A 55,991-nucleotide genomic window follows, 5' to 3' on the forward strand; every position below is an offset into this window, starting at 1 on the left:
CCCCACGGATACCTGGCTTTTGACGTTGACGTTGACGTTGACGTTGCATTGAGCAGGTGCAGGGCGCAGCCCTGCCAGCTCCCCCCACCCTATACTTGCCGACGTGAGTGACTTCCCTGCCCTTGTCCCGCTGGATACCCCGCTGCTGGTCGGCTACAGCGGCGGGCTGGATTCAACCGTGCTGCTGCACTGGCTCTGGCGCTGCGCGCAGGCCAGCGCCACGCCGCTGCGCGCGGTGCATGTCCACCACGGCCTGCAGGCCGATGCCGATGCCTGGGTCAGGCACTGCCAGCAGCAGTGCGATGCCCTGGGCATCGACCTGGCCGTGCATCGCGTACAGGTCGCTACGGCCGACGGCCTGGGGCTGGAAGGTGCCGCGCGCCAGGCCCGGCGCGCCGCCTTCGGCGCCGAACTGCGGCCGGGCGAAACCCTCGCCCTGGCCCACCATCAGGATGACCAGGCCGAAACCTTCCTGCTGCGCGCACTGCGCGGCTCCGGCATCGATGGCCTGGCGGCGATCGCGGCCGACAGCACATTGCAGGGCCACCGCCTGTGGCGGCCCCTGCTGCACACCGCACGCAGCGCGCTGCACGACTACGCGCAGCAGCATGCCCTGCGCTGGATCGAAGACCCCAGCAACGACCACGACCACGCCGACCGTAATTTCCTGCGCCTGCAGATGCTGCCGCTGCTGCGCCAACGCTGGCCGCACGCAGCCGCGGCCTTGGCCGGCAGCGCCGACCACTGCGCGCAGACCCGCGCGATGCTGGACGAGGAAGATGCCGAACTGATCGCACACCTGGAAGTGGCACCGCGGGTGCTGTCGCTGGAGCTGCTGCGCCAGGTGGCGCCTGCGCGCGGTGCGCGCGTGCTGCGCGCCTGGGTGCGCGCGCACGGTGCCGCACCGCTGCCGGCCACGGTGCTGCAGCAGCTGCAGCAGGAACTGCTGGCAGCGCCCAGCGATCGGCGGGCGCAGGTGCGCTGGCAGGACCACGCGATCCAGCAATGGCGGGGACATGCCTACCTGCTGCCGGCCGTGCTGCCCACGCTGCCGACCGCCTGGCACGCCGCCTGGGATGGCCGCGCACCGCTGCCGCTGCCCGACGGCGGGCAACTGCGCCTGATGGGCTGCGAGGCCTTTTCCCAGCCCCTGCAGGTACGCGCACGGCAGGGCGGCGAGCGCATCCTGCTGCCCGGCCGCACCCATTCACACGCGCTGAAGGACTGCCTGCAGCGCGAGCACCTGGCGCCTTGGCGGCGCGCGCAGCTGCCGTTGCTGTTCGACGGCGAGCAGTTGCTGGCCGCCGCCGACGTGGTGGTTTCCGCCCCCCTGCAGACGTGGTTGCAGGCCCACGACGCGCAGTTGCAGTGGCGCCCAGGCGGCTGGTGAATTGACCCCCGCGCGGCTGCCGTCCACACTTGTCGCATGGCCAAGAAGTCCCCCGAAAACGTCTCCCCGGTCGCCCAGTTCGAGCAGTCGCTCGAATCGCTGGAACAGCTGGTGGAGCAGATGGAAACCGGCGAGCTCAGTCTGGAAGCGTCGCTCAGTGCTTACGAACGTGGCGTGGGTCTGTACCGCCAGTGCCAGCAGGCGCTGGAGCAGGCCGAACTGCGCGTACGCCTGCTCAGCGATCCGGCCCAGCCGGACACCGCCGAACCGTTCGACCCGCCCAGCCATGACGGTTGAGGCGCTGTTCGCGCACTGGCGCGACCGTATTGAAAGCCAGCTTGACGCCGCCCTGCCCTCGCCGGCCGATGCGCCGCAGCGTCTGCACCAGGCCATGCGCTATTCGGTGCTGGGCGGCGGCAAGCGCATGCGCCCGCTGCTGGTCTACGCCAGTGGCCGCCTGTTCGGCGCGCCGCTGGATCAACTGGATGCGGCCGCGATGGCCGTGGAGCTGATCCACGCCTATTCGCTGGTACACGATGACCTGCCGGCGATGGACGATGACGCCCTGCGCCGCGGCAAGCCGACCACGCATATCGCCTTTGATGAAGCCACCGCGATCCTGGCCGGCGATGCCCTGCAGACCCGCGCCTTCGGCCTGCTGGCCGATGCTGCGCTGCCGGCCAGCCTGCGCGTGGCCTGCCTGCAGACCCTGGCCCACGCCTCCGGCGCGGCCGGCATGTGCGGCGGCCAGGCATTGGATATCGACGCCACCGGCCAGCAGCAGTCGCTGGCCGCGCTCACCCGCATGCACGCGCTGAAGACCGGTGCGCTTATCCGCGCGGCGGTACGCATGGGCGCGCTGTGCGGCCAGGCACCGGCGCCGGTGCTGGCGCAGCTGGACGGCTTCGCCGATGCGTTGGGCCTGGCCTTCCAGGTGCGCGATGACATCCTGGATGTCGAGGCCAGTTCCGAGCAGCTGGGCAAGACTGCCGGCAAGGACCAGGCCCAGGACAAGAGCACCTTCCCGGCGCTGCTGGGCATGGACGGGGCCAAGGCGCACCTGCGCGACCTGGCCGCGCGCATGCAGGCGGCTCTGGCCGGTTACCACGAAGAAGCCGACGCGCTGCGTGCGCTGGCCACGTTGGCGGTGGAACGCGATCATTGATCGCGCTTGCCGGGCATGCCCCGGCGCTACCGGCGATGGAAACAGAAACGCCCGGCATTGCCGGGCGTTCTGCTGTGCACGTGCCGCCGGAATTACTTGATCAGGCGCAGCGCGAACGGATAGCGGTACAGCTCGCCGTTGTTGGCCTTGACCGCAGCGATGATGCTGAAGACCAGGCTGAGCAGGCCGACGATCGGGGCCAGGATGGCGCCGATGATCACGAAGGTCAGGATGATGCAGATGAACATCGCGATCGCGATGGTGATCTGGAAGTTCAGCGCTTCCTTGGCCTGGTCGGTGACGAAGGACTTGCCCGCGTCGTCCTTGTTGATCAGCCAGATGATCAGGGCACCGATGAAACCGGTGAAGATGCCCAGCAGGTGCGCGGCCAGCGCCATGGTGCGCTGGTCGGACGGCGCGTTGCCGGCCGCCGGGACGTTATCGAAATCGCTCACGACAAAACTCCTTTTTTTTGGGTGGTCATGCGCGACCAGCTGCGGGCCGGTCGCGTCAGGCGCGCATAGCTTACGCCATCAACGCCATCAATCATTACCGGCGATCGTCATCCGCCCCACCAGGATCGAGCCGGTGCGGATGTGCGAGCGCGGGTCGACATCGCTGCCCACCGCTTCAATGCTGGCGAACATGTCGCGCAGGTTGCCGGCAATGGTGATGCCATCGACCGGGAACTGGATCTCGCCGTTCTCGACCCGGAAGCCACCGGCACCGCGCGAGTAGTCACCGGTCACCCCGTTCACGCCCTGCCCCATCAGTTCGGTCACCAGCAGGCCGTTGCCCATCTGCCGGGCAATCTCGTGCAGGGAGCCGGCATTGGCGGCCAGCTGCAGGTTGTGCACGCCACCGGCATTGGCGGTGGTCTGCAGGCCCAGCTTGCGCGCCGAATAGCTGCCCAGCACGTAGCGCTGCAGCACGCCGTCGGTCACCAGGGCCGAGGCGCGGGTGGCCACGCCATCGCCGTCGAAGGCGGCCGAGCGCAGGCCGCGGCGCAGGTGCGGCAGCTCTTCGATCTGCATCCATTCGGGGAACAGGCGCTGACCCACGCTGTCCAGCAGGAAGCTGGCCTGGCGGTACAGGGCACCACCGGACACGGCCGACAGCAGGTGGCCGACCAGGCCGCGCGCCACTTCCGGGGCAAACAGCACCGGCAGGCTGCCGGTGGGCAGCGAACGCGGCTGCAGTCGGGCCACGGTGCGCTCGGCGGCGCGACGGCCCACGTGGGCCGGGTCTTCCAGGTCCTCGCGGGCCAGCGCGCCGGTGTACCAGCCGTCCCGCTGCATGCCATCGCCGGTGCCGGCAATCAGCGCGCAGCCGATCGAATGGTGGGTGCCGCGCTCGCGACCGATGAAGCCATGGGAGTTGGCGTACACCGATACGCTCTGCATGCTCGACACCGAGGCGCCGTCGGAATTGCGGATCTGCGCATCGGCCTGGCGGCCAGCGGCCTCGCAGGCCAGGGCCAGGTCCACCGCCTGGTCAGCCTGCAGCGCCCACGGGTGCCAGCTGTCCAGATCGGGGAAATCGCGGGCCATAAGCGCGGCGTCGGCCAGGCCGGCGGCCGGGTCGTCCTCGGTATGGCGGGCAATGGCGCAGGCCTGCTCGACCGTGGCCTGCAGGCTGGCCTCGTTAAGGTCGGCGGTGCTGGCACTGCCCTTGCGCTGGCCGAAGTAGACGGTCACCGCAATGCCGCGGTCGCGGGTGGACTGCACGGTCTCCACCTCGCCAAGGCGGACATTGACCTCCAGCCCGCGGTCCTCGCTGCAGCTCACCTCGGTCTGGCTGGCGCCCAGCGCGCGGGCGCGGTCGATCAGCTGCTGGGAAAGGTCGGCCAGCCGTTCCAGCCGGGCCAGGCTGTCGTCGCCGGCGGCGACTTCAGGGGCGATCACGTTCAATGCTTTATCCTGTACAGGTTGGGCCCGGCATCACGCCGGGCGACTTTTTTTGAGATCAGGTAGGAACGATGCGCGGACGCGACGAAGAAACCGGTGAATTCCACGACAAGAGCCGCAGCCAGAACCGGCGCGACGCGCTCGATGTCCTGGCCCTGGGCGAAAAGCTGGTGTCGCTGACCCCGGCCCAGCTGGCGCGCCTGCCGATCCCGGAAGACCTGCTGCCGCATATCGCCGAGTGCAAGCGCATTACCGCCCACATCGCCCACAAGCGGCAGCTGGCGTTCCTGGCCAAACACATGCGCCGCGAGGACGAGGCCACGCTGGACGCGATCCGCGATGCGCTGGATGCAAACAGCGAAACCGGCCGCCGCGAAGTGGCGATGATGCACCGCGCCGAAGACTGGCGCGAGCGCCTGCTGGCCGAGGGCGACAAGGCGCTGGCCGCCCTGCTGGACGACTACCCGCAGGCCGACCGCCAGCAGCTGCGCACGCTGGTGCGCAACGCCCAGGCCGAAAAGGCCAAGAACAAGCCGCCGCGCGCCTACCGCGAGATCTTCCAGGTGCTGCGCGCGCTGATGCTGCCGGCGGCGCTGGGCCTGAAGGCTGCGACCGACGAGGCCGACGACGTCGGCACCGACGAAGCCGACGAGGACTGAGTCCGCGCCGCCCTGGGCATGGGCGCTGGCCATCGCCGCGCTCAGGCCTGGGTACCGCCCACGGTCAGGCCCTCGATCAGCAGCGAGGGCTGGCCGACACCGACCGGCACGCTCTGGCCATCCTTGCCACAGATGCCCACGCCCTCGTCCAGGGCCAGGTCGTTGCCGACCATGCGCACCTTCTGCATGGTTTCCGGGCCATTGCCGATCAGCGTGGCGCCCTTCACCGGCGCGGTGATGCGGCCGTCTTCGATCAGGTAGGCCTCGGTGGCCGAGAACACGTACTTGCCGCTGGTGATGTCCACCTGGCCGCCGCCGAAGTTGACCGCATACAGGCCCTTCTTCACCGACCGGATCATTTCCTGCGGGTCGTGCTGGCCGGCACGCATGTAGGTATTGGTCATGCGCGGCATGGTCAGGTGCGCGAACGATTCGCGGCGGCCGTTGCCGGTCAGGGCCATGCCCATCAGGCGCGCGTTCAGCGCATCCTGCATGTAGCCCACCAGGATGCCGTCCTCGATCAGCGTGGTGCACTGGCTGGGGTGCCCTTCGTCATCGATGTTCAGCGAACCGCGGCGCCCGTCCAGGGTGCCATCGTCAACGATGGTCACGCCCGGGGCGGCCACGCGTTCGCCGATGCGGCCGGCGTACACGCTGGTGCCCTTGCGGTTGAAGTCACCTTCCAGGCCATGGCCCACCGCCTCGTGCAGCAGCACGCCGGGCCAGCCCGGGCCCAGCACCACCGGCATCACCCCGGCCGGGGCCGGTACCGCGTCCAGGTTCACCAGCGCCTGGCGCAGCGCTTCGCGGGCGAAGGCTTCGGGGCGGCCATCGGCGAACAGTTCGGCGTAGCCGTAGCGGCCGCCGCCACCGGCATAACCCGATTCGCGGCGACCGTTCTGTTCCACGATCACCTGCACGTTCAGGCGCACCAGCGGGCGCACATCGGCGCCCAGCACGCCGTCGGTGCGGGCCACCAGCACGGTGTCCACGCCGCCGGACAGGCTGACCATCACCTGCTTCACCCGCGGGTCGGCCGCGCGCAGGTAGCCATCCAGGCGCTTGAGCACGTCCACCTTGGCTTCATTGCCCAGGCTGTCGATCGGGTCCAGCGTGGGGTACAGCGCGCGGGCGTTGCCGCGCAGCAGCGAACGACCCTGCTGCGCGCCGCCCTCGCGGGAAATCGCACGCGCCGACTGCGCCGCGGTCAGCAGTGCATCGGCATGGATATCGTCGGAATAGGCGAAGCCGGTTTTTTCACCGGCAATGGCGCGCACGCCTACGCCCTGTTCGATGGAATGGGCGCCGTCCTTGACGATGCCGTCTTCCACGCTCCAGCTCTCGCGCCGGGCATGCTGGAAGTACAGGTCGCCGAAGTCCACGCCGGGGCCGAGCAGCTGGCCGAAGGCGCGCTCCAAGCCAGCGGTATCCAGGCCGCCGGGGCGCAGCAGGCGGTCGTTGGCAAGGGTCAGGGCAGTATCAGTCATGGTCTCGATCTGGGGGTGCTGGCGGGGCCAGGCAAGGCCACGCGATGAACAGGGGCGCCGCGCTCAGCGCGGGCGCGGCAGGTCGGTCACGGTCGGCGGCGGAACCGGCACGGGCACCGGGGCCGGCGCGGGGCTGCGGTCACGGTTGCGCTCGATCACTTCCACCTTGGGCTCCTTCCACGGCCCGGTCACCCGGTAGGTGCGCGCGCCGATCTCACCCAGTGGCTTGGACAATACCGCATTGGTGGCCGCGCCCAGGGCGGCGCCCACCGGGCCACCGGCCACCGCGCCGACCACGGTCAGCAGGTTGCCGGCGCGCGGGTTCACATCAATGGTCTGGTCGAACTGCTGCTGGCGCAGGTCGGTCTGGCCGCGGATGGTGATGTTCGCTGCGGGGCCTTCGATCAGCACCTTGTCGGTGCGCGCCATGCCGTTGCCGAACTGCATGCCGCCCTCGATCTGGTTGAAGGCAAAGCCCTTGGAGAAGAAATCACGGAAGTCGAACATCAGCCGGCGCGGCAGCTGGGCCACGCTCAGCAGGCCCAGCACGCGGCCGGCCCCCGGGTCCAGTTCCAGCAGCTGGCCGTTGCGTGCATGGATGTCCAGCTGCCCCTGCAGGTTGCCCAGCTGGAAGTCGGACGGGCCGCCGGCCCACGAGGCCTGCAGCTGGGCCTGGCCGGAGCCGCCCCGCAACTGGCCGGCGTAATCGAAGTTCTGCAGCAGACCACCCAGATCCTCACTGCGCACCTGGGCGTTCAGTTCAGTACGCGCACCGGCGCTCTTGCCCAGCCAGCGGCCGGTGATGTCGATTTCCTGGTCCGGCGCGCGGAAGCGCAGCTCGTCCACGCTCAGACCCTGCGCCAGTGGGCGGGTGCGCAGCACCGCCTGGCCCAGCACCACCTTGCCGAACTTCAGGTCGGCGATGTCCAGCGCGAACGGCGGCAGCTTGGCCGGGTCCATGTCGTCGGCACCGGCCTGCACTTTCGCGGCGGGCGGCGTTGCCGCGCCGGCGGCTGCAGGCGGGGATTGCCAGTACACACGGTCCAGCGTGCCGCTGATGGTGCCACCGTCGGCATTGGGCACGCTCAGGCGGCCGGCCAGCGATGGGCCGTCCATGCGCACATCCAGCGCCTGCGGCCCGGGGTGCAGCTGCAGCCGGGTCTGCGCGAACACACCGCCGATCAGCATCAGCTGGCCCACCTGCACATCCACCGTGCGCAGCGGCATGGGGTCGCCATCGCCGCCCGCACCACGGGCCAGGCCGATCCATTCCAGCGCGTCCAGGGTGGGGCTGCGGCCGTTGATGGTCAGCCCGCTGGGCGGCGGCTCGCGGTCCACCTGGCTGCTGCCCAGGGTGACCTGCACACCGGTCTGGTTGTTGTGGCTGCGCGCAGCCAGCGCCAGCCGGTCGCCAAAGGCCACATCGATGCGTCCGGCCCCCATCGGCAGCTGTGCGGCCACGGTGGTGGCCAGCGGCTCGGCGGCTGGCTTGTCCAACGGTGCCGGCAGATCCAGGCGGGTGCCCACCAGGTCCGAACGCAGGCGCAGCTCGCTGGGCGGGGCGGGACTGCCGGGGGCGACCTTGGGCAGGTTGACCGCGATCGTCCACGGCGAGGTGCCGTTGATGTAAGGCTTCAGCCAGGCCATTTCCGGCGCGCGATCGATCAGCACGCCCGCATCCAGGCTGGCCGACAACTCCGATTCGAAGGCCAGCCGCGCATCGCGCACGAAGCCCCCGGCGCGCAGGCTCAGCGTGCCGTCCTGGCCCAGGTGGCGCACCGCCAGCGATTCGGCGGCGAACCCGGCGTTGCTGTAGCGGGCCTGGCCGTGCATGCCATCGAATGCCACGTCGAAGCGCTTGTCGGCCAGCTTCACCCCGGCCAGATCCACCGTGCCCTGCAGGTGGCCACCGCCTTCGTCATGGTGCAGGGGCTGCAGCAGATCGAAGTGGACGTTGGCCGGGCCGCTGGCGCTCAGGTTGTCCAGGGTGTCGCCGTATTCCTTGTGCAGGCCGCTCTGGCGCAGCATGGACAGCAATGCACCCGCTTCGCTGCGGCTGTCGGCGCGCACGTACAGCGGCTGCTGGCCGAAATCGGGAATGCCGGCTTCAAAGTGCTGCACCGCCACCCCGGCCAGGTCGCCACGGCCCTGGATATGGAAGCCCGGCCCGATGAAGGCGACATCGGCATCCACCTGGCCCATCAACGGCCAGTCGTGCTGGAAGCGGATCTGCCCGTTGCTGATGTGGCCGGTGGCCTCGAAGCGGCCATCGTTGTTGTCGAACGGCCAGTCGTCCAGGTCACCACTGACCAGACCGATACCGCCCCGCACCTGCCCGCCGGCCAGGGCCATGTCCAGCCAGTCGGTGGCGCCCTTGCTCATCTTGGAATGGATCCAGAAGCGCTTGGCGGCGGTCATCGGCACATCGTCCAGCTTGGCCGCCAGCTGCATCCACGGCCGCGTGCCGTCGCCCTGGAACCACAGCCCGCCGCGCACGTCGGCCGCGTAATCCGTGCCCTGCACGCGCAGGGCCGGGGTGCCGATGCGCCAGCCACCGGCTTCATCGCGCCAGCCCACCACCTGCCCGGCCAGGTGCAGGTCGTGGCGCACGCCGAAGCCGCTGGGCCAATCGAACTGCAGTTGCCGCTGCGGCTGCAGCTGCAGGCTGAAGCCATTGGCATCGCCTTCGAAACGCCCGCCCAGGCCACGCAGGCCCGGCGCGCCGGCCACGCTGGCAAAGCCCAGCGACTGCAGCTCGCCCTGCGCCCACAGCGGGCCATCGCGTTCACCCCGCACCTGCAGCGCGGCCACGTCCAGCTGTGGCCGGGCCAGGTACAGCCAACGGCGCAGGCCCGGGTCCAGCCGGTCGCTCAGGGCCAGCGCGCGCACGGCCGTGCCGGCCTGCACCGCACCGCTGCTGATCTGCAGCTGCCGGCCCAGGCGCACCTGCAGGCCATCGAGTTGCTGTGCGCCGTCTTCGCCCTGCAGGCGCAGCTTCGGCACCTGCAGCACCCAGCCATCGGCCTGGCGTTGCCAGCGCAGCCGTGCCTGCAGGCGCTGCAGCTGCACCTGCGGGTGCGCCACGCCCGGCATCGATGCGCCTTCAATACGCAGCCCACGCAGGTCCGAATCGGTGGTGACCGCCACCGGCGCGAAATCGCGCAGGGTCAGCCACAGGTTCAACTCGCCCTTGCCTTCGCGCAGGCGCACGCCGGCCCCGGCCAACAGCGGCGCCCAAGCCTGGAAATCCACCGGGTCGGCACCCAGCCACGCCTGGCCGTTGCCTTTGCGCCGGTCCAGTTCCAGCACCGCCGTCAGCGGCAGGGCCTCGGCTTGGGCCCAGGCACGCACGCCCACCTGCAGCCGATCGCCCTGCACGCGCAGGCGCAGATCGATGCGCGGCAGCGTGGCGTCGATGCCCAGCGCAGGCGCATGCACGGCCAGTTGTCCGCCAATCACCTGCAACTCGCCCAGCCGGCGCAGCGCATCCAGCGGATCGCCTGCACCCGTGGACTGCGGCAGGCCACGCACGCTCCAGCGGCCGTCAGCGGCCTGCTGCAGGTCCAGCGACAGCCCGCGCAGGCGCAGTTCGGTCAGCGAGCGCCCCGGCAGCAACCCGCTGTACATCGATACCAATACTTCGGCTTCGCCAATGGCCAACCCCTGCCCGGCGCCGATACGCAGCCCCTGCAACTGCAGCAGCGGGCCGCGCCGGGTCCAGGCGGTCTGCAGGCGCTCGAAACGCACCGGCTGGCCGGCCCGCGCACTCAGCCACGCGGCGATCTGCTGCGGGTGGCGCTCGGCCAGCGGCAACAGCTGGCTGAGCGTGCCCACCAGCAGGGCAAGCACGACCAGGCCTACCGCGCACGCGGCAATCAGATGACGGCGGATCCTTCGCAGTCGCAGGCGCGGCGGCGCGCTCATCGGCCAGCGCCGGACCGCAGCCGGCGTGGATCAGAGCAGAACCACATCGAACTGCTCCTGCAGGTACTGCTCGTCCGCCTGGAAACGGATGCTCTTGCCGAGGAATTCCTCCAGCTCGGCCACGGCGGCCGATTCCTCTTCGGTGATGCGTGCCACCACCTTGGTGGAGGCGATCACCAGCAGGCGCGCGGCATCGAACTGGCGCACGGCGCGGGTGATCTCGCGGAAGATTTCGTAGGTCACCGTTTCGGTGGTCTTGATGCTGCCGCGACCACTGCACTGCGGGCAGGTTTCCGACAGCTGGCGCTCCAGGCTTTCCACGGTGCGCTTGCGGGTCATCTCCACCAGGCCCAGCGGCGAGAAATCGTAGACGGTGGTCTTGGCATGGTCGCGGGCCAGCGCCTTTTCCAGCGTGCGCAGCACCTGGCGGCGATGCTCGGCATCGTCCATGTCGATGAAATCGATGATGATGATGCCGCCCAGGTTGCGCAGCCGCAGCTGCCTGGCCACCGCCTGCGCTGCCTCCAGGTTGGTGCGGAACACGGTTTCTTCCAGGTTGCGCTGGCCCAGGAACGAACCGGTGTTCACATCGATGGTGGTCATCGCCTCGGTCTGGTCGATCACCAGGTAGCCACCGGATTTCAGCGGCACCTGCTTGTCCAGCGCGCGGCCGATCTCGTCTTCCACGCCGAACATGTCGAAGATGGGGCGGTCACCGCTGTACAGCTCGATCTTCTCGGCCAGCACCGGCATGTACTTGGCCACGAACGCCTGCAGCTGGGCGAAGGTTTCCTTGGAATCGACCTTCACCTTGTCCACGTCCTTGCGGATCAGGTCGCGCACCGAGCGCAGCGGCAGGCTCAGGTCTTCATAGATGTTGCTGCACGAGGGCGCCTCGCGGCCACGGCGCTCGACCACGTTCCAGACCCGCGACAGATAGGCGATGTCCTCGGCAATGGCTTCGGCCGGCTGGCCTTCGGCATTGGTGCGCACGATGTAGCCGTAGCCACCGTGCTGCGCCGACAGTTCGGTCACCAACGCCTTCAGCCGCGCACGCTCGCCTTCGTCTTCGATGCGCGCCGAAACGCCCACCACCTTCGACTGCGGCAGCAGCACCATGTAGCGCGAGGGAATGCTGATCTGCGTGGTCAGGCGCGCGCCCTTGGTGCCGATCGGGTCCTTCACCACCTGCACCACGATGTCCTGGCCGTCGCGCAGCAGTTCCACGATCGGCACGCTGGACGGCGGCGGCAGGGTGGTGTTCTCGGTATCGGCGCTGGCCACCGGCGCCGGCCGCACCACGTCGTTGGCGTGCAGGAACGCGGCGCGCTCCAGCCCCACTTCCACGAACGCGGCCTGCATGCCGGGCATGACCCGCTGCACCTTGCCCTTGTAGATGTTGCCGACCACACCCCGGCGCCAGCCGCGCTCGATGTGCAGTTCCTGCAGCATGCCATTTTCGATCACCGCGACCCGGGTTTCGCGCGGGGTCACATTGACCAGGATTTCCTCAGACATCGGCAGCCTCCCTGGCGGCATGGGCAGTGGGGGCCGGCACGCCGCAACGGGCCAGCAGGCGGTCAGTGTGCAGCAAAGGCAGCCCCATCACGCCGGAATAGCTGCCTGACAGGTGTTCGATCCAGCGCTCGGCGCCGCCCTGGATGGCATAGGCGCCGGCCTTGTCCAGCGGTTCGCCGGTGGCCACGTAGGCGGCGATGTCGGCCGCGGCGATCGGCGCGAAGGTGACCTCGGAGACCACCAGCTCGGCCTCCAGGCCCTGCGCGTGCACGACCACCACGGCGGTCATCACCTGGTGGGTGCGCCCGGCCAGGCGCGCCAGCATGGCGCAGGCCTCGGCCGCATCGGCCGGCTTGCCGAACACCTGGCCGTCCAGCACCACCTCGGTATCCGAGCCCAGCACCCGCGCCTGCGGGTCGGCGGCCAGCACCCGTGCCAAGCCGGCGCGCGCCTTGTCGGCAGCCACCCGGCATACATACTGTTCGGCACTTTCCTGCGGCGCACGCTGCTCGGGCACCTCCAGGTCCAGGGCCTGGAAGGGGCGTTCGAGTCGGGCCAGCAGTTGGTTGCGTCGGGGCGAGCGGGAAGCGAGATAGAGCATCGGCACAGCATAACCTGAGGCCGCCACCTGAATCGTCGGCAACCCCGCCTTGAATGCCTTCAACCCCGAACGGACTCACAGCGCGTTCATCGCTACGACACCACCCTCACCGGCACACCAAGGAGATCCCATGCGCCGCACCGCCACCCCGTTGCTGCTTGCCCTGTCCCTCGCTCTTGGAGCTTCGATGACCGCCCATGCTGCCCCGCCGCCGCCGCCCGCGGTCGCCGCCGCCGAAGGCACCCTGCTGAACATCTCGGCCAACGCCGAAGCCACCCGCGTGCCGGACGTGGCCACCCTGTCGGCCGGCGTGGTCACCCAGGCCGCCGACGGCAACAGTGCCATGCGCCAGAACGCCCAGCAGATGGACAAGGTGCTGGCCGCGATCAAGGCCGCCGGCATTGCCGAGCGCGACGTGCAGACCAGCGGCGTCAGCCTGAACCCGCAGTATCGCTATGCCGACAACGAAGCGCCGAAGATCACCGGCTACCAGGCCAGCAACACGGTCAGCCTGAAGGTGCGCGACATCGCCAAGCTGGGCAAGGTGCTTGATGCCCTGGCCGCGCAGGGCGCCAACCAGATCAACGGCCCGCAGTTCGAGATCGACCAGCCCGAGCCGGTCTACGACGAAGCCCGCCTGGCCGCGCTGAAGAAGGCCCAGGCCCGTGCCCAGACCTATGCGAAGTCGCTGGGCCTGCAGGTGCGCCGCATCGTCAGCATTTCCGAGAACAGCAACGGCGGCTTCCGCCCGATGCCGATGATGCGCGCAATGGCCGCCGGCGCGGCGATGGACAAGGCCACCCCGGTGGCACCGGGCGAATCGACCGTGTCGGTGAACCTGGACGTCGTGTTCGAGCTGGGCCGGTAAGCGTCGCGCAAGGCGGTAGGTGCCAACCGTGGTTGGCAGCCGCTGGCCCAGGCGCCCCCAGGCTGGCGACCTGCAGAACAAGAAGAAGGGGTCCGCCACCGCGGGCCCCTTCCCTGTATCTGAAGCCCAGCCCAACGGCGTCGCACCTGACTCTAGGCAGTGGCCGGTGGCTGGCGCTAATGATGAACTGCCAGCCGCGTGCGGCAACCCCGATGGCGGCCCTGGTGCGTTGAGGACTTCAACACTGGCATGGAGGTGGACCATGGTTCGTACGTATCCCGCTGCATCCCTGCACTTCGACCCCGCCCGCATTGCCGCCTGGAGCGCGGCCATTGCCCTGCACCTGCTCGCGCTGTTGCTGCTGCTGATCCCGGCAACCTACCAGGCCATCAGCGCCCTGCCCCGCGACGACACCACGGTGCGTTTCATCCCCAAGGAAGACCCCAAGCCGCTTGAGCCCACCCCGCTGCCGCCCAAGCCGGAAGTGGTGAAGCTGGTGCCGAAATCGCAGCCTGTGCCGACCGTGACCCCGCCCCTGCCTGCGCCCACCGCAGCACTCGACGAGGCCCAGGGCATCATCCTGCCGGCGGCCGCCGAGGTGGCGGTGGAAGCGCCGCCCGCGCTGCAGCCGGGTGCTCCGGTCACCGGCGCCCAGCTGCAGTACCGCAGCGCGCCGCCGCCGAGCTATCCGGTGCCGGCCCTGCGCAACCACGAACAGGGCACGGTGCTGCTGCGGGTGGAAGTGGACCCGAACGGGCAGCCGGTGAACGTCAGCATTGAACGTAGCAGTGGCTCGCGCAGCCTGGACCAGGCCGCCCGCCAGCAGGTGCTGCGCCACTGGCGCTTCGTCCCGGCCGAGCGTGATGGCCAGGCGGTGTCCGCCATCGGCATGGTGCCGGTGCAGTTCAGCCTGCCCGACTGAGCCATGGACCGGCCCGGCGACCTGCCGGGCCGGCTCCAACGCGGGCTGCGCTTCAAGCCGGCCATGCGCCTTCAATTCTTCAGTCGCGATCACATTTCTGTTACGAATTCAGTAAAACTTCACAACGCCGTCACCTGACAGAAACCTAGATTGACGCGTCCCGGGGCACACCGGTGACAGCCCTCGATGCTCGAGTTTTCCAGTCAGGAGAGAAGCTGTGAAACACCCGATCCAACGGCCCGCCAGCCGCCGCCAAAACCACCTGGCATTTTCCATTACCCACATCCTCACCGGCGGCGCTCTGCTGCTGGCCGGCGCCGTGGTCTCCCCTGCCTTCGCACAGGACCAGGCCACCAACCTCGACCGGATCACCGTGACCGGTTCGAACATTCCCCGCACCAACACCGAAACGCCCTCGCCGGTGCAGGTGGTGACCCGCCAGGAAATCGACCGCAGTGGCAAGACCACCGTGGCCGAATACCTGCAGACGCTCACCTCCGACGGTGCAGGTTCCATTCCCAAGACCTTCGGCAATGGTTTTGCCGGCGGTGGCGCCGGCATCTCGCTGCGCGGCCTGGGCGCCGGCTCCACGCTGGTGCTGTTGAACGGCCGCCGCATGGCCACCTATGGCCTGGCCGATGACGGCCAGAAGGTGTTCACCGACCTCAGCACCATTCCGCTTGACGCCGTCGAGCGCGTGGAAGTGCTGAAGGACGGCGCCTCGGCCATCTACGGTTCCGATGCGATCGCCGGCGTGGTCAACATCATCCTGCGCAGCGACTTCCAGGGCGCGATCCTGCGCGGTTCCTACGGTGTTTCCGGCGATGGCGACGGCGATGCCAAGAAGGCCACGCTGACCGCCGGTACCGGTGACCTGTCCAGCGACGGCTGGAATGCGTTCTTCAGCCTGGACGTCGGCAAGACCGACGCGATCAAGATCAGCGACCGCAAGAACCGCAAGTGGATCGGCACCGGTGACATCCGTCGCTGGGGCTATGACGCCGCCGATGCGCAGTTCCTGGGCGGCGCCTACCTGTCCGGCGGCACCGCCGGTGGCGTGGGCCCGAACGGTTCGGTGTTCGATGACCGCAACGTGGACGATGAAAACCCGGCCTTCCTGGTCGCACTTCCGGGCTGCGCCGACCTGACCACCATTCCCGGCCAGAGCGATGCCACCGCACAGGCGCAGGGCTGCCTGTGGAATCCGGCCCAGCTGTACCGCGACCTGAGCCCGGAAGAGAAGTACGTGAACGTGTTCGGCCGCGCCAGCTTCGCCTTCGGCGAAGGCGGCGAGGTCTACACCGAGATCGGCTACTCGAAGAAGGAAACGATCTTCAGCAACACGCCGTCCGGTGTTTCCGGCGGCTGGGGCTACCCCGGCGGCCCGGTCAACGCCAGCAGCGGCGACGGTGCCGTGGTGCTCAGCCCGACCCATCCGGACAACCCGATTCCCGGCCAGGCCTCGCGCCTGCGCTATTCGGCCTGGGATGTCGGCCCGCGCGTGACCAACAACACCAACGAGTTCAACCGTTTCCTGGTGGGCGTGAAGGGCAACTGGGGCGACTGGAGCTACGACACCGCCTACCTGCATTCGGGCACCGACCTGGTCAACAAGCGCACTGGCTTCCTGCGCTACAGCGCCGTGCAGTGCGCGCTGGGTGACCCGGCCTGCGCCGGCGGTGTGTGGCGCATCGGCGACAACGCCGGCCTGAATTCGCAGGCGCTGTACGACTACATCTCGCCCACCATCAGTGCCCGCGCCAAGTCCAGCCTGGACATGTTCGACTTCACCGTCTCGCGCAGCCTGATGGATCTGAAGGGCGGCCCGCTCGGCCTGGCCATGGGTACCGAATGGCGCAAGACCAGCAACAGCCTGACCCCGCAGACCTACACCGACCAGGGTGACATCATCGGCCTGGGCTACTCGGCCTATGACGGCACCCAGAACGTGTACGCCGGCTACGTCGAACTGTCCGCGCCGGTGCTGGAGCAGTTGGAACTGTCGGCCGCACTGCGTTACGACAAGTACGAAAGCGGTGAAGGCAAGGCCACCCCGAAGCTGGGCGTGAAGTTCACCCCGGCCGACTGGATCGCCCTGCGCGCCAGCTACGCCGAAGGCTTCCGTGCGCCGAACCCGGCCGAAAACGGCGACGGTGGCCTGGCCGCCTTCTCCAATGCCCGCGATCCGGTGCGCTGCGCCATCGACCCGGACAACGAGTGCACCGCGCGTTCGGTGGCGATCATCACCCGCCCCAATTCCGGCCTGAAGCCGGAAGAGTCGAAGAGCTACTCGGTGGGTATCGTGCTGCAGCCGACCTCCAGCACCTCGCTGACGGTTGATGCCTGGGAAATCAAGCGCACCAACGAAATCGCCCAGGGCAGCACCGCCGACGCCATCGCCGCCGGCAACGTCCTGCGCGACAGCAACAACATCGGCGGCGTGGCCAACAGCGGCACCATCCTGGCGGTCAACACGCAGTACGTGAATGCCAACTCGTCGCGTGTGCGCGGTATCGATACCGATATCCGCCAGACCTTCGACCTGGGTCCGGGCCAGCTGGAAATGGACCTGCAGTGGAGCCACCTGCTGAAGTTCGAGCGCACCGAGGGTGACACCACCGTCGATTACGTGGGCACGCACGGCAACTGCGACGTGACCAACTGCATCGGCACCCCGCAGGACCGCATCAACTTCGGCACCACCTGGAAGCAGGGGCCGTGGAGCGTGAGCGGCGTGGTGAACTACATCGACAGCATGGAAAACAAGGATCGCCGCGGTGGCGACTACCTGGCCTTCTATGAAGACGGCTCGCCGGTGGAGAAGATATCTTCGTTCACCACCTTCGATCTGTCCGGTCGCTGGAACATCACCGATGCGTTTGAACTGAACGCTTCGGTGCAGAACGTGTTCGACCGCATCGCCCCGCTCGACCCGTCCACCTACGGCGCGGTCAACTACAACCCGCTGCACTTCAGCGGTGCCATTGGTCGTTACTTCACCGTCGGCGCCAAGTACACCTTCAACTGATCCACGAAGGTCAACCGCACTGCAGAGGCCCGGGCATGTCCCGGGCCTTTGCTTTTTCACCACATGCGCGCGTCCATGATGAAGGCCTACCGCGCGAGGCACGACCGCATGCCGTCTTCCACGCAACGCCTGGGCCTGGCCGCGCTGACCGCGCTTGTCGTCGGCTCGATGGTCGGTGCCGGCATTTTCTCGCTGCCACAGAACGTGGCCCGCAGCGCCGGGCCGGCCGCCGCGCTGATCGGCTGGGCCCTGAGCGGCGCCGGCATGCTGATGCTGGCCTTCGTGTTCCAGGCGCTGGCCAACCGTCGGCCCGACCTGGACACCGGCATCTACGCCTACGCGCGCGAGGGCTTCGGCAACTACATCGGCTTTTCCGCCGCGTGGGGCTACTGGGTGGCCTCGGTGCTGGGCAATGCCAGCTTCTTCGTGCTGATCTTCAGCGGCCTGGGCCACTTCCTGCCGGTGTTCGGCGAGGGCAATACGCCCGTGGCATTCGCTGCCTCGTCGCTGCTGCTGTGGACGGTGCACCTGCTGGTACTGCGGGGCCTGCGCACCGCCGCCATCATCAACGGCCTGGTGACCGTGGCCAAACTGGTCCCGATCGCGCTGTTTCTGGTGCTGGCCGCCGGGGCATTCCGCATGGATGTGTTCCGCGCCGACTTCTTCGGTACACCCGCGCTGGGCGATCTGGGCACGCAGCTGCGCGGCATGATGCTGGTGACGGTGTGGGTGTTCATCGGCATTGAAGGGGCCAGCATCTACTCGCGGCGTGCGGCCCGTCGCGCCGACGTCGGCCGCGCCACCGTGATCGGTTTCGTCGGGGTGTGGCTGCTGCTGGTGCTGGTCAGCCTGCTGTCGATGGGGGTGCTGTCGCAGGCCGAGCTGGCCGGCCTACCCAACCCCTCAATGGCGTACGTGCTGCGTGCCATCGTCGGCGAATGGGGCGCTACCGTGATCATCATCGGCTCGATCATTTCCGTGCTGGGCGCGCTGCTGGCCTGGGTGCTGCTGTGCGGTGAAGTGCTGTACGCAGCGGCCGGCGACGGCACCATGCCTGCCTTCCTGGGCCGCGAGAACGCGCGCGGCGTGCCGGCCAATGCGCTGTGGATGAGCAACGGCCTGATCCAGCTGTTCCTGCTGCTGGTGCTGTTCAATTCGGGCAGCTACACCAGCCTGGTGCTGCTGGCCGCGTCGATGAGCCTGGTGCCGTATTTCCTGTCGGCAGCCTTCGCCGTGCAGCTGGCCTGGCGTGGCCAGGCCTATGCCGGCGAAAGCGGTGTGCGCTGGCGCGACTTCGGCGTTGCGCTGCTGGCCAGCGCCTACGCATTGTGGCTGGTCTATGCCGGTGGCGTGGACAACCTGCTGCTGTCGGTGCTGCTGTATGTGCCCGGCGTGGTGCTGTTCGCGCTGACCCGGCGCCAGCATGGGCAGGCCGTGTTCACCCGCTGGGAAGCGGTGCTGTTCGGCGCGATCGTGGTGGTGGCGATCGCAACCCTGGTCGCATTCTGGCGCGGCGCGTTGACGTTGTAGAGTCGAGCCATGCTCGACTGCGCCACCGCCGTTGTAGAGTCGAGCCATGCTCGACTGGCTCTTGCATCGCGCGCACAGCAGTCGAGCAAGCTCGACTCTACGAAGTGCAGCCATCACGCACACAAAAAAAAACCTGCATCTCGCGATGCAGGTTTTCAAAGGTGGCGCCCGAAGTTGGACTCGAACCAACGACCCCCTGATTAACAGTCAAGTGCTCTAACCGGCTGAGCTATTCGGGCAGACGACTAGTATAACCACTCTTCACGCGCGATGGTAGGGGTGATTGGCAATCATTGCCGCAGCCCGATACAACTGCTCGGCCACCACCAGCCGTACCAGCATGTGCGGCAGGGTCAACGGGCCGATCGACCACTTCTCATCGGCCAGTGCGGACACTTCCGGCGAATGCCCTTCCGGGCCGCCGATCAGGAACGCCAGCTCCCTGCCCTGCCCGCGCCAGTGCTCCAGGCGCTGTGCCAGCTGTTCGGAACTGAGCTGGCGACCGGGCACATCCAGCGCCACCACGTAGGCGTTCTTCGGCAATGCCGCGATCACCCGCTTGCCTTCGTCTTCGGTGGCACGGCGCGCATCGCGACCCTTGCCACGCAGGCCGGGTTCGATTTCCACCAGTTCAAACGGCAACCAGTGCGAGAGCCGCTTCTGGTACTCGGCAAACCCTTGCGCCACCCAGCTGGGGGCACGTTCGCCGGTGGCGATCAGACGGGCTTTCATCAAACAGTCCTCCACAAACGTCGACGGCGCCATCGGCGCCGTCGAAGGGGTGCGTCAACGCGCGGCTCAGGCCACTTCGTCGTCGCTGGTCGGCGGCTGGTCGCCCACGGTCCACAGGCGCTCCAGCGCGTAGAACTCGCGCACGCGCGGCAGCATCACGTGCACGATCACGTCGCCCAGGTCCACCAGCACCCATTCGGCTTCGCGCTCGCCTTCCACGCCCAGCGGCATCACGTCGATCTTCTTGGCGAAGCGCACGACTTCATCGGCGATCGACTTCACATGGCGGGTGGACGTACCGGAGACGATGACCAGGTAGTCGGCGACGCTGGACTTGCCACGCACGTCGATCTCGACCGGGTCCTTGGCCTTCAGGTCTTCGGTGGCTTGGCGGACGCTGGCCAGCAGTTCCGGCACCGAAGGCGGCGGGCTGGGCAGTTCGACCTTGATGGTCTGGGGCTGGGTCTGGTTGCTCAAAACGGATCGACTCGATAAACGTGGGGGCGATTATACGGGCAAGGCGCGCCCGCGGCATTCACGGGGTGGCCGGCCGGTACAGGCCGTGGTCCACCACGTAATCGGCCACCGCCGGCGGCAGCAGGGCCCGCCACGGGCCGGTCGCGGCAATCTGCGCACGCACCGCGCTGGCCGATTCCGAGCGCAGCGGGTGGTGCAGGCGCAGCACCCGCCCGCCGGGGCTGGCGAACAGGGCCTGCTCGTTGTCGGCCCAGCGGCCATCCAGGGCCTGGCCCAGGGCGCCATCCACCGAATCCTGCAGCGGGCTGCCCGGGCGCTCGGCAACGATGAAGTGGGCCAGGTCGAACAGGGCCTGCCACTCGTGCCAGGCCGGCAGGGCCAGCAGGCTGTCGGCGCCAACCAGCCAGGCCAGCGGCCGGCTCGGGCCCAGCTCGGCGCGCAGTTCGCGCAGGGTGTCGACGGTGTAGGAAGGACGACCCGGGAAGCGCTTGGCCCGTTCCAGTTCGCGCCGGTCCAGCAGCAGGCCCGGCTCGTCGCCAATGGCCAGCGAAAGCATGCGGCAGCGCTGCTCGGCGGTGGCCCCCGGCGGCGCGCGGTGCGGCGGGTCGGCCGCCGGCAGCAGCCGCACCGCCACCTGCAGTTCGTCGCGTGCGGCGCGGGCGATCGCCAGATGCCCCAGGTGCACCGGATCGAAGGTGCCCCCGTAATAGATGCGCAGGCTCATGGCTCAGGCCCGGGCCAGCAGGCGCACGGCGCGGGCCTCGGCCACCGCCACCAGCAACCGCTCCAGCGCCAGCCAGGCATCGCCGTCGGCGCGCCCCTTGGCAATGCGATCCACCAGGCCGGCTTCGGCCACGAAACGTTCCCAGCGCTTGCCTTCCGGGTGGCGCTGCAACGCACGCTTGTAGGGCGCCTGGCGCGATTCCCAGATACCGCGCGACTTCATTTCCGCGGCCAGATTGCCGCCGCGCGCCTGCACCCGGGCCAGGCCGGCACCGGCCAGCAGTTCGCGGATGACCATCGGCATCAGCGCGGCCACCGCCTCGCCTTCGCCGCGCAGCCCGGCCAGCATGCGCAACACCGCCTGCGGCTGCCCGGAGAACGTGGCTTCCAGCAGACGGAACACGTCGTAGCGGGCGGCGTCGGCCACCAGCGATTCCATCCGTTCCACGTCCAGTGGCTGGCCGTCGGCCAGCAATGCCAGCTTGTCGATCTCCTGCGCGGCGGCCAGCAGATTGCCTTCCACGCGTTCGGCCAGGCGCTGCACCGCGGCGGGATCGGCGCGCAGGCCCTTGCCACGCAGGCGGCGCTCGATCCAGTCGGGCAGTTCGTGCGGCTTGATCGCCCAGGCCACCGACAGCACGCCGACGCGGTTCACCGCTTCGGCCCACTTGCCCTGGTGGGCCTTGCTCCATTCGTTGGCGGTGATCAGCAGCACCACGTCCGGCGCCGGGTTGGCGCAGAACTGGCTGATCACTTCGGCGCCGTCCTTGCCCGGCTTGCCGCTGGGCAGGCGCACCTCCACCAGGCGGCGGGCGCTGAACAGGCTGGGCGCATTGAAGCTGGCGTCGAGCTGGTTCCAGTCGAAGTCGCGGCCATCGGCATCGAACACTTCACGTTCGCCAATGCCGGCGGCACGCGCGCGTGCGCGCACGGCATCGGCCGCTTCCAGCACACGCAGGGTTTCCGGCCCGGCGATCAGGTACACCGGCGCCAGCGCGGTATCACCACCCTGGCTGGCCAACTGCTCCGGACGCAGTTCCATCGCTGCGCCGGCTCAGCGCTCGACCGGCGGTGCCGGCGTAGGCTGCACGTCCTGGGCCGCGGCCGGCTTTGGCGCTGCCAGGCTGCCGCCACGTTCCAGTTCGGCGCGCACCACGCTGTCGATGCGGCGGATGATGGACGCCGACATTTCCCGGCGCAGCTCATCGGCCAGGATCTCGCGTTCGGTGGTGGTGCCGGTGGCGTCGGTCGGCGGCGACACGTAATCGCGCGACAACTCGATCACCTGCTGCGGCACCAGTTCGCTGCCGTCTTCGCGGCGGAAGATGAAGATGACCGCATAGCGCAGGCTGTATTCCTGGGCACGGCCCTGCGCATCGATGGCGATGGGCAGATCGCCCCAGCGCTCGGACAGCACCTGCAGCTGGGTGCTCGGCCCGGTGCTTTCATCGTCGGCCAGCTTGGCCCCGGAGGCCAGCAGGCTGCGGTTGAGCAGCTTGACCAGTTCGCTGTAAGGCGCGGTGGAGACCACCTTCACTGGCGCCGTGTCGGTGGGCAGCATCAGCTTGTTGCGCAGATGGAAGCCACAGCCGGCAAGGCCGAGGGCAAGGACGAGGGCAAGCAGGATTCGGGTCATGGGAACAGTCTGGCGGAGCCGGGCGATCACGGCAACAGACAGCCTGCCCGATCACGCGTGAACGCAGGGCCATCGGCCGCTGACGCCGGCGTGGGGAACACGCACCGGCCGCCACACGGGCGGCCGGTGCCGGACACATCAGGCAGCGACGATGTTCACGATCTTGCCGGGCACGATGATGATCTTGCGCACCGTCAGGCCTTCCATGAACTTGGCCGCGTTCGGCTCGGCCTGTGCCAGCGTTTCGATATGGTCGCGCGCGGCATCGGCGGCAACCTCGATGGTGCCGCGCAGCTTGCCGTTCACCTGCACCGCCAGGGTGACCGCATCGCGCACCAGCGCACTGCTGTCGGCCTGCGGGAACGCCTGGTCTTCCAGCAGCGTTTCGCCGTGGCCCAGCACCTGCCACAGGGCATGGCTGGCGTGCGGGGTGATCGGGTTCAGCAGCAGCACCACGGCCTGCAGGGCTTCCTGGCGCACCGCACGGCCCTGCGCGCTGGCGTCGTCGAACTTGGCCAGTGCGTTCATCAGTTCCATCACCGCCGCGATGGCAGTGTTGAAGCTGTGGCGGCGGCCGTAGTCGTCACCGACCTTGCCGATGGTTTCGTGGGTCTTGCGGCGCAGCGCCTTCTGGTTGGCATCCAGCGCAGCCACGTCCAGGGCCGGTGCCACGCCCTCTTCGGCGTGCTTGTGCACCTGGGTCCACAGGCGGCGCAGGAAGCGGGCCATGCCATCCACGCCGGCCTCGTTCCATTCCAGCGACTGTTCCGGCGGCGCGGCGAACATCGAGAACAGGCGCACGGTGTCGGCTCCGTACTTGCCGACCATGGCCTGCGGGTCCACGCCGTTGTTCTTCGACTTGGACATCTTCTCGGTGCCACCCACCACCACCGGCTGGCCATCGGCCACCAGGGTGGCGCCGGTGATGCGGCCGCGCTCATCGCGCTGCACGTCCACGTCGGCCGGGTTGATCCAGTCCTTCGAGCCGTCCGGGTTCGGGCGGTAATAGGTTTCGGCGATCACCATGCCCTGGCACAACAGATTGCGCGCTGGTTCGTTGCTGTCCACCATGCGCGCGTCGCGCAGCAGCTTGTGGTAGAAGCGGAAGTACATCAGGTGCAGGATCGCGTGCTCGATGCCGCCGATGTACTGGTCCACCGGCAGCCAGTAGTTGCCGCGCTTGTCCACCGCATCACGCGCACCCGGCGAGGTGTAGCGGGCGTAGTACCAGCTCGATTCCATGAAGGTATCGAAGGTGTCGGTTTCGCGCTCGGCCGCGCCGCCGCAGTCCGGGCAGGTGGTCTTGCGCCATTCCGGGTCGGTCTTGATCGGCGAACCGGTACCCGAGAACGCCACGTCTTCGGGCAGCACCACCGGCAGCTGCTCTTCCGGCACCGGCACCGCGCCACACTTGTCGCAGTAGATGACCGGAATCGGGCAGCCCCAGTAACGCTGGCGGCTGACGCCCCAGTCGCGCAGGCGGTAGTTCACTCGGCGCTGGCCCTGGGCCTTGCGCTCGAACCGTTCGGCCAGGGCTTCAAAGGCGCCCTGGAAATCCAGGCCGTCGAACTCGGCCGAGTTGACCAGTTCGGTCTGCCGGCTCTTGTCGCTGTACCAGTCCTGCCAGCGGGTGGCGTCCCAGGTGCGCTCGTCGTCGTTGCGCGCATCCTTCAGCGCGATGACCTGCACGATCGGCAGGCCGTACTTGTTGGCCACCTCGTTGTCGCGCTGGTCGTGGCCGGGAACGGCCATCACCGCGCCGGTGCCGTAGCCCATCAGCACGAAATTGGCTACCCACACCGGCACCTGTTCGCCGGTGACCGGATGGATCGCGCGCAGGCCGGTATCCATGCCGCGCTTTTCCTGGGTTTCCAGTTCAGCTTCGGTCACGCCACCCTGCTTCAGCTCGGCCAGCAGCGCGGCCAGTGCCGGGTTGCTCTTGGCCGCATGCAGGGCCAGCGGGTGTTCGGCGGCGATCGACACGAAGGTCACGCCCATCACGGTGTCCGGACGGGTGGTGAACACGCGCAGCGGGTCCAGCGCGCTGCCATCGGCATCGCGCACGTCGAACTGGATTTCCAGGCCTTCGGAACGGCCGATCCAGTTGCGCTGCATGGTCTTGACCGATTCCGGCCAGCCGTCCAGTTCATCCAGGCCGTCCAGCAGTTCCTGGGCGTAATCGGTGATGCGCAGGAACCACTGCGGGATCTCGCGCTTTTCCACCAGCGCGCCCGAACGCCAGCCGCGGCCGTCGATCACCTGCTCGTTGGCCAGCACGGTCTGGTCCACCGGGTCCCAGTTCACCACTGAGTTGCGGCGGTAGGCCAGGCCCTTGCGCATCAGGCGGGTGAACATGCGCTGCTCGTGGACGTAGTAGTCCGGGCGGCAGGTGGCGAACTCGCGCGACCAGTCGATGGCATAGCCCAGCGATTTCAGCTGGCTGCGCATGTGGTCGATGTTCTTGTAGGTCCACGCCGCCGGCGCGGTCTTGTTCTTGATGGCCGCGTTTTCCGCCGGCAGGCCGAACGCGTCCCAGCCCATCGGCTGCAGCACGTTGTGGCCGGTCATGCGCTTGTAGCGGCTGATCACGTCGCCAATGGTGTAGTTGCGCACGTGGCCCATGTGCAGCGCACCGGACGGGTACGGAAGCATCGACAGGCAGTAGTACTTCGGCTTGTCCGAGGTCTCGCTGACCTCGAAGGCACGGGTGGCGTCCCAGTACTGCTGGGCGGCGGATTCAACCTGCTGCGGGTCGTAGGCGATGGGTTCAGCGCTGGTCATGGAACACGCGGATGCGGCGGCAAAGCGGTACAGCGTACCGCAGTGCGGCAAACGTCTCCAATCCCGCCCATCGCGGGCAGTCTCAGCGCCCCCGCGACAGGGGCAGTGCCAGCGCCAGCCAGACCGCCCAGCAGGCAAACGCCAGGCGCTGCGCGAACGGCGCCGGCAGCACCCCCTGCAGGCCAAAGGCGGCTACCGCCGCGGCGATGCCGACCACCAGCGCCAGCACGCCCGGCGCCCGTGCACCGGGGTCACGCAGGCGGCTGGCCCCCAGCATGCAGGTGCCGGCCACGAACCCCAGCACCCAGACCATCCAGGCGCTGGCGTGCAACTGGCTGGCGCCGCCATGCAGATCCTCCAGGTCCAGCGGCAGCACGCCCATGGCCGCGAAGGCCAGCCCGGCCAGCAGCAGCATCTGGCTGCCCACCCGGCCCGCCCAGCCTTCGGTGGCCGGCAGCCGCCGGCGCAGGCGCTCGGCCACCACCATCGCCAGCATGCCCGGCGCCACGAAGCCCAGCAGGTTGAACGCCCAGGCATGCGGCACCCCGTGCGCGCCAAGCAGGGCGACCGGGTGCACCGCCTGCGCATAGCCGGCCAGGCCGACGCCGAAGCCGACCACCGCGGCAACGAACAGCAGCGCGGCGCACAGCCCCAGCCAACGATCAATCCGGACCCACGACATGGTGCCTACCCGTACGACAGAAGAAGCACCCATTGTCGCGGCCGGCACGCGGGGCGCCAAGCCAAGACGTGAGGAAAGGGTTGAGACCGTCATCGATCGACACCATAGAATCGGTCTCCTGTTGCCGAACGATGTGCCCCCATGACCGAGACGACCTACGTATTCGACGCCACGACCGCGACCTTCGAGGCCGAAGTCCTGCAGAAGTCGCTGCAGACGCCGGTGCTGGTCGATTTCTGGGCCACCTGGTGCGGCCCGTGCAAGACCCTGGGGCCGATGCTGGAAAAGCTGGCCGCCGAGTACAACGGCGCCTTCGAGCTGGCCAAGGTGGACGTGGATGCCGAGCAGCAGATCGCCGCGGCCTTCCAGATCCGCTCGGTGCCCACTGTGTTCCTGGTCAAGGGCGGCCAGCTGGTGGACGGCTTCCCGGGTGCCATTCCGGAAGGCCAGCTGCGCGAATTCCTGGCCCAGCACGGCATCGTGCCGGCCGACGTGGGCGATACCAGCAGCGAAGAAGAGGCACCGCTGGACCCGCAGGGCCAGGTGGACGTGCTGCGCGCGCAGATCGCCGCCGAGCCGGACAAGGACGAACTGAAGCTGGACCTGGCGTTGGCCCTGCTGCAGATCGGCGGGGTGGACGAAGCAGGCAAGCTGATCGATGCCCTGCCGGCCAACCTGGCCACCGATGACCGCGCCGTGCGTGGCCGCGCCCGCCTGGCCTTCGCCACCGCACTGAAGGATGCGCCGGCCGCCGATGCGCTGGACGCGCGCATTGCCGCCGATGGCAAGGACCTGCAGGCGCGCCATCTGCGCGGCGTGCAGCTGCTGCTGGGCGGCCACGACGAAGCGGCGCTGGAACAGTTCCTGGAAATGCTGCGCATCGACCGCAGCTATGACGACAACCTGCCGCGCCGCACGCTGATAGACGCCTTCAACGTCATCGCCGACGAGGACCTGGTGGGCCGCTACCGTCGCAAGATGGCGTCGCTGCTGTTCTGAGGCCGCTGTTTTCGTTCAGGATTCGAGTCACACGCCGGGCAATAATGTGATGCCGGCCGCACTTTTGCGCGACCGGCATCCATTCCGGGGGGAATAAGTCAGGGCCATGGGGTCTGCACGCTGGCCCCCGCATTGCCGGGACTGCATGCCGTGACCGTTGGGATCTCGTCTGTCGTTGTGCGCGTGTTCGCCGCGCTGCTTGCCGCCGCCACCCTGCTGCCCGCCAGCGCAGCCGCGCAGGATTGGACCTACCGGGTGCGCCCCGGTGACACCCTGTGGGACCTGGGCGGCGTGTATCTGAAACCCAGCGTGCCCTGGCAGCAGTTGCAGCAGCACAACCGCATCGACAACCCCTACCGCCTGCCCCCGGGCCAGCCGCTGCGCTTCCCGATCGGCTGGCTGCGCGTGGAGCCGGCGCCGGCGCGGGTACTGGCCGTGCGCGGCCCGGTGCAGCTGGCCGCCGGCACTGGCGCCGCCACCCGCGCACTGCAGGCCGGTGAGAACCTGCATATCGGCGATGTGGTGCAGACCGGCGCCGATGCCAGCCTGACCCTGGAATTCGCCGATGCCTCGCGCCTGCAGCTGCGCGAGCATTCGCGGCTGCGGCTGGACCAGCTCAGCCGCTACGGCCGTACCGGCATGGTCGACACCCGCATGCGCCTGCAGCAGGGCCGTGCCAGCAACCGCGTCACCCCCGCACGCGGCCCGGCCTCGCGCTACATCATCGATGCACCCACCGCGACCAGCAGCGTGCGCGGCACCGTGTTCCGGGTCAGCGCTGGCCAGGCCGGACAGCCGGCGGCCACCGAAGTGCTGGAAGGCAAGGTGCAGGTCGGCAATCAGCGCGGCCAGCAACTGGTACGCCCCGGCCAGGCCAGCATGGCGCCGGATCTGGATGCGGCACCGATGGCGGCGTCGGCACTGCTGCCCGCCCCGTCCTTGGCTGCAGAAACGTTGCAGCGCCCCGGTCTGCCGTTGCAGCTGCACTGGCAGCCGGTGGACGGCGCCGACCACTACCGCATTGAAGTGGTGCAGGCGGCGATGGCCGAGATCCTGCTGTTCGCCACGACCACGGCAGACACACGATTGACCATTGCCGCGCTGCCGCCCGGCCAACACCGCCTGCTGCTGCGCGCCGTCGATGCGCAGGGCGTGGAAGGCCTGGATGCCAGCGCCGACTTCAGTCTGGACGACCAGCCGCCACCGCCGCTGACGGTCGCGCCGCTGCACGGACAGGACATCAACAGCGACCGCCCGCGATTCCGCTGGACCCGGGCCCCGGGCGCGCAGGCCAGCGTGCTGCAGATCGCCAGTGAACCGCAGTTCCTGTCGCCCCTGCAGGAGCAGGCCACCACCGGCACCGATCTGCGCCTGCGCCAGCCGCTGCCGCCGGGCCAGTATTTCTGGCGCGTGGCCTCGCGCGACGGCCAGGGCCGGCAAGGGCCATACGGGGACGCGCTGCCCCTGCAGCTGACCGACCTGCCGGTGGACCCGGCCCTGCAGCCGCCGGAAGCGGACGGCAAGGCGCTGACCCTGCGCTGGCAACCGGGCAGCGCGGGCCAGACCTACCGCGTGCAGGTTTCCCGCAACGGTGCATTCGAGGCACCATGGCTGGACCAGACCGTCGAGCAGCCCCAGGTGAGTTTCAAGCGCCCTTGGCACGGCACCCTGCACGTGCGCGTGCAGTACATCGATGATGACGGCCACGCCGGCCCGTTCTCGCCCGCGCAGCAGGTCAGCCTGCCGTGCCGGCTGTGCTACGGCGCCGGCGGCGGGGCCGCCCTGCTCTGGCTGCTGCTGTGAGGCGCTCGCCGCTGCCCTGGTCGCGGCGGTTGATGCTGGCCGTGCTGGCCTTCGTGGCCACCGCCGTGGCCAGCCACGGGCAGTGGCTGTGGCGGCAGGATGAAGCGGCCTACGACCTGATGGTCGGCGACTGGACCTATCGGCCCGACCCCAGCGTGCTGGTGGTGGCCATCGACGAGGACAGTCTGGCGCGCATCGGCCAATGGCCGTGGCCGCGTTCGGTGCACGCGCGCCTGTTGGACCGCCTGACCGATGCCGGTGCCGAACGCGTGGCGCTGGACCTGATGCTGACCGAGCCCGACCGCCGCGACAACCGCCAGGATGCCGAGCTGGCCGCCGCCATCCGCCGCAATGGTCGCGTGGTGCTGCCGGTGCTGGCGGCACCCGCCGCCGGCGACCGCATGGCTGAAGAGCTGCTGCCCATTCCGCTCATTGCCGACAGCGCTGCAGCGCTGGGCCACAGCGACGTGGAAGTGGATGGCGACGGCGTGGCCCGCGGGGTTTACCTGCATGCCGGCATCGGCCAACCGCATTGGCCGGCGCTGGGGCTGGCCCTGGCCGACCTGCCGGTGCAGGCCGCGCGCGGGCTGCCCGACCCCGATCCGGCGCTGGAATCGCCGTACCAGTGGCGCCGCGATGACTACGTGCGCGTGCGCTACGCCGGCCCGCCGGAGCAGTTGCCGCAGGTGTCCTATGCCGATGTACTGGACGGCCAGGTGGATGCCGCCCTGCTGCGCGACCGCCGCATCGTGGTCGGCATGACCGCCAGTGGCATTGCCCCGCGGCTGCTGACCCCGACCACGCGCGAGTACTGGATGAGCGGCAGCGAATACCAGGCCAACATCGCCTCGATGCTGCTGCAGGGCAAGCAGATCCAGGTGGTTCCGCCGCTGGTGCAGGACCTGCTGGCCGGTCTGCTGGCCGCGCTGTGCGTGCTGCTGCTGGGCCTGCGCCTGCCCTGGCTGGCCGCCCTGTGTTCGCTACCGATGGGCCTGGCCACCAGCTGGCTGCTGTTGCGCACGGCCAGCCTGTGGTGGGCCCCAGCCGCAGCCACTTTCGGCATCCTGATGGTGCTGCTGGTATGGGCGGTCTGGCGCATTTCCGCCTGGCACCGCCAGGCCAACCGCGATGCCCTGACCGGGCTGGGCAACCGCCTGCGCTTCGAACAATCGCTTCAACAGGAATGCGACGCCGCACGGCGCAGTGGCAAACCGCTCAGCCTGGTGCTGATCGACGTGGACCATTTCAAGCGGCACAACGACCGCCATGGCCACCAGCTGGGCGACCGCGTGCTGCGCGACGTGGCCGCGCTGATCGCCGCCCATGCGCGACGACCGCGCGACATGGCCGCCCGTTACGGCGGCGACGAATTCGCAATGGTGCTGCCCGACACACCGGGCAGCGGCGCACGCCAGGTGATCGAAGACCTGATTGCCGACGTACGCGCCCTGCCCGCGCCGGCAGCGGGCGACGACAGCCGCATCACCCTCACCATCGGCGTCTATACGCGGGTGCCGGACAGCCAGCTGCACCCGCACCATTTCGTCGAAGGCGCCGACGCCGCCCTTTACCGCGCCAAGGCCAACGGCCGCGACGGCTACGCCATGGACGGCGCCTGACCCCACCCCCGCCCGACGTTCGTAGCGTCGAGCTTGCTCGACTGCCCTTCGCATCACGCCCGTAGAGTCGAGCTTGCTCGACTGCTCTGCGCGCGATCCCCGTAGAGTCGAGCTTGCTCGACTGCTCTGCGCGCGATGCCGGCGATAAACAGTCGAGCAAGCTCGACGCTACGAAAGCGGCCAGCGGCACCACACGCGGCCGCCCGTTCGATGCGCTCCGTGCAATGCCCGCAACATTTGCCGACACGGCGGCCCTGCGCGCGATCCCCGTAGAGTCGAGCTTGCTCGACTGCTCTGCGCGCGATGCCGGCGATAAACAGTCGAGCAAGCTCGACTCTACGAAAGCGGCCAGCGGCACCACGCGTGGGGGTAATGCCCCAGCGCGCTTGCCAGCCCCGCCCGGACCGGATTGCCCATGACATACATGGCCTGCTGGCGTACATCGCGCTCGTTCCGGATCCAGTGCTCGTAGTAGCCACGCTGCCACACCGCTGCGCCGAACCCAGAAGTATGCGCATTGAGCGCAATCGCAGCGCGCGACTTCAGCGACTGCACACAACGCCCCAATGTCCCGCTCCGCAACTGGATGACCCAATGGAAGTGGTCAGGCATGACCACCCAGGCACAGGAGCGCGTGAACCCCAGACAGTCGCTGTTTCGGAATGCCTCTTCCAGCAAGGCCGCGCAGGCAGGATCTGCGAACAGGCGCCACCGCCCCGCCACTACGCTGGTGATGACATAGAACTGACCGATGGCGGAGCTGCGATGTCGCAGGAGTGCTTGGCTGGGCATGACCCAGCTTGACCGGGGTGCCGAGCTGTTGATGTCGGGCGATCCTGATTCTGCCGTCCGTAGAGTCGAGCTTGCTCGACTGTCTTTTCCCGACAGGGGCCGTCGAGCAAGCTCGACGCTACCAATGCGGGATCAAAAGCCGTCGAGCAAGCTCGACGCTACCAAAGCGGGGTCAAAGGCAACGCCGCGGAGCGGGTGCGATGCCACGAAAGCAGGAGGACGCGCAACAGACGGCCATCCGGCAAGTCCCGGGGTTCAACATACGGTGGCGAATGGTTAGACTCGAGGCCTCGCCCCCTGCCCCGCACCCGCATGAAAGCCAGCACCTTCCGTCTCGGCATCAACCTGTGGCCGCCGTTCCTGTTCACCGGCATCCATGTCACCCGCATCACCGCCGACTACCGGCAGATCGACGTCGAGCTGCGCATGCGCCCGTGGAACCGTAACTACGTGGGCACCCACTTCGGCGGCAGCCTGTTCGCCATGACCGACCCGTTCTGGATGCTGGGCCTGCTGCATACGCTGGGCCGCGACTACTACGTCTGGGACCGCGCCGGTGCCATCGAATTCCTCAAGCCCGGTCGCGGCACCGTGCGCACCCACTTCCACATCGATGACGCGGTGCTGGACGAACTGCGCGCCGAGGCGGCCGGCGGCGAGAAAGTGCTGCGCTGGTTCAGCAACGACGTGGTCGATGCATCCGGCGAGGTCGTCGCGCGCGTGCGCAAGCAGGTCTACGTGCGCCTGAAGCCGCAGGCACGCGGCGGCTGACCCGCTACAGCGGCACCGACAGCATGGTCGTCAGCTCGCCGGTCGCATCGCGCTGGCGGCGCGGCACCTGCAGGTGGCGGCCATCGGCCGACAGCGTGGGCACCCGGCTGGGCGAACGCCATTGCGCCGGCAGCCGTGCCAGCGCCTGTGCCGGGGCATCGGGCTGCCGCCGCAGCCATCGCTGCGCGCCCAGCAGGCGCACCAGCGCCGCGCTGTCCTGGCTGCGCGCGGCGTAGTCCTGATACGCCGGGCCGCTGATGCTGGCCAACGTGCAGCCGATCCAATTGGCCAAGCAGCGGACGTCCCACGGCTGTTCCCAGCTGCGCTGCGCCGGCGCGTCCTCGGCCAAGGTGCGTTCGGCAGCAGCACCGCAGGCCCAGGCGAAGTTCTGCGCGATGCGCGCGCGGGTCTGGCTGCGGTCCAGCATCAGCACGTTGGCGCCCTGCCGCAGCGACGCATCGATGGCCCGTTCGTTCAGTGCGAACTCGCCCTGCATCGCGCGGCACAGGCTCTGTTCGTCGCTCGCCAGCGGCCGCAGCGCCGTTTCGCAGACCGCTGGCAGCGCGTGGTCAGCCGGCAGTTCCACCAGCATGTCGGCCAGCAACTGCGCGTTCACCTGCACGCTCGCGGCGCCGATCATGCTGTCCAGCAGCGTGCCGCCACGGTGCATCAGGCGCCTGCCCAGCTGCAGCGAGCGACAACTGCCGGCCAACGCTGCCGCCGTATCGCCCTGCACGAAAGCCAGCGCATGTGCGCTGGTGCCCTCCATCAGCAGCTGATAGCGCGGCACCGGCATCAGCAGCGGGTCATCCAGCCCCGGGAACGGGGAATCGAAACGATCGAAGTCGGCCAGCTGTAGCTGGCGCGCATGCAGGCCGCCGTGGCCGGCATGGCCATCGATGAAGCGCTGCGGATCGGCGCGCACCCGCGCCAGGCAATCCGGCACACGGGACCCACAGGTGACTCCCACCTGCGCCTTCACCTGCGGTTGGGTGCCTTCCAGCAGGGAATCGGTCATGCCCGGCTCCGGCCCGGCCCGCCACCGCGCTACGTCCTTCAGCAAGGCCTGCTCGCGCTGCGCCGCATCCAGATCGTCGAACGGCAGCGTCCACAGCAGGGCAAAGCCGTTGCGCCCGGGCAGGGGCTGCACATCTTCCAGCAGGCGCACCTGCGCGCGCTGCTCGGCCGACAGCGGCCAGAACCGCGCCGCCAGCCACACCGCCACCAGCAGCCCCAGCAGGGCCAGCAGGCTCCAACCGATTCCGCGCAGAATCCTCAACACAGCATCCCTGCCCTGTAGCCCGCCGTCGTGATCGGGCAGCGTAATCGACAGGCTGCGACCGCTACAATGCGCGCATGTCGCTCGAAGCCCCCGCCCTGGTTCCCCGCCCCTCCCTGCAGCGCCTGTTCCTGACCGGCCTGCTGACCCTGTTGCCGATCTGGCTGACCTGGGTCGTGGTGAAGTTCGTGTTCGTGCTGCTGTCGGGCATTTCCAGCCCGCTGGTGGTGCCGCTGTCCGAACAGATCGCCACCAACTTTCCGCACTACCTGGGCTGGGTACGCGCCGAATGGATCCAGAACACCATCGCCCTGCTGGCCACCCTGCTGGTGATCCTGGCGGTGGGCGTGGCCAGCCGGCGCGTGGTCGGCCAGCGCCTGCTGCGCTGGGTGGGCGCGGTGATCAAGCGCATTCCGCTGGCCAGCATCATCTACGACAGTGCCAAGAAGCTGCTGGACATGCTGCAGACCGAACCGGGCAGCACCCAGCGCGTGGTGCTGATCGACTTCCCGCACCGTGACATGAAATCGGTCGGCCTGGTCACCCGGGTCATCAAGGAACAGGGCAGCGACCGTGAACTGGCCGCGGTATACGTGCCGACCACGCCGAACCCGACCTCGGGCTACCTGGAAATCGTGCCGGTGGAACTGCTGACCCCAACCGACTGGACCGTGGACCAGGCGATGAGCTTCATCATCTCCGGCGGTGCGGTGGCCCCGGCCAGCGTGCCGTTCACCCGCGCCGGCGAACGCGCCGAGTGAGCGAGCCGGCGCAGCCCACGCCGCATGCGCGGCCACTGCAGGACCGCGCGGTCCTGCTGTTCATCGTGCTGGCCACGTTCTTCTGCGGCAACGCGGTGCTGGCCGAACTGATCGGGGTGAAGATCTTCGCGCTGGAAGACACGCTGGGCATCAACCCGCTGAACTGGAACCTGTTCGGCCAGACCGGCTCGCTCAGTTTCACCGCCGGTACGCTGCTGTGGCCGGTGGTGTTCATCATGACCGACACCATCAACGAGTTCTTCGGCAAGCGCGGCGTGCGCTTCATCTCGTGGCTGGCGGTGGTGCTGATCGCCTACGGCTTCCTGTTTGCCTTTGCCGCCATCTCGCTGGCCCCGGCCAGCTGGTGGGTCACCTCGATGAACGCCCATGGCGTGCCGGACTACCAGGCCGCCTTCGCGGCGGTGTTCGGCCAGGGCATGTGGACCATTGCCGGCTCGCTGGTGGCCTTCCTGGTTGGCCAGCTGATCGACGTGGCCGTGTTCCACCGCATCCGCCGGGCCACCGGCGAACGCCATGTGTGGCTGCGCGCCACCGGCTCCACGGCGGTGTCGCAGCTGGTGGACAGCTTCGTGGTCATCTGGATCGCCTTCGTGCTGGGCCCGCAGCATTGGCCCACGTCGTTGTTCCTGGCGGTCAGCAGCGTCAACTACGTCTACAAGATGGGCTTTGCGATCGCCCTCATTCCCCTGCTGTACCTGATGCGCCGCGCCATCACCCGCTACCTGGGGCCGCAGCGCGCGGCCGATCTGCGTGCCGCCGCCGCGGCTGACTGAATACCCAGCGCCGGCAAACTGACTGCGGCTGCACGCTGGCCGTACGCGCGCGGATCGTGCAAGCTCCACGGTCTGTGTTCCACGGAAGCTCCTGATGCCGTATTCCCCCCGCGTCCTGGCCGCCGCCATCGCTGCGTTGTTCCTGTTCAGTGCCGTACCGTCGGCCGAAGCAGCGAAGAAGAAGGCCAGCCGCCCCGCCGCCGCGCAGAGCCGCCAGGCCGCAAAGCCCAAAGCCAAGCCTCGCGCCGCCCCACGCCGCGCCGCGCCGCGCCCCACCGCCCCGGCCCGCGCCGTGCCGCGCGCCGTGCAGCTGGAGCGCCTGTACGACGAATACTGGGATGCCTCGATGCGGTTGAACCCGCTGCAGGCCACTTTCCAGGGCGAAACCCGCTACAACGACCAGCTGCCCAACATCCTGTCGGCCGCCTGGCGCCAGCAATCGCACGATTTCACCGTGGAATGGCTGGGCAAAGTTGAAAAGGTCGGCAGTGACGGCCTGCAGGGCCAGGACCTGCTCAGCTACCAGATCTTCGTGCGCGACGCGCGCGCCACGCTGGACGCAGAACGCTACCCCAGCTGGATGATGCCGATCAGCCAGTACTATAACATCGGCAGCATCATGGCGATCCTCGGTGCCGGTGCCGGCGCCCAGCCCTTCAACACCGTGCAGGACTACGACACCTGGTCGCGCCGTTCGCTGGGCATTCCCCCGCTGTTCGACCAGGCCATCGACAACATGCGCCAGGGCATGAAGGCCGGCGTGGTGCAGCCGCGCGACCTGATGGAAAAGGTACTGCCGCAGCTGGATGCGGTGATCAAGCCGACCGCAGAGGAAAGCATCTTCTGGTCGCCCATCCGCACCATGCCCGACAGCATTGCCGCCGAAGACAAGGCGCGCATCAGCGCCGAGTACAAGCGCATGATCGAACTGCGCATCATGCCGGCCTACCGCGCACTGCGTGGCTTCATCGCCACCGAATACCTGCCGGCCACCCGCGAAAGCACCGGCCTGGGCGCGCTGCCCGATGGCCAGGCCTGGTACGCCAACCTGATCGTGCAGACCACCGCCAGCGACCAGACCGCCGCGCAGCTGCATGCCCTGGGCGAACAGCGCGTGCAGGAACTGCAGGCGCAGATCGCCGCGGTGATGAAGGAAAACAAACTGCGTGGTTCGCAGGCCAAGCTGCTGAAGAGCATGCGCAGCGACCGCCAGTTCCAGTACGTGAACGCCGACGACCTGCTGAACCGCTACCGCCAGGTGCAGCAGCAGGTGTCCGCGCGCCTGCCGCAGGTGCTGGACACGCTGCCCAAGGCCGGGCTGGAGATCCGCGCGGTCGATCCGGAACGCGCCCTGGCTGCCGCCGCAGCCGCCTACCAGCCTTCGCCGGCCGGACAGCCGGGCGTGCTGTACGTGAACACCCGCGACCTGCCCAGCCGCAAGCGCTGGAGCGTGCCGGTGCAGTACCTGCACGAAGCCATTCCCGGCCACCACGTGCAGCTGGGCCTGCAGCAGGAACTGGCCAAGCTGCCGCGCTTCCGCCGCCAGGGCGGCGATGTGGCCTTCGTTGAAGGCTGGGGCCTGTATGCCGAAACCCTGGGCGATGAGCTGGGCGCCTACAACGATCCCTACGACCGCATCGGCTACCTGTACTCGCGCCTGCTGCGCGCCACCCGCGTGGTGGCCGACACCGGCGTGCACGCGCAGGGCTGGAGCAAGCAGCAGGCGGTCAGCTACCTGCAGAAGAATGCAGACATGAGCGCCGACGATGCCAGCGCCGAAGTGGAGCGGATCATGGCCCAGCCCGGCCAGGCCCTGTCCAACGTGGCCGGCCTGACCACCATCGTCGCCCTGCGTGACAAGGCCCGCGCGCAGCAGGGCGCAGCGTTCGACCTGCGCCGCTTCCATGCCGAACTGCTGAAGGACGGCTCGATGCCGCTGGATGTATTGAGCCGCAAGATGGACCGCTGGATGGCCCAGCCCGCCGCAGCGGCCACGCCATGAGCGGGGCCGACGCACTGCTGGGCATCCACCATGCGGCGCTGATCTGCAGCGACTACGCGCGCTCGAAGGAGTTCTACGTGCGCGTGCTGGGCCTGCGCGTGCTGGCGGAAAACCACCGCCCCGCGCGCGATTCATGGAAGCTGGACCTGGCCCTGCCCGACGGTGGGCAGCTGGAACTGTTCTCGTTCCCCGCACCGCCGCCGCGGCCCAGCCGGCCCGAAGCACAGGGCCTGCGCCACCTGGCTTTCCGGGTGGCCGCACTGGACCCGTTCATCCAGCGCCTGGCCGACCACGGCGTGGCCTGCGAACCGATCCGCGTGGACGAATACACCGGCGCCCGCTTCACCTTCTTCGCCGACCCCGACGGCCTGCCACTGGAACTGTACGAAGTCGTCTGAGCCGGGGTCGGATCCCTTTCCACAGGAAAGGGCTCTGACCCCATCCACGCGATTCCCGATGGGGTGGGATCCCGTTGCGCAGCAACGGGATCCCACCCCGTGCGACCCACAGCCGCGTGAACCTGTCGAAGGCGGGGCACTGTGGGTTTGCGGGGTGTGAGCCGCATGGATGCGGCGACCAAGGCTACATGGACGTACTTGCGCCGTCCCCGCAAACCCACAGTGCCCCGCCATCCCCCGGAATGCCGCTCTTGATCTTGCTTCGGCTTCGGCTTCGGCTTCGGCTTCGGCTTCGGCCTCGGCCTCGGCCTCGGCAGGTGCAGGGCGCAGCCCTGCTCTGAGCCCATGCACGCGATCCCCAAGGGGGTCAGAGCCCGTTGCGCAGCAACGGGATCCGACCCCGTGCCGACCAAGGTCGACATCTACCTTTCGGCTTCGGCCTCTGCGGGTGCAGGGCGCAGCCCTGCAAAGCCCTCCCTCTTCCCCATACCCACCCGAATGGGTATACAGTCGCCCTGTACCGGCATCGTGCCGGAATGAACCCTGGGAGGGGACCATGCGCAAGACCTTCAAGACCCTGCTGCTGGCACTGCCGCTGTGCCTGGCCGCGCTCTCGGCGCAGGCCGCCGACAGTGCCGCCGGCCGCTGGAAGACCATCGACGACAAGACCGGCAAGGTGAAGTCGATCGTCGAGATCACCCAGGCCGCCAACGGCACGCTGTCTGGCAAGGTGGTCGACATCCTGCATTCGGACAAGGGCCCCAACCCGGTCTGCGATGGCTGCGAAGGCGCCAACAAGAACAAGCCGGTGAAGGGCATGACCATCCTGTGGAACCTGTCGCAGGACAAGGGCAGCCACAGCAAGTGGTCCGGCGGCACCATCCTGGACCCGGCCAACGGCAAGACCTACAAGTCCAAGATCGAACTGCAGCCCGGCGGCGGCAAGCTGGACGTGTCCGGCTGCATCGCGTTCATCTGCCGCGCGCAGACCTGGGTGCGCGAGTAATCCGCCCCACCCCGCGCAGCACCCCGTGACCCGGCCCCGGCCGGGTCACGACGTTGCGGGCGTGCGATAATCTGCGGTTCCCCTCGGCTGCACCCCGCGACCATGACCCGTACCGCGCTCGTCACCACCGCCCTGCCCTACGCCAACGGCCCGCTGCACCTGGGCCATCTGGTCGGCTACATCCAGGCTGACATCTGGGTGCGCGCGCGGCGAATGAGCGGCGGTACCGCCTGGTTCGTCTGCGCCGACGACACCCATGGCACGCCGATCATGCTGGCCGCCGAGAAGGCCGGGGTTACCCCGGAAACCTTCATCGCCAACATCCAGGCCAGCCACGAACGTGACTTCGCCGCCTTCGGCGTGGCCTTCGATCACTACGATTCGACCAACTCGGCGGCCAACAAGGCGCTGACCGAACAGTTCTACCTGAAGCTGGAAGCGGCCGGCCACATCAGCCGCCGCTCGGTGGCGCAGTTCTACGACCCGGCCAAGGGCATGTTCCTGCCCGACCGCTACGTAAAGGGCATCTGCCCCAACTGCGGCAGCGCCGACCAGTACGGCGACAACTGCGAAGTGTGCGGCGCCACCTACGCGCCCACCGACCTGAAGGAACCGCGTTCGGTCATTTCCGGGGCCACCCCGGAGATGCGCGATTCGGAACACTTCTTCTTCGAGGTCGGCCACTTCGATGCGTTCCTGCGCGAATGGCTGGCCGGCGACGTCGCCCTGCCGGGCGTGAAGGCCAAGCTGGGTGAGTGGCTGAACGCCGAAGGCGGCCTGCGCGCATGGGACATCTCGCGTGATGCACCGTACTTCGGTTTCCAGATTCCCGGCCAGCCGGGCAAGTACTTCTACGTCTGGCTGGATGCGCCGATCGGCTATCTGTCCAGCTTCCAGACCCTGTGCGGCAAGCTGGGCGAAGACTTCGACGCGCACCTGCGCGCCGGCACCAGCACCGAACTGCACCACTTCATCGGCAAGGACATCGTCAACTTCCACGGCCTGTTCTGGCCGGCGGTGCTGCATGGCACCGGCCACCGCGCGCCCACCCGCCTGCACGTGAACGGTTACCTGACCGTGGACGGCGCCAAGATGAGCAAGTCGCGCGGCACCTTCGTGATGGCACGCACCTTCCTGGACGCCGGCCTGGAACCGGAAGCACTGCGCTATTACTACGCAGCCAAGACCAGCGGCGGCGTGGACGACCTGGACCTGAACCTGGGCGACTTCATCGCCCGCGTGAATGCCGATCTGGTTGGCAAGTTCGTCAACCTGGCCAGCCGCTGCGCCGGCTTCATCAGCAAGCGCTTCGACGGCCTGCTGGCCACCCAGCTGCCCGATGCGGCGCAGTACCAGCGTTTCGTCGATGGCCTGGCGCCGATCCGCGAAGCCTACGAGCGCAACGACCCGGCCGCGGCCATCCGCCTGACCATGGCCCTGGCCGACGAAGCCAACCGCTACATCGACGATGTGAAGCCCTGGGTGATCGCCAAGCAGGAAGGCGCCGACGCGCAGCTGCAGGCGGTCTGCAGCCAGGGCCTGAACCTGTTCCGCGTGCTGGTGACCGCGCTGAAGCCGGTGCTGCCGACCACCGCCGCCCAGGCCGAAGCGTTCCTGGCCGCACCGGTCAACGACTGGACCGCGCTGGCACAGCCGCTGCTGGGCCACCGCATTGCCGAGTACACCCCGCTGTTCACCCGTATCGACCCGAAGAAGATTGACGCCATGATCGACGCCTCCAAGGACACCCTGCAGCCGGCCGCCGCTGCCGCCCCCGCCGCCAAGCCCGAGGCCGCCAAGCCGGCCGCCCCGGCCCCGGCCAAGGACGAAGCCAAGAGCGCCGACGCGCCGGCCTACATCGGCATCGATGATTTCGCCAAGCTCGACCTGCGCATCGGCAAGGTGCTGGTGTGCGAATTCGTGGAAGGCTCGGACAAGCTGCTGCGCTTCGAGCTGGACGCCGGCGACCTGGGCAAGCGCCAGATCTTCTCCGGCATCCGCGCCAGCTACGGCGAACCGGAAGCGCTGGTCGGCCGCAGCGTGGTGTTCATTGCCAACCTGGCCCCGCGCAAGATGCGCTTCGGCCTGAGCGAAGGCATGATCCTGTCGGCCGGTTTCGACGGCGGCGCGCTGGCACTGCTGGACGCCGACAGCGGCGCGCAGCCGGGCATGCCGGTCCGCTGATGCACCCCGGGCGCGGCCCACGCCGCGCCCGACCCGCACACCGCCACGGAAGGCACCGCCATGGGAGAGAGCAGGATGGAGCTGGCGCTGTTCGATTTCGACCACACCATCACCACCTGCGATACCTATGGCCGCTTCGTGCGCCGCGTGGCCACGCCGGAACAGCTGGCCCGTGCGTGGTGGAAGGTGGGCCCATGGTTGCTGGCCTACCGCCTGCGCATCATTTCCGCCGAGCGCATCCGCGCGCGCGTAACCCGCCTGACCTTCAGCGAACGCCACGCCGATGACATCGCCACGCTGGCCGCCGGCTTCGCCCGCGAGGTACTGCCCGAGGTGATGCGGCCGGAAATGCTGGAACAGATTCGCTGGCACAAGGAACAGCAGCACACCGTGGTGGTGGTGTCCGGCTCGCTCGATCTGTATCTGCGGCCATGGTGCGAACAGTGGGGCCTGCAGTTGATCTGCAACCGGCTGGAAAGCCAGGACGGCCGCTTGACCGGACGCTACGCCGACGGTGACTGTGGCCCGCGCAAGGTCGACCACATCCGCCGCCGTTTCGACCTGTCGCGCTATGTGCGCATCCACGCCTACGGCGACAGCTACGAAGACCGCCCCATGCTGGCCCTCGCCCACGAGCGCTGGTACCGCGGCAAGCCCCTGAAATAACCAACGCGCAGCCTTCGCCACGCATGAGCCTGATCCCGCCCCTGACCGAACGCCTGGACCGCCTGCTGCCGCAGACCCAATGTGGCCAATGCGGCTTTGATGGCTGCCGCCCGTACGCGCAGGCCATGGCCCGTGGCGAAGCCGGCGTGGACCGCTGCCCGCCCGGCGGCGATGCCGGGGCACGTGCATTGGCGCAGGTGCTGGGCGTACCGGCGCTGCCGTTCGACCGCACGCGCGGCGCGCACAAGGCACCGCAGGTGGCGGTGATCGTGGAAGCGGACTGCATCGGCTGCACCAAATGCATCCAGGCCTGCCCGGTGGATGCCATCGTCGGCGGCGCCAAGTACATGCACACCGTCATTGCCGACCTGTGCACCGGCTGCGAGCTGTGCATTCCGCCGTGCCCGGTGGACTGCATCGATCTGCAGCTGCTGTAAGGGGTCAGAGCCCTTTTCGTAGAAAAGGGCTCTGACCCCATTCCGCGAAGCTAGTCGCAATCGACCCACACCGCCGCGCCCCACGCCCGCGCAAGCACGACACTTGTCGCAGATTGCCCGCTCGGTCGAGGCGCTTGCGGCGCAGCGGCATGGCAACCATCAACCCGATGCAACACTGCCGCAAGCGTCCTGCTGCGAAGTGGAATGCAACGATTCTGATGGGCATTCGGCCGCAGCACGGCTATAGATGGCGTGCCACTGATAACGAGTGGCCGGGTCTCGAAAACCCGTTTGTCGAACGTTGTTTGCGCTTGCCAGCCGGCGTCACCTTGCGTGGCGCCAGCTGGCAATCCGTCTGCCGGCTATGGCGGGCGGAGCGTGGGGGTCTTCGCGCCCACCGGTTTCGTCTTGCGTCCCGGTTTTCGAGCCACGTCTCCGTCCGCCACCCTCACGTGGCGGCTACCGAATGCCTTGCACGGAGCACTGCCATGAAGACACCGGACATTTCCCACCTGCACGCGCGCACTGCGCCCGCCCCTGCCGATGCGGTAGACACCTGCAACCCCAACACCCTGGCGGCGACCCTGCGCGCCATCGGCCACGGCAGCGCCGCCGATGGCCAACCCTGGCCCGAGCACGCCCAACAACCGGGCCGGCAACGCGCCCTGGCCGACGCCGACTGCGCCCTGGCCGGGCTGCGCGTGGTGCAGGAAATCATGCTGGCCGCCGAACGCACCCGTCAGAACGGCGACGTGCAGGAACACGTCGGCGACCGCGTAATGGAAGGCCTGATGCTGGCCTGTATCGGCCTGTGCGCGCAGGCCAGTGCGCAGCTGCAGCCACGCTAGTTGAAGGGGTCAGAGCCCTTTCCTGCGGAAAGGGATCTGACCCCAGCAGGATTACGGCACCGCCGCCGTGATCACGATCTCGACCTTCCACTCGGCGTGCGCCAGCTTGGCCTCGAACGTGGCGCGGGCCGGGGTTGCGCCTTCAACCACCCACTCGTCCCATGCCTTGTTCATGCCGTCGAAATCGGCGATGTCGGCCAGGAACACTTCCGCACGCAGCACGTGCTGGCGGTCGCTGGCCACCAGCGCCAGCAGCTTGTCGATCTCGGCCAGCACCTGCCGGGTCTGCCCGGTGATGTCCTGGCTGGTGTCTTCCGGAATCTGGCCGGAAAGGTAGGCGACCTTGTTGTGCACGGTCATTTCGGACATACGCGGTCCGACGTCGTAACGCTCCATCATGGGCGTGGCTCCTGCGGGTGGACAGACCTGCATTCTCACCCACCCGGCGTGCGAAGTGTGTGCCCGCCGCGGCCACTGCATCCGGCCAGCCTGCGCACAGTCCGGCGCTGGTCAAACGGCGGCGACAGGCGCACGATGCGCCACGCTGCGTTGACACCGCCCTCGCCCCCACTGACGCACCCTTGCGCCGATGACCGCCCCCACCGATTCCACGCCCTCCGCCGCTTCCACCTGGAAGCGCGTCGCCACCATCGTCATCCCGCTGCTGATCCTGGCCCTGGCCCTGCATGGGTTGGCCAACGAGTTCGACGAGAACGGCTACCGCGCCATCCGCCACGCCTTCCAGAACCTCAGCCTTGGCCAGATCGCGCTGACGGTGCTGCTGGGTCTGGCCAGCTATGCCTGCCTGATCGGCTTCGATGCCATCGGCCTGCGCCGCAGCGGCATCCGCGTGCATCCGGCACGCGTCGGCATCACCGCCTTCCTGGCCCACACCCTGGGCCAGACCGTCGGCTTTGCCGCACTGACCGGCGGCGCGGTGCGGCTGCGCGGCTACCGTAGCGCCGGCCTGGACCTGGCGCAGATCGGCCAAGTGGTGCTGATGAGCACGCTGGGCTTCGTGTTCGGTGCGTGGCTGCTGATGGGCCTGGCCCTGTGCATGGAACCGGCCGCGGCAGCGCTGGCCCTGCCGCTGGACCCGACCGCCGTGCGCGTGGTCGGCATCGTCGCCTTGGCGGCCTACGCGCTGACCGTGCTGCTGGTCGGCCGCCACGGCCGTACCTTCCAGATCTTCGGCCATGGCCTGTGGCTGCCCGACCGGCGCACCATGCTGGGGGTGACCGCACTGAGCGTGGTGGAACTGGTGCTGGCCAGTGCCGCCTTCTACGTGCTGCTGCCCGATTCCACCCCCACCGGCCTGCCCGGCTTCGTCGGCCTGTATCTGGTGGCAGTGCTGGCCGGGCTGGTGTCCACGGTGCCGGCCGGTTTGGGCGTGTTCGAATGGAGCCTGCTGAAGCTGCTGCCGCAGGTGGCCCCGGCCGCCGTGCTGGCCGCCGCGCTGATCTACCGCGTGACCTATTACGTGCTGCCGCTGCTGCTGGCCACCCTGCTGGCCCTCGCGCCGGCGTTGCGCCAGCCGTTCAAGGCCGGCGCCGGTGCCACCCGTGCCGGCTGGCATGCCCTGCGCCCGTGGCTGCCGCAGATCATCGCGCTGGCCGCCTTCAGCGTGGGCGCGGCGCTGGTGATCGACGGCACCCTGCCCACGCCGCGCCGGCACCTGCTGAACGCCTCGCTGCCGATCCTGGAAACCTCGCACCTGATCGGCAGCCTGACCGGCGTGGCCCTGCTGCTGATCGGCCAGGGCCTGGCCCGGCGCAGCCATGCGGCCTGGATGCTGGCCATGGCGATCTGCGTGATCACCCCGCTGCCGATCTGGCTGCGCGGTGGCCAGCCGCTGATCGCACTCTCTGCGCTGCTGGTGGCGATGGCACTGTGGGCGGCGCGCCGCGAGTTCTACCGCCAGGGCGCGCTGCTGGACGAGGCCTGGTCGTGGCCGTGGCTGCGCAACCTGGGCCTGGTGCTGGTGGCGGTCACCTGGCTGCTGTTCTTCACCTACAGCCACGTGGAATACCAGAACGAGCTGTGGTGGCAGTTCGCGTTGTCCGGCAATGCACCGCGCGCCCTGCGTGCGCTGCTGGTGGTGGCCATCGCGCTGGTGATCTTCGGCCTGGCACGGCTGCTGCACAGCACCCGCACGCCGCTGCCGGCCGCCGACGATGCCGCCCTGCAGGCACTGGCCCCGGTGCTGGCCGGCGCCACCGACACGCAGGCCTGCCTGGTGCTGACCGCCGACAAGGCCGTGCTGCGCGACGAAGCCCAGCAGGGCTTCGTGATGATGCAGCGCTACGGCGGTTCGTTGATCGCCATGGGCGACCCGGTCGGGCCGCCCGAGGTGGCCCGCGCCTTGATCTGGCGCTTCCGCGAAGAAGCCGACCGGCTGGGCCTGCGCCCGGTGTTCTACCAGGTGGGCGAAGCCTATTGGCAGACCTACCTGGACCTGGGCCTGGGCTTGGTGAAACTGGGCGAAGAAGCAATGGTGCCGCTGCATGATTTCGGCCTGGAAGGGCGCGAGCGTGCCGACCTGCGCCAGGCCTGGAACCGTGGCAAGCGCGGCGGCCTCAGCTTCCGGGTGGCGCCGGTGGAGGAGATCCCTGCCCTGCTGCCGCGCCTGCAGGCCATTTCCAACGCCTGGCTGGAAGACAAGGCCGGCGATGAGAAGGGCTTCTCGCTGGGCAGTTTCGACCCGGCCTATCTGGCGCGCTTCCCGATCGCCCTGGTCGAGGCCGAAGGCCAGATCGTGGCCTTCGCCAACCTGTGGCAGGCACCGGCTGGTGCTGAGCTGTCGGTGGACCTGATGCGCCATGTGAACGAGGCGCCGAAGGGCACGATGGATTTCCTGTTCATCGAGCTGTTCCTGTGGGGCCGTGCACAGGGCTATGCGCGCTTCTCGCTGGGCATGGCGCCGCTGTCCGGGCTGGCCCAGCACCGTCTGGCCGGGCGCTGGAACCGGCTGGCCGGACTGCTGGCGCGGCACGGCGAACGCTTCTATGGGTTCAGCGGCCTGCGCCGTTTCAAGTCGAAGTTCGCCCCGCAGTGGCGGCCGCGTTATCTGGCCGCGCCGGGTGGCATGCACCTGCCGGCGGCGCTGCTCGATGCCACCCGGTTGATTTCGCTGGACCCGCGGCGCGGGTGACCGTGCAGGTTTTGCGCCGGGCAATGCCCGGCGAACGCCTGAGGCTTTACGCGCCGCCCTTCAGGATCACCTCGGCCACGCGATCGTAATCACCGCCGAAATGGTGGTCGCCCGGCAGCTTCACCTTCTGCACGCCATCGTTGGCCGGCAGGTCCGGGCACAACGCATCGGCATCCTTTTCGCCGAACATGCACAGCGTTTTCGCCGCCGGCAGTCGCGCAACCTCGGGCGCGATCGGCAGGCCATCGCCACCGCCGCCCAGCCAGTTGCTCACGTGGAATTCGAAATCGGCCTTGCGCCCCACCGACAGCAGGGCGATGCGCTGCACGCGCGCGCGGGTTGCGGCGTCCAGCTGGTTGATGCTGGCCGGCAGCACGTCTGCGCCCTGCGAGAAACCGATCAGCATCACCTTGTCACGGTGCCACTGCTGCCGGTAGTGCTCGATGATCTTCTGCAGGTCTGCGGCGAACCCCTGCGGGGTGCGCGCGGTCCAGAAGTAGCGCAGCGAATCCAGGCCGACCACCGACACGCCGTGCTCGGCCAGCGACTCGGCCACGTTCTTGTCCAGGCCCGCCCAGCCGCCATCGCCGGAAACGAACACCGCCAGGGTGTCACCGTCACCGCGCGCGGGCACTTCCACCACCGGCAGGCCTTTCAGCGCATCGGGCGGCGGCGCCAGGCTCACCCCGGCCTGCGCACCCATCACCCGTGCCGCCGCCACCAGCCCCGGCGTGGCATCGCCGGCGGCGGTGCGCTTGAAGCCACGGGCCATCGCGACCTGCTGCACGAAGGCATCGGCATGGCCGGCCTTGCAGCCCTCGCCGCCATTGGCGTTCAACCACGGCAGATTCAACTCGGCCGGTTGCAGGCGGCTGTGCTTCACCCCGTCGCCGCAGACCATGCGCTCGTGGCTGTGGTCGGGGCAGAAACCGCTGGTCAGCAGGCCGGCGAACACCTGCGTATCGGCCTGCGCGGCCAGGCTGTAGGCCAGCTCGGCGCCTTCACCATCACCGCCGACCAGCGGCAGGTGGTAGCCAGGAAGGTGCAGGTAGGCCTGCACCCAGCGCGAGAAGTTCTCCACGTCGCCCGCACCGAAGGCGCAGCTGCTGTTGCCCTCGCGCTTGAGCACACCGCGCAGGTGGTCCACGTCGACCGACGCCACCAGCGCACCATCGGCGCGCAAGGCTTCGATCGGCGCGGCGGCGGCCGGCGCGGCAGAGGGCTGGTGGAACCAGATCACCACACGCTTGGGCGCACCGCCCGGTGAATGCACCGGTACCTGCTCAAAGCGGCCGTGGCTGACCTGCTGCACGTCGGCGGCTGCCGATCCCGCCGCCAGCGCCAACACCAGTCCCATCGCCCTGCACAGCCCTGCACGCGTCATGTCGCATCCCCGTTGGAATGTGCACACGATACGCTGCCGACGCGTGCACGGCATGTACCGGCGTGGGCGGTTCAGCCGGCGCTGGCGATGCGTGCGCGGCGGTACAGGGACACCGCCAGGTGCAGCAGCCAACCGACGATGACCGCGATCACGATCTTCTGCCCCAGTCCGCGCGGTGGGCCATCGCGCCACAGCACGTGCATCCACAGCAGCACGAACGCCAGCCACGCCCACGCCCATAGCAGCGCCGCACTGCGTTGCCAGCCCGGTTCGCGGCGCAGGTACCAGGCCTGCAGCAGCATGGCCACGCTGGCGCACAGGAACGCGGTGTTGGCGGCCAGCCCATGCACCAGCGGCGCGATCAGCGGCGCCAGCTGCGGCAGCCAGCTGTCACCGATCGCCACGGTGGCCAGGCCCAGCGCCGCCACGGTGAACAGCAAGGGGGCGGCGGCACTGCGGCGCGGCCCGCGGCTGCCGCGGTACAGGGCAATGCCCAGCAGCGCGATGGCCAGCGCCAGCAGGCAGTAGGCGGTGCGCAGGGCCAGCCCCCACGGGCCATGCAGGTACAGGCTCAGCGTTGCCCGCACCCAGTCCAGGTCGGCGCGCGCGAACTGCGTCCACAGTGCGGTTGCCACGAACAGCAGCAGCGCCACCAGCGCCAACAGCGCTGCGGGACGGGCCCGGCTCACGGCGTCCCCTGCGGGTGCCGTGCCTGCCATTCGGCCAGGGCCTTGCGGTAACGCTGCAGTTCTTCCGAATACAGGTCCAGCACGCACAACGGGCAGCCGCTGCCGCAGCACTCGTTGGGGCCGGGTTCTTCCGGCGGCAGCGGGCGCGGGTCGGGATCGGGCACGGGATCGGTCACAGGCAGATCAGACAGGACAGGAAACACCGCGCCAGTGTAACGGCCCCGCTCAGCGTTCCAGGTGCCGGCGCAGGTTGGCCCGCGCCGCAGCGTCCAGACGCGCATGGAAGAAATCGCTCAGGAAGATGCGCGGCGCACGCAGCAGGCCCTGCAGGAAGCGACGGCGACCGGCACGGTACAGGAAGCCGGGCACGACACCCCGGTACTCTTCGGCCACGCCGCGGTCGTAGGCATCGAACACCTCGGCCGGGGCGCCCAGGATGGCCATGTCGCAGTCCAGGAACAGCGCGGCCTCGGCGTCCACCTCAGCGGCCCCCAGCGCACCGTGGCGTGCGGTCAGCATTATCAGCTGTTCCACGCGCGCGGCATCCAGCTGCGCAAGTGCGGGCACATCGGCAATGGCCTGCACGGCCAACTGCGCCGAACGGGCCTCGTTGTCCTTGCGCCCGGCCTGGTACACCGCATCGTGGTACAGCACGGCCAGGTAGACCTCGGCCGGCTGCTGCCAGCCTGGGCCGTCGGCCACCTGCTGGCAGTGCTGCAGCACCGCGCGCACGTGGCCGAAGTGGTGGTAGGCGCGCGGTGGCGTGGCATAGGCCGCTTCAAGTGCCTGCCACTGCGCCGGCGCCAGCGGAACGGGGGCGAAGTCCATGTAACGATGATCCCGCCGACGCCCGGCCAGAGCAAGCTGGTCAGTTTTTCACCACGCACTCACAACGCTTGCCCGGCAAGCGCTGGCGGCGGTTGTCCACAGCTTTGTGAAGCGCTGGTCCACATCCTCTGTGGATCAACGCCCGTGCCGACGGACGGTGTGCGCCCGGTCGGGGCCCCCGATCTACACTGCCGGCAGGCGGGAGCGTCCGCCGTCGTGCAGGAACTGCTCATGCACCTGCTTGCCGCTTGCAGCCTGGCCGTGCTGCTGGGAATCGCACCGTCCCTGGCGGCGCAGGGCCAGGCCGCGTCCAGCGCCCCCGCCCCGGCGCCGGCGCTGGCCGCCCTGCAGACAACACCCGCGCCGGTGCCCACGCCCGAGCAGGTGCTGGCCATCCCCGCGCCGATGCGGCAGATGCTGCAGCAGCAGGTGATCAACCGTTCGCGCTCGCGCGACCAGCGCGCGCAGGCCCTGGTCGACATGATCTTTTCGCAGCGCGGCCTGGACCTGCAGTACGACGCCAACGCCACCTACACCCTTACCGAAATCTGGCAGCAACGGCGGGCCAACTGCCTGGCCTTCACCCTGCTGTTCGTGACCCTGGCGCGCGAAGCCGGCATCCAGGCACGCGTGCAGCAGGTGGACCGGGTGGTGTCCTGGTACCAGGACCAGGACCAGGGCGTGGTCTACAGCGTGGGCCACGTGAACGCGTCCATCGTGGTGGACGGGCGCAGCGGCACGGTGGATCTGGACCGCAACGTGCTCTATGACCGCCGCGGCCCGCAACCGATCAGCACCGCGCGGGCGCTGGCCCACTTCTACAACAACCGCGGCGCCGAACGCATGGCCAGCAACGATGGCGCCGGCGCGCAGGCGTTCTTCGCCGCGGCGCTGCAGCAGGACCCGGGATTCGCCTCCACCTGGAACAACGTCGGTGTGCTGGCCAGCCGCCGTGGTGACCTGGTCGCCGCGCGCATGGCACTGGAAACCGCGCTGCGGCTCAAGCCCCGGCATGACGCCGCGCTGGCCAACGCCGCCGCCCTGTACGAGCGCATGGGCATGACCGCGCAGGCGCACGCCCTGCAGCAGGTGCTGCACGAGGTGCAGCGCGAAGATCCGTTCGTACAGTACATGCTGGGGGCGCAGGCCGAGCGCAGCGGCAACCTGGCCGACGCGATCCGTTACTACCGGCGTGCCGTGCGTCTGTACGACAGTGCGCACCAGTTCCATTTCGGGCTGGCCCGCGCCTACTTCCGCAGCGGGCAGGTACAGCGGGCCGACCGCGAACTGCTGCGTGCCCAGCAACTGGGCGGGGCGCCCGAGCAGGCGCGTTACCAGGCCAAGCTGGACAGCCTGGCCCGCTGGCGCGCGCAGCAGCAGGCGCGGCGCTGAAGCGCGTCAGGCCTTTTTCAGGAAGCAGGTCTTCAGCACCAGCCCCTTGATCTTGTCCGAATTGCCTTCGATGTGTTCGGCATCGTCCTCGACCAGGCGGATGTTGCGGATCACCGTGCCCTGCTTCAACGGAATGGAAGACCCCTTCACCTTCAGGTCCTTGATGACGGTGACCGTATCGCCGCTCTGCAGCGTATTGCCGTTGCTGTCACGCACCACCAGCCCCGCGCCACTGGCCTCTTCGGCGGTCCACTCGAAGCCGCAGTCGGCGCAGATCCACAGCGCGCCATCGGCATAGGTGTTTTCCAGGGTGCACTGCGGGCAAGCGGGAGCGGACGACATCAGCAAGTACCTCAAAATGAATCAACAGGCGCCATTGTAACCGGCTGCTGGTTCTGCTCATTTTTCCGATGTATGGCGCTTCGATTGATATCGGTTTGAGGCGGAGGGGCGGGCCCTGCCTTTTGCTGCCGCGCCGCCCGAGCGGAGCAGGCAGGCGCTGAAACCCAACCGAAGCCGACTGAAACTTGCAGGACGCGCCGAACTGCAGCAGAGTGCGCGGCCCCCGCCTGTCCCCCGGATTTCCCATGCGCCTCGGCATCGACTTTGGTACCAGCAACTCCGCCGCCGCGATCGTGCGCGATGGCCAGCTGCTGCCGATCCGCTTCGGCGACGCCGAACAGTTCCGCACCAGCGTCTACTTCCCCGGCGTGGTGCCCGACCCGGACGATTTCCAGCTCGATGCCGGGCAGGAACACCAGCTGCAGCAGATGATCGACAGCGCCGCCCGCGCGGCCCGTGCCGCCGGCCAGGAACGCACGCCGCAGGCCCTGCGCCGCGAAGCCCTGCGTGCCCTGCGCCGCGAATGGATGGAAGCCCGCGCCGGGCAGGAACGCAGCGCCAGCGACCTGCTGCAGAACGCGGTCTACGGCGACGAGGCGCTGGAAGCCTATTTCGAGGAACACGAAGGCAACCTGGTGCAGAGCCCGAAATCGATGCTGGGCTACAACCTGCACCCACGCGCCAAGCAGACCATCACCGGTATCGCCGCACACATCCTTGAACATATCCGCCTGACCGCCAGCGCCCAGCTGGGCCAGCCGCTGCGCGCCGCCCTGCTCGGCCGCCCGGTGCAGTTCCGCAGCTCCATCGGCGATGCCGGCAACGCCCAGGCCCTGGACATCCTGCGCGAGGCCGCCAGCCAGGCCGGCTTCGACCAGATCGATTTCCTGGAAGAACCCGCTGCCGCCGCCATGCATTACCACGCCGAAAGCCGCGAGCGGCACCAGGCCGTGATCGTCGATATCGGCGGGGGTACCACCGATATCGCCCACGCCGAGGTGGGCGGCGACGACGCGCCGCGCATCCACCGCGCCTGGGGTATCGCCCGCGGCGGTACCGATATCGACCTGGCACTGAGCCTGTCCAGCTACATGCCGCTGTTCGGCCGCGGCATCACCCGCGTGCCCGCCCACCACTACGTGGAAGCGGCCACGGTGCAGGACATGACCCGCCAGCGCGAGTTCCGCCTGCACAAGTACGACCACGTGGACGCGCCCTGGGGCGACCGCCTGCAGTCACTGCAGGACACCGGCAACACCGCCCGCCTGTACCGCGACGTGGAACGCGCCAAGATCGCCCTGAGCAGCAGCCCGCAGCACCGCAGCACGCTGGACTACATTGCCCGCGACCTGCATGCCGACACCAGTGCCGAAGGCCTGACCGCTGCCGCGCACGGCTACCTGGAACAGATCCGGGCCCTGCTGGCGCAGGTCCGTAGCGATATCGGCGGCGACCCGGACGCGGTGTTCCTGACCGGCGGCATGTCCCGCGCCGGCTACCTGCGCCAGGCCGCGGCCGAGGCCTTCCCCGGTGCCCGCATGGTGCATGGCGAGCCCTCGCTGGGCGTGGTGCAGGGCCTGGCGCTGGCGGCAGCCAGCCGGGATTAACAAAACGTTACGCGAAGTTTGCTACCCTCGGTAGGCTTGATAGGGCTCTACCTTCCGCCGGCTGCGCCGGTGTGTGTCCCCGGGTAGGGCCCGGCCCGCGCAGCGGGCCTTGCGGCCATGCCTTCTGGCTCGTTCATGGTCCGCGTACTACCCGAGCCGCCATCGAGACCCGCTTTGGGCACCCGCCTGGCCCCTGTGGCCGCACAACCTGAAGAAGCACCTGCACCCATCGACTGCCGCCGTTGTGATGCGGTCTGCTGCCGATTGCCCGTGCTGCTGCAGGCTGGCGACGAGGTGCCCCGCCAGTATACCTCGCGCGACAGGCACGGCCGTGCCGTGATGGCGCGCAATGATGAAGGCTGGTGCGCGGCGATCGATCCCTATCACCTGCGCTGCACGATCTATTCGCAGCGCCCGGCGATCTGCCGCCAGTTTGCGATGGGCGGCGATGACTGCCGCCGCGAGCGGCAGGACTACCTGCGCCAGGCCGATGCCTGGGCGCTTTCCTCCCCTTCCACCTGACAGGAGCAACCATGCCCCGCAAGGCAAAGACCCCCGCGAAGGCTACCAACAGCATCCGCAGCGAACGCAAGGGCGCGGCCGCCAGCACCACGGTCAGCAGCGATTCGATTGCGTCCGATCTGGCCGCGTTCCGCAAGAGCGGTGGCAAGATCGAAGTACTGGGCACCACCTGGGCGCTGAAGAAAGCCAGCTGACCCACCCTGACCGCGGCGGCGCTGCCGCCGCGGCCTGCCGGGCCGGCTCAACGGTCCAGACGGACCTGCACGCTGCCCGAGTGCGACTGCACGCGGATATCTCCATCACCACTGCCCAAGCGGGTGTCCAGACGGCTGCCCGGGCCGTAGCGCGGGCGTTCCACGCTGCCCGCATCGCTGTTGATCGCGCCGCTGAAGCTGTTCACTGACAGCTGTGCCGACACCGTACGCGGCAGCCGCAGGCTGACCGACGCACTTACCGATTCCACGCTGATACGCCCGCCCGGCGCCAGGGCAGACGCCGACAGGTCGATGCCGCCGGACACCGTTTCGACGGCCAGGCGCTGGATGCGGCCGGCATCCACCCCAACGCGGCCCGACACGGTCTGCGCGCCGATGTCGCCGGCCACGCCGCCACCGGCCTGGATCTGCCCGCTGACCGTGTTCACGTCCAGGCGCGGCGTCTGCAGCCGTGCAGTCACATTCCCGCTGACCGAATTGAGCTTGCTGTCAGCACTGCGCCCTGCCGCACTCAGGTTGCCGCTCACCGTGTCGGCCTGCAGCCTGCGCACATCGATGCCACTGATGTCCTGGTCGGCACTGACCGTGCTGAGCAGCAGCTCGGACGAGCGCGGAACATTCAACACCAGGGTGGCGCCGCCGTTGTTGCTGCGCCGTGGGTATTCCACTTCCCAGCGCACGCGGTTGGCGCTTTTTTCCTGGCGCAGCTGCAGGCCGTCGCTGAGGCTGCCGGTCAGCTGCACATCGTTGCGGTCCCAGCCGCGCACCGTGACCTTGCCGGCCACGTTGCTCAGTTCAATACGGCCACCACTGGCCAGGGCGTGGCGTTCGTCCACGCGGGTGTCGGCCAGCGCCAACGTTGGCAACAGCAGCAGCGCAGCAGACAGGGGAAGCAAGGCTCGCATCGGGAATCTCCTCAGGTTGTCAGTCCGGCCGCGGCCTGTGCCGCCTGCCGGGTCAGTTCCAGCCGCAGCGCGTAGGTGCGCCGCAGTTGTGCCAATAGATGTGCAGCGCGCGGGTCCTGTGCCATGGCGGCGCGGATCTGCACCACGCTGCGGTCCAGTTCCTGCAGCGCCGGCTGCCATTCCGGCGCACGCGCTGCCGGCAACGACGCCACCGCCTGCTGGTACTGCGCGGCCATGGCATTGGCCTGCAGCTGCAGCCCGCCGGGTGCCGGCGCCTGCACGGCGTCATGCCGCCACGGGGCCACCGCGAACAGCGCCAGGCCTGCGGCCAGCGCCGCGCCCAGCGGCAGCCAGGCGCGACGCAGCGGGCGGCGTGGCAGCGCCACTAGGACGGCCGGCGAGGTGGTCGCCTGCACCGGCTCGCGTGGCGGCAACCGTGCCGACAGCCGTGCCCAGCCATCGGCAGGCGGGGTGCGCTGCTGCGGCAGGTCGCGCAGCCGCGCCAGCAGGTCGTGATCGGGGTCGGGTGTGGTCATGTCATGTCTCCCAGCCGCGCACGCAGCAGGCCGCGCGCGCGATGCAACTGTGCCTTGGAACTGCCGACGGCCATCTGCAGTTGTTCGGCGATTTCATGGTGTTTCCAGCCTTCGATATCGTGCAGCACCAATACCGCACGGGCCCGCGGTGGCAGTGTTGCCAACGCCCGCTCCAGATCACGCTCGGTGCCGGCGCAGCGGTCATGCACGGCCAGCTCCTGCAGGCCGCCTTCCATGTCGTCCAGGCTGTGGTGATCCTGCCCGCCAGCGCGCACGCGCAGTTCCATCAGCGCGGCGTTCACCCCCAGCCGGTGCAGCCAGGTGGCCAGGCTGCTTTCAAAGCGGAAACCCGGCAATGCCTTCCACGCCTGCAGGAAGGCTTCCTGCAACGCGTCTTCGGCCCGCGCCTGCTGCCCCCCGCACAGCCGCCACAGCACGGCGAACAGGCGCGGCGCATGGCTGCGGTACAGGCACTCATAGGCCACGGTGTCGCCGGCCGCAGCCGCCCGTATCAACGCGGGCTCATCGGGCGCATCAGCGGCGGCAGGTGGCGGTGGCATGGTGGTGTCGAGCATAGCGCTTGGATGCAGCGGCCCAGCAAAAGGTTTAGACGGCTCGCGGCCGCTTCGGCATGCAACCTTTTCGGCCGCCGCTGCATCCATGCCTGCATCCCCCGCGTGGCCGCAGGCCCGGAGACCCCATGTCCGCCACCCACTGTGCAGCGCTGCTGGCCATCGTGATCTGCGTGGCGCAGCAGGGCCTGGGCCTGTCGCTGCAATGGCACGGCGAGACCCACGGCGCATGCCTGCAGCGGCATGGCCAGGCGCTGGTCTGCCTGCAGTGGCCCCCGGCAGTCGAAACGCCATCGCGCGCCGGGTAACATCAGGCGTTGTTCCCCGCTACCTGTTGTCGCCCCATGATGTTGTCACTGAAGGATCACCTGCCGGCCTGGACCCACCCGTGGCTGCACGACATCGGCGTCGGCCTGCAGATCCTGGCCACGCTGCTGGCGGCCTGGTTGCTGCGATTGCTGGCGCGGCGTCTGATCCGGCGCTTTTCCGAGCACTACACCCTGCCGCAGGAAATGGCGATGGGCGCGCGGCGGATCAGCAGCTTCGTGGTCTATTTCAGTGCCCTGCTGTACATCCTCAGCCTGCTGGGCGCATCGCCTTCGGTGCTGTGGACCGCGTTCACCGGTTTTGCGGCGGTGGGTGCCGTGGCCTTCTTCGCGGCCTGGAGCGTGCTGTCCAACATCTTCTGCACGCTGCTGATCTTCACCACGCGCCCGTTCCGCCTGCACGACTACATCGAAGTCCTGGAGAACGGCGAGAAGCCGGGGCTGAAGGGTCGGGTGATCGACGTGAACCTGATCTACACCACGCTGCAGGAAACCGGCGATGGCCACCAGGGCACGGTGCTGCAGCTGCCGAACAACCTGTTCTTCCAGCGCACGGTGCGCCGCTGGCGCGACCCGTCGCAGGCCCCCGGCGGCATCCAGGGCGACGGCTGAGGGGGTTTTCCCTGCAGGGCTTGCAGCCCTGCACCTGCTAAGAGCAACGGCAACGGCAACGTCAAAAGCGGGCTATCCGTGGGTTGGCGGGGTGGGTCCGGTTGCGGGGGACGCTGCAAGTACGTCCATGTAAGCTTGGCCGCAGCATCCATGCCGCGGACACCCCCGCAACCGGACCCATCCCGCCTTCGACAGTTTCCCGCGATCTGCCGCAACGGCGTTCTGCTCTGGTGGGTGTCGACCTTGGTCGACACGGATGAATTCATTCGATATCTGACAGATGTGTCGACCAAGGTCGACACCTACCTACAGCCGCGCACGCCACGATGCCCAGTAGAGCCACGCCATGCGTGGATGCGTTTCGAATTCAATCCGAAATTTTCGATTCCCACAGAGATCCATCCACGCATGGCGTGGATCCCCCCGCCGATCGCGGGAACCTGTCAGAGGTGGGGCGGTGTCGGATTGCGGGGTGTCAGCCGCATGGATGCGGCTGCCAAGCCTACAAGGACGTACTTGCG

Annotated in this window: 52 protein-coding genes and 1 tRNA gene; 28 read left to right on the forward strand and 25 right to left on the reverse strand. The window is 68.7% G+C overall.

All coding sequences use genetic code 11. The annotated features are described in order from the left end of the window. Positions 1 to 103 precede the first annotated feature (103 nt). From tilS to C1933_RS14000, 3 genes are read left to right on the forward strand one after another with little or no spacing between them, the layout of a single operon-like run. On the forward strand, positions 104 to 1,390 hold the full coding sequence (gene tilS, locus C1933_RS13990) for a tRNA lysidine(34) synthetase TilS (protein ID WP_108753740.1): 1,287 nt from the start codon (positions 104 to 106) through the stop codon (positions 1,388 to 1,390). A gap of 36 nt (positions 1,391 to 1,426) precedes the next feature. Next, on the forward strand, positions 1,427 to 1,687 hold the full coding sequence (locus C1933_RS13995) for an exodeoxyribonuclease VII small subunit (RefSeq protein WP_108753741.1): 261 nt from the start codon (positions 1,427 to 1,429) through the stop codon (positions 1,685 to 1,687). Then, positions 1,677 to 2,555 (forward strand): farnesyl diphosphate synthase, encoded by an 879-nt coding sequence (locus C1933_RS14000; protein ID WP_108753742.1) that lies wholly within the window; start codon positions 1,677 to 1,679, stop codon positions 2,553 to 2,555. Before C1933_RS13995 ends, C1933_RS14000 begins: the two co-directional genes overlap by 11 nt. 92 nt (positions 2,556 to 2,647) lie before the next feature. Here C1933_RS14000 and C1933_RS14005 read toward each other — a convergent pair whose 3' ends face one another. Beyond that, positions 2,648 to 3,010: a DUF4870 domain-containing protein gene (locus C1933_RS14005; RefSeq protein WP_108750636.1), complete on the reverse strand. Its 363-nt coding sequence runs from the start codon at positions 3,008 to 3,010 to the stop codon at positions 2,648 to 2,650. Positions 3,011 to 3,097: 87 nt separating this feature from the next. Then, positions 3,098 to 4,465 carry a metalloprotease PmbA gene (pmbA, locus tag C1933_RS14010; RefSeq protein WP_108753743.1) on the reverse strand — a complete coding sequence of 456 codons (1,368 nt, stop codon included), beginning with the start codon at positions 4,463 to 4,465 and terminating at the stop codon, positions 3,098 to 3,100. Positions 4,466 to 4,533: 68 nt separating this feature from the next. On the opposite strand from pmbA, the gene yjgA reads away from it, so the two are divergent. Continuing rightward, positions 4,534 to 5,121 carry a ribosome biogenesis factor YjgA gene (yjgA, locus tag C1933_RS14015; protein WP_108753744.1) on the forward strand — a complete coding sequence of 196 codons (588 nt, stop codon included), beginning with the start codon at positions 4,534 to 4,536 and terminating at the stop codon, positions 5,119 to 5,121. 41 nt (positions 5,122 to 5,162) lie between these two features. Here yjgA and tldD read toward each other — a convergent pair whose 3' ends face one another. From tldD to C1933_RS14035, 4 genes are all read right to left on the reverse strand, one after another. Then, on the reverse strand, positions 5,163 to 6,608 hold the full coding sequence (tldD, locus tag C1933_RS14020) for a metalloprotease TldD (protein WP_108753745.1): 1,446 nt from the start codon (positions 6,606 to 6,608) through the stop codon (positions 5,163 to 5,165). Between the two features lie 63 nt (positions 6,609 to 6,671). Beyond that, entirely contained in the window at positions 6,672 to 10,532 is a 3,861-nt protein-coding gene (locus C1933_RS14025) for a YhdP family protein (protein ID WP_108753746.1), read from the reverse strand. Positions 10,533 to 10,562: 30 nt separating this feature from the next. Continuing rightward, entirely contained in the window at positions 10,563 to 12,050 is a 1,488-nt protein-coding gene (rng, locus tag C1933_RS14030; RefSeq protein ID WP_108750641.1) for a ribonuclease G, read from the reverse strand. Beyond that, complete coding sequence (locus tag C1933_RS14035) at positions 12,043 to 12,651, reverse strand: Maf family nucleotide pyrophosphatase (protein ID WP_108753747.1); 609 nt, start codon at positions 12,649 to 12,651, stop codon at positions 12,043 to 12,045. Before C1933_RS14035 ends, rng begins: the two co-directional genes overlap by 8 nt. 130 nt (positions 12,652 to 12,781) lie before the next feature. Here C1933_RS14035 and C1933_RS14040 point away from each other — a divergent pair, with 130 nt between their 5' ends. The 4 genes from C1933_RS14040 to arcD all read left to right on the forward strand — a co-directional run bounded on the left by C1933_RS14040 (position 12,782) and on the right by arcD (position 18,999). Continuing rightward, positions 12,782 to 13,519, forward strand: a complete 738-nt coding sequence (locus C1933_RS14040; protein WP_108753748.1) for an SIMPL domain-containing protein — start codon at positions 12,782 to 12,784, stop codon at positions 13,517 to 13,519. Positions 13,520 to 13,781: 262 nt separating this feature from the next. After that, positions 13,782 to 14,441: an energy transducer TonB gene (locus tag C1933_RS14045; RefSeq protein WP_108753749.1), complete on the forward strand. Its 660-nt coding sequence runs from the start codon at positions 13,782 to 13,784 to the stop codon at positions 14,439 to 14,441. Positions 14,442 to 14,658: 217 nt separating this feature from the next. Beyond that, positions 14,659 to 17,469, forward strand: coding sequence for a TonB-dependent receptor (locus C1933_RS14050; RefSeq protein WP_108753750.1), 2,811 nt, complete (start codon positions 14,659 to 14,661; stop codon positions 17,467 to 17,469). A gap of 108 nt (positions 17,470 to 17,577) precedes the next feature. Beyond that, positions 17,578 to 18,999, forward strand: coding sequence for an arginine-ornithine antiporter (gene arcD, locus C1933_RS14055; RefSeq protein WP_108753751.1), 1,422 nt, complete (start codon positions 17,578 to 17,580; stop codon positions 18,997 to 18,999). Positions 19,000 to 19,161: 162 nt separating this feature from the next. On the opposite strand, the gene C1933_RS14060 is transcribed toward arcD, so the two are convergent. The 8 genes from C1933_RS14060 to C1933_RS14095 form a co-directional block, all read right to left on the reverse strand. Then, positions 19,162 to 19,238: transfer RNA gene (locus C1933_RS14060), tRNA-Asn, on the reverse strand. A gap of 22 nt (positions 19,239 to 19,260) precedes the next feature. Next, positions 19,261 to 19,731, reverse strand: a complete 471-nt coding sequence (gene rlmH, locus C1933_RS14065) for a 23S rRNA (pseudouridine(1915)-N(3))-methyltransferase RlmH (RefSeq protein WP_108753752.1) — start codon at positions 19,729 to 19,731, stop codon at positions 19,261 to 19,263. A gap of 66 nt (positions 19,732 to 19,797) precedes the next feature. After that, positions 19,798 to 20,208 (reverse strand): ribosome silencing factor, encoded by a 411-nt coding sequence (gene rsfS, locus C1933_RS14070; RefSeq protein WP_108750646.1) that lies wholly within the window; start codon positions 20,206 to 20,208, stop codon positions 19,798 to 19,800. Positions 20,209 to 20,266: 58 nt separating this feature from the next. Then, on the reverse strand, positions 20,267 to 20,932 hold the full coding sequence (gene nadD / locus C1933_RS14075; protein WP_108753753.1) for a nicotinate-nucleotide adenylyltransferase: 666 nt from the start codon (positions 20,930 to 20,932) through the stop codon (positions 20,267 to 20,269). 3 nt (positions 20,933 to 20,935) lie between these two features. After that, the gene (gene holA / locus C1933_RS14080; RefSeq protein WP_108753754.1) at positions 20,936 to 21,973 is read right to left on the reverse strand and encodes a DNA polymerase III subunit delta; all 1,038 of its coding nucleotides are present in this window, start codon (positions 21,971 to 21,973) and stop codon (positions 20,936 to 20,938) included. 12 nt (positions 21,974 to 21,985) lie between these two features. Next, entirely contained in the window at positions 21,986 to 22,567 is a 582-nt protein-coding gene (gene lptE, locus C1933_RS14085) for an LPS assembly lipoprotein LptE (RefSeq protein WP_108753755.1), read from the reverse strand. Between the two features lie 138 nt (positions 22,568 to 22,705). Then, on the reverse strand, positions 22,706 to 25,348 hold the full coding sequence (leuS, locus tag C1933_RS14090) for a leucine--tRNA ligase (protein ID WP_108753756.1): 2,643 nt from the start codon (positions 25,346 to 25,348) through the stop codon (positions 22,706 to 22,708). A gap of 82 nt (positions 25,349 to 25,430) precedes the next feature. Continuing rightward, positions 25,431 to 26,030 (reverse strand): DUF998 domain-containing protein, encoded by a 600-nt coding sequence (locus C1933_RS14095; RefSeq protein ID WP_108753757.1) that lies wholly within the window; start codon positions 26,028 to 26,030, stop codon positions 25,431 to 25,433. A gap of 141 nt (positions 26,031 to 26,171) precedes the next feature. Here C1933_RS14095 and trxA point away from each other — a divergent pair, with 141 nt between their 5' ends. From trxA to C1933_RS14110, 3 genes are all read left to right on the forward strand, one after another. After that, the gene (gene trxA / locus C1933_RS14100) at positions 26,172 to 27,029 is read left to right on the forward strand and encodes a thioredoxin (protein WP_108753758.1); all 858 of its coding nucleotides are present in this window, start codon (positions 26,172 to 26,174) and stop codon (positions 27,027 to 27,029) included. Positions 27,030 to 27,179: 150 nt separating this feature from the next. Further along, positions 27,180 to 28,832, forward strand: a complete 1,653-nt coding sequence (locus C1933_RS14105) for a FecR domain-containing protein (protein ID WP_234414530.1) — start codon at positions 27,180 to 27,182, stop codon at positions 28,830 to 28,832. Further along, positions 28,829 to 30,451 (forward strand): CHASE2 domain-containing protein, encoded by a 1,623-nt coding sequence (locus tag C1933_RS14110; protein WP_108753760.1) that lies wholly within the window; start codon positions 28,829 to 28,831, stop codon positions 30,449 to 30,451. Before C1933_RS14105 ends, C1933_RS14110 begins: the two co-directional genes overlap by 4 nt. Before the next feature lie 336 nt (positions 30,452 to 30,787). On the opposite strand, the gene C1933_RS14115 is transcribed toward C1933_RS14110, so the two are convergent. Then, positions 30,788 to 31,243 (reverse strand): transposase, encoded by a 456-nt coding sequence (locus C1933_RS14115; RefSeq protein WP_234414531.1) that lies wholly within the window; start codon positions 31,241 to 31,243, stop codon positions 30,788 to 30,790. A gap of 312 nt (positions 31,244 to 31,555) precedes the next feature. Between C1933_RS14115 and C1933_RS14120 the strand changes: the two genes are divergently transcribed. Beyond that, entirely contained in the window at positions 31,556 to 32,014 is a 459-nt protein-coding gene (locus C1933_RS14120) for a DUF4442 domain-containing protein (protein ID WP_108753761.1), read from the forward strand. 4 nt (positions 32,015 to 32,018) lie between these two features. On the opposite strand, the gene C1933_RS14125 is transcribed toward C1933_RS14120, so the two are convergent. Further along, a complete protein-coding gene (locus tag C1933_RS14125) occupies positions 32,019 to 33,296 on the reverse strand; it encodes a hypothetical protein (RefSeq protein ID WP_108753762.1) in 1,278 nt (425 codons plus the stop codon). A 74-nt stretch (positions 33,297 to 33,370) separates the two neighbouring features. On the opposite strand from C1933_RS14125, the gene C1933_RS14130 reads away from it, so the two are divergent. From C1933_RS14130 to C1933_RS14170, 9 genes are all read left to right on the forward strand, one after another. Next, complete coding sequence (locus tag C1933_RS14130; RefSeq protein ID WP_108750658.1) at positions 33,371 to 34,054, forward strand: DUF502 domain-containing protein; 684 nt, start codon at positions 33,371 to 33,373, stop codon at positions 34,052 to 34,054. Next, on the forward strand, positions 34,051 to 34,848 hold the full coding sequence (locus tag C1933_RS14135) for a queuosine precursor transporter (RefSeq protein WP_108753763.1): 798 nt from the start codon (positions 34,051 to 34,053) through the stop codon (positions 34,846 to 34,848). The genes C1933_RS14130 and C1933_RS14135 overlap by 4 nt, the downstream gene beginning before the upstream one ends. Before the next feature lie 94 nt (positions 34,849 to 34,942). Beyond that, a complete protein-coding gene (locus C1933_RS14140) occupies positions 34,943 to 36,850 on the forward strand; it encodes a DUF885 family protein (RefSeq protein WP_108753764.1) in 1,908 nt (635 codons plus the stop codon). After that, positions 36,847 to 37,248 carry a VOC family protein gene (locus C1933_RS14145; protein WP_108753765.1) on the forward strand — a complete coding sequence of 134 codons (402 nt, stop codon included), beginning with the start codon at positions 36,847 to 36,849 and terminating at the stop codon, positions 37,246 to 37,248. Before C1933_RS14140 ends, C1933_RS14145 begins: the two co-directional genes overlap by 4 nt. 556 nt (positions 37,249 to 37,804) lie before the next feature. Then, positions 37,805 to 38,254, forward strand: a complete 450-nt coding sequence (locus C1933_RS14150; protein WP_108750662.1) for a DUF2147 domain-containing protein — start codon at positions 37,805 to 37,807, stop codon at positions 38,252 to 38,254. A 102-nt stretch (positions 38,255 to 38,356) separates the two neighbouring features. Then, on the forward strand, positions 38,357 to 40,438 hold the full coding sequence (gene metG / locus C1933_RS14155; RefSeq protein ID WP_108753766.1) for a methionine--tRNA ligase: 2,082 nt from the start codon (positions 38,357 to 38,359) through the stop codon (positions 40,436 to 40,438). 75 nt (positions 40,439 to 40,513) lie between these two features. Beyond that, positions 40,514 to 41,104 carry an HAD family hydrolase gene (locus C1933_RS14160; RefSeq protein WP_108750664.1) on the forward strand — a complete coding sequence of 197 codons (591 nt, stop codon included), beginning with the start codon at positions 40,514 to 40,516 and terminating at the stop codon, positions 41,102 to 41,104. Positions 41,105 to 41,127: 23 nt separating this feature from the next. Next, entirely contained in the window at positions 41,128 to 41,541 is a 414-nt protein-coding gene (rnfB, locus tag C1933_RS14165) for an Rnf electron transport complex subunit RnfB (protein ID WP_108753767.1), read from the forward strand. Between the two features lie 488 nt (positions 41,542 to 42,029). Beyond that, positions 42,030 to 42,389 (forward strand): hypothetical protein, encoded by a 360-nt coding sequence (locus tag C1933_RS14170; protein WP_108753768.1) that lies wholly within the window; start codon positions 42,030 to 42,032, stop codon positions 42,387 to 42,389. A 51-nt stretch (positions 42,390 to 42,440) separates the two neighbouring features. Here the strand turns inward: C1933_RS14170 and C1933_RS14175 are convergent, their stop codons facing one another. Beyond that, on the reverse strand, positions 42,441 to 42,788 hold the full coding sequence (locus tag C1933_RS14175; RefSeq protein WP_108750666.1) for a RidA family protein: 348 nt from the start codon (positions 42,786 to 42,788) through the stop codon (positions 42,441 to 42,443). Positions 42,789 to 42,978: 190 nt separating this feature from the next. Between C1933_RS14175 and mprF the strand changes: the two genes are divergently transcribed. Beyond that, positions 42,979 to 45,540: a bifunctional lysylphosphatidylglycerol flippase/synthetase MprF gene (mprF, locus tag C1933_RS14180; protein ID WP_108753769.1), complete on the forward strand. Its 2,562-nt coding sequence runs from the start codon at positions 42,979 to 42,981 to the stop codon at positions 45,538 to 45,540. A gap of 46 nt (positions 45,541 to 45,586) precedes the next feature. Here the strand turns inward: mprF and C1933_RS14185 are convergent, their stop codons facing one another. From C1933_RS14185 to C1933_RS14200, 4 genes are all read right to left on the reverse strand, one after another. Beyond that, positions 45,587 to 46,924 (reverse strand): AcvB/VirJ family lysyl-phosphatidylglycerol hydrolase, encoded by a 1,338-nt coding sequence (locus C1933_RS14185; RefSeq protein WP_234414533.1) that lies wholly within the window; start codon positions 46,922 to 46,924, stop codon positions 45,587 to 45,589. 71 nt (positions 46,925 to 46,995) lie between these two features. Then, complete coding sequence (locus tag C1933_RS14190; RefSeq protein ID WP_108753771.1) at positions 46,996 to 47,613, reverse strand: DUF998 domain-containing protein; 618 nt, start codon at positions 47,611 to 47,613, stop codon at positions 46,996 to 46,998. Beyond that, positions 47,610 to 47,789 carry an oxidoreductase-like domain-containing protein gene (locus C1933_RS14195; protein WP_108753772.1) on the reverse strand — a complete coding sequence of 60 codons (180 nt, stop codon included), beginning with the start codon at positions 47,787 to 47,789 and terminating at the stop codon, positions 47,610 to 47,612. The genes C1933_RS14190 and C1933_RS14195 overlap by 4 nt, the downstream gene beginning before the upstream one ends. A 49-nt stretch (positions 47,790 to 47,838) precedes the next feature. Beyond that, positions 47,839 to 48,441 (reverse strand): hypothetical protein, encoded by a 603-nt coding sequence (locus C1933_RS14200; RefSeq protein ID WP_108753773.1) that lies wholly within the window; start codon positions 48,439 to 48,441, stop codon positions 47,839 to 47,841. Positions 48,442 to 48,672: 231 nt separating this feature from the next. On the opposite strand from C1933_RS14200, the gene C1933_RS14205 reads away from it, so the two are divergent. After that, positions 48,673 to 49,833: a transglutaminase domain-containing protein gene (locus C1933_RS14205; protein ID WP_108753774.1), complete on the forward strand. Its 1,161-nt coding sequence runs from the start codon at positions 48,673 to 48,675 to the stop codon at positions 49,831 to 49,833. A 6-nt stretch (positions 49,834 to 49,839) separates the two neighbouring features. Here C1933_RS14205 and C1933_RS14210 read toward each other — a convergent pair whose 3' ends face one another. Next, positions 49,840 to 50,175: a zinc ribbon domain-containing protein YjdM gene (locus tag C1933_RS14210; protein WP_108751627.1), complete on the reverse strand. Its 336-nt coding sequence runs from the start codon at positions 50,173 to 50,175 to the stop codon at positions 49,840 to 49,842. Positions 50,176 to 50,420: 245 nt separating this feature from the next. Here C1933_RS14210 and C1933_RS14215 point away from each other — a divergent pair, with 245 nt between their 5' ends. The 3 genes from C1933_RS14215 to C1933_RS14225 all read left to right on the forward strand — a co-directional run bounded on the left by C1933_RS14215 (position 50,421) and on the right by C1933_RS14225 (position 52,498). Continuing rightward, complete coding sequence (locus tag C1933_RS14215) at positions 50,421 to 51,782, forward strand: Hsp70 family protein (RefSeq protein ID WP_108753775.1); 1,362 nt, start codon at positions 50,421 to 50,423, stop codon at positions 51,780 to 51,782. Between the two features lie 228 nt (positions 51,783 to 52,010). After that, on the forward strand, positions 52,011 to 52,304 hold the full coding sequence (locus tag C1933_RS14220) for a YkgJ family cysteine cluster protein (protein ID WP_108751629.1): 294 nt from the start codon (positions 52,011 to 52,013) through the stop codon (positions 52,302 to 52,304). Between the two features lie 11 nt (positions 52,305 to 52,315). Next, positions 52,316 to 52,498, forward strand: a complete 183-nt coding sequence (locus C1933_RS14225; protein WP_079222716.1) for a hypothetical protein — start codon at positions 52,316 to 52,318, stop codon at positions 52,496 to 52,498. 47 nt (positions 52,499 to 52,545) lie between these two features. On the opposite strand, the gene C1933_RS14230 is transcribed toward C1933_RS14225, so the two are convergent. The 3 genes from C1933_RS14230 to C1933_RS14240 are packed head-to-tail and all read right to left on the reverse strand — an operon-like array spanning position 52,546 to position 54,535. Further along, positions 52,546 to 53,424, reverse strand: coding sequence for a DUF4097 family beta strand repeat-containing protein (locus tag C1933_RS14230; protein WP_108753776.1), 879 nt, complete (start codon positions 53,422 to 53,424; stop codon positions 52,546 to 52,548). Positions 53,425 to 53,435: 11 nt separating this feature from the next. Further along, on the reverse strand, positions 53,436 to 53,960 hold the full coding sequence (locus tag C1933_RS14235) for a hypothetical protein (RefSeq protein ID WP_108753777.1): 525 nt from the start codon (positions 53,958 to 53,960) through the stop codon (positions 53,436 to 53,438). After that, the gene (locus C1933_RS14240) at positions 53,957 to 54,535 is read right to left on the reverse strand and encodes a sigma-70 family RNA polymerase sigma factor (protein WP_108753778.1); all 579 of its coding nucleotides are present in this window, start codon (positions 54,533 to 54,535) and stop codon (positions 53,957 to 53,959) included. Before C1933_RS14240 ends, C1933_RS14235 begins: the two co-directional genes overlap by 4 nt. 125 nt (positions 54,536 to 54,660) lie before the next feature. Between C1933_RS14240 and C1933_RS14245 the strand changes: the two genes are divergently transcribed. Together C1933_RS14245 and C1933_RS14250 are read left to right on the forward strand one after the other, a co-directional pair. Beyond that, entirely contained in the window at positions 54,661 to 54,840 is a 180-nt protein-coding gene (locus C1933_RS14245; protein WP_108753779.1) for a hypothetical protein, read from the forward strand. A gap of 36 nt (positions 54,841 to 54,876) precedes the next feature. Further along, positions 54,877 to 55,470 (forward strand): mechanosensitive ion channel family protein, encoded by a 594-nt coding sequence (locus C1933_RS14250; RefSeq protein ID WP_108753780.1) that lies wholly within the window; start codon positions 54,877 to 54,879, stop codon positions 55,468 to 55,470. The last annotated feature ends 521 nt before the right edge of the window (positions 55,471 to 55,991 follow it).

It is taken from the genome of Stenotrophomonas sp. ZAC14D2_NAIMI4_6, from assembly GCF_003086875.1.
Taxonomy (GTDB): Bacteria; Pseudomonadota; Gammaproteobacteria; order Xanthomonadales; family Xanthomonadaceae; genus Stenotrophomonas.

Bases quoted from the DNA above. Each gene is read 5' to 3' on its own strand.
- C1933_RS13995 (WP_108753741.1), top strand. From the start codon at position 1,427: ATGGCCAAGAAGTCCCCCGAAAACGTCTCCCCGGTCGCCCAGTTCGAG.
- C1933_RS14000 (WP_108753742.1), top strand. From the start codon at position 1,677: ATGACGGTTGAGGCGCTGTTCGCGCACTGGCGCGACCGTATTGAAAGC.
- yjgA (WP_108753744.1), top strand. From the start codon at position 4,534: ATGCGCGGACGCGACGAAGAAACCGGTGAATTCCACGACAAGAGCCGC.
- tldD (WP_108753745.1), bottom strand. From the start codon at position 6,608: ATGACTGATACTGCCCTGACCCTTGCCAACGACCGCCTGCTGCGCCCC.
- C1933_RS14025 (WP_108753746.1), bottom strand. From the start codon at position 10,532: ATGAGCGCGCCGCCGCGCCTGCGACTGCGAAGGATCCGCCGTCATCTG.
- rng (WP_108750641.1), bottom strand. From the start codon at position 12,050: ATGTCTGAGGAAATCCTGGTCAATGTGACCCCGCGCGAAACCCGGGTC.
- C1933_RS14035 (WP_108753747.1), bottom strand. From the start codon at position 12,651: ATGCTCTATCTCGCTTCCCGCTCGCCCCGACGCAACCAACTGCTGGCC.
- C1933_RS14040 (WP_108753748.1), top strand. From the start codon at position 12,782: ATGCGCCGCACCGCCACCCCGTTGCTGCTTGCCCTGTCCCTCGCTCTT.
- C1933_RS14045 (WP_108753749.1), top strand. From the start codon at position 13,782: ATGGTTCGTACGTATCCCGCTGCATCCCTGCACTTCGACCCCGCCCGC.
- arcD (WP_108753751.1), top strand. From the start codon at position 17,578: ATGCCGTCTTCCACGCAACGCCTGGGCCTGGCCGCGCTGACCGCGCTT.
- rlmH (WP_108753752.1), bottom strand. From the start codon at position 19,731: ATGAAAGCCCGTCTGATCGCCACCGGCGAACGTGCCCCCAGCTGGGTG.
- nadD (WP_108753753.1), bottom strand. From the start codon at position 20,932: ATGAGCCTGCGCATCTATTACGGGGGCACCTTCGATCCGGTGCACCTG.
- holA (WP_108753754.1), bottom strand. From the start codon at position 21,973: ATGGAACTGCGTCCGGAGCAGTTGGCCAGCCAGGGTGGTGATACCGCG.
- lptE (WP_108753755.1), bottom strand. From the start codon at position 22,567: ATGACCCGAATCCTGCTTGCCCTCGTCCTTGCCCTCGGCCTTGCCGGC.
- leuS (WP_108753756.1), bottom strand. From the start codon at position 25,348: ATGACCAGCGCTGAACCCATCGCCTACGACCCGCAGCAGGTTGAATCC.
- C1933_RS14095 (WP_108753757.1), bottom strand. From the start codon at position 26,030: ATGTCGTGGGTCCGGATTGATCGTTGGCTGGGGCTGTGCGCCGCGCTG.
- trxA (WP_108753758.1), top strand. From the start codon at position 26,172: ATGACCGAGACGACCTACGTATTCGACGCCACGACCGCGACCTTCGAG.
- C1933_RS14115 (WP_234414531.1), bottom strand. From the start codon at position 31,243: ATGCCCAGCCAAGCACTCCTGCGACATCGCAGCTCCGCCATCGGTCAG.
- C1933_RS14120 (WP_108753761.1), top strand. From the start codon at position 31,556: ATGAAAGCCAGCACCTTCCGTCTCGGCATCAACCTGTGGCCGCCGTTC.
- C1933_RS14130 (WP_108750658.1), top strand. From the start codon at position 33,371: ATGTCGCTCGAAGCCCCCGCCCTGGTTCCCCGCCCCTCCCTGCAGCGC.
- C1933_RS14140 (WP_108753764.1), top strand. From the start codon at position 34,943: ATGCCGTATTCCCCCCGCGTCCTGGCCGCCGCCATCGCTGCGTTGTTC.
- C1933_RS14145 (WP_108753765.1), top strand. From the start codon at position 36,847: ATGAGCGGGGCCGACGCACTGCTGGGCATCCACCATGCGGCGCTGATC.
- C1933_RS14150 (WP_108750662.1), top strand. From the start codon at position 37,805: ATGCGCAAGACCTTCAAGACCCTGCTGCTGGCACTGCCGCTGTGCCTG.
- metG (WP_108753766.1), top strand. From the start codon at position 38,357: ATGACCCGTACCGCGCTCGTCACCACCGCCCTGCCCTACGCCAACGGC.
- C1933_RS14160 (WP_108750664.1), top strand. From the start codon at position 40,514: ATGGAGCTGGCGCTGTTCGATTTCGACCACACCATCACCACCTGCGAT.
- rnfB (WP_108753767.1), top strand. From the start codon at position 41,128: ATGAGCCTGATCCCGCCCCTGACCGAACGCCTGGACCGCCTGCTGCCG.
- C1933_RS14170 (WP_108753768.1), top strand. From the start codon at position 42,030: ATGAAGACACCGGACATTTCCCACCTGCACGCGCGCACTGCGCCCGCC.
- C1933_RS14175 (WP_108750666.1), bottom strand. From the start codon at position 42,788: ATGATGGAGCGTTACGACGTCGGACCGCGTATGTCCGAAATGACCGTG.
- mprF (WP_108753769.1), top strand. From the start codon at position 42,979: ATGACCGCCCCCACCGATTCCACGCCCTCCGCCGCTTCCACCTGGAAG.
- C1933_RS14185 (WP_234414533.1), bottom strand. From the start codon at position 46,924: ATGACGCGTGCAGGGCTGTGCAGGGCGATGGGACTGGTGTTGGCGCTG.
- C1933_RS14200 (WP_108753773.1), bottom strand. From the start codon at position 48,441: ATGGACTTCGCCCCCGTTCCGCTGGCGCCGGCGCAGTGGCAGGCACTT.
- C1933_RS14205 (WP_108753774.1), top strand. From the start codon at position 48,673: ATGCACCTGCTTGCCGCTTGCAGCCTGGCCGTGCTGCTGGGAATCGCA.
- C1933_RS14210 (WP_108751627.1), bottom strand. From the start codon at position 50,175: ATGTCGTCCGCTCCCGCTTGCCCGCAGTGCACCCTGGAAAACACCTAT.
- C1933_RS14215 (WP_108753775.1), top strand. From the start codon at position 50,421: ATGCGCCTCGGCATCGACTTTGGTACCAGCAACTCCGCCGCCGCGATC.
- C1933_RS14225 (WP_079222716.1), top strand. From the start codon at position 52,316: ATGCCCCGCAAGGCAAAGACCCCCGCGAAGGCTACCAACAGCATCCGC.
- C1933_RS14230 (WP_108753776.1), bottom strand. From the start codon at position 53,424: ATGCGAGCCTTGCTTCCCCTGTCTGCTGCGCTGCTGCTGTTGCCAACG.
- C1933_RS14235 (WP_108753777.1), bottom strand. From the start codon at position 53,960: ATGACCACACCCGACCCCGATCACGACCTGCTGGCGCGGCTGCGCGAC.
- C1933_RS14240 (WP_108753778.1), bottom strand. From the start codon at position 54,535: ATGCTCGACACCACCATGCCACCGCCACCTGCCGCCGCTGATGCGCCC.
- C1933_RS14245 (WP_108753779.1), top strand. From the start codon at position 54,661: ATGTCCGCCACCCACTGTGCAGCGCTGCTGGCCATCGTGATCTGCGTG.
- C1933_RS14250 (WP_108753780.1), top strand. From the start codon at position 54,877: ATGATGTTGTCACTGAAGGATCACCTGCCGGCCTGGACCCACCCGTGG.